General features: G+C 38.7%; 18 protein-coding genes (1 of these 18 cut by a window edge). 7 read left to right on the top strand and 11 right to left on the bottom strand.

All coding sequences use genetic code 11. The features are described 5' to 3' along the window. Positions 1–116: 116 nt before the first annotated feature. Genes PL9631_RS03415 through PL9631_RS03405 form a run of 3 tightly spaced genes read right to left on the bottom strand, consistent with a single transcriptional unit; the run spans position 117 to position 5,589 of the window. Positions 117–1,691: a TniQ family protein gene (locus PL9631_RS03415; protein ID WP_083616947.1), complete on the bottom strand. Its 1,575-nt coding sequence runs from the start codon at positions 1,689–1,691 to the stop codon at positions 117–119. Positions 1,692–1,696: 5 nt separating this feature from the next. Continuing rightward, on the bottom strand, positions 1,697–2,863 hold the full coding sequence (locus PL9631_RS03410) for an AAA family ATPase (RefSeq protein ID WP_083616945.1): 1,167 nt from the start codon (positions 2,861–2,863) through the stop codon (positions 1,697–1,699). A gap of 2 nt (positions 2,864–2,865) precedes the next feature. After that, entirely contained in the window at positions 2,866–5,589 is a 2,724-nt protein-coding gene (locus tag PL9631_RS03405) for a TnsA endonuclease N-terminal domain-containing protein (RefSeq protein WP_083616943.1), read from the bottom strand. Positions 5,590–6,644: 1,055 nt separating this feature from the next. Here PL9631_RS03405 and PL9631_RS03400 point away from each other — a divergent pair. From PL9631_RS03400 to PL9631_RS03385, 4 genes are all read left to right on the top strand, one after another. Beyond that, a complete protein-coding gene (locus tag PL9631_RS03400) occupies positions 6,645–7,724 on the top strand; it encodes a hypothetical protein (RefSeq protein ID WP_083616941.1) in 1,080 nt (359 codons plus the stop codon). A 354-nt stretch (positions 7,725–8,078) separates the two neighbouring features. Beyond that, positions 8,079–10,637 (top strand): sacsin N-terminal ATP-binding-like domain-containing protein, encoded by a 2,559-nt coding sequence (locus tag PL9631_RS03395; RefSeq protein WP_083616940.1) that lies wholly within the window; start codon positions 8,079–8,081, stop codon positions 10,635–10,637. Then, positions 10,630–16,485 (top strand): DarT ssDNA thymidine ADP-ribosyltransferase family protein, encoded by a 5,856-nt coding sequence (locus PL9631_RS03390; protein WP_083616938.1) that lies wholly within the window; start codon positions 10,630–10,632, stop codon positions 16,483–16,485. Before PL9631_RS03395 ends, PL9631_RS03390 begins: the two co-directional genes overlap by 8 nt. Further along, positions 16,475–17,143 carry a macro domain-containing protein gene (locus PL9631_RS03385; RefSeq protein ID WP_083616936.1) on the top strand — a complete coding sequence of 223 codons (669 nt, stop codon included), beginning with the start codon at positions 16,475–16,477 and terminating at the stop codon, positions 17,141–17,143. The genes PL9631_RS03390 and PL9631_RS03385 overlap by 11 nt, the downstream gene beginning before the upstream one ends. Before the next feature lie 24 nt (positions 17,144–17,167). On the opposite strand, the gene PL9631_RS03380 is transcribed toward PL9631_RS03385, so the two are convergent. Together PL9631_RS03380 and PL9631_RS03375 are read right to left on the bottom strand one after the other, a co-directional pair. Continuing rightward, the gene (locus PL9631_RS03380; RefSeq protein WP_083616934.1) at positions 17,168–18,307 is read right to left on the bottom strand and encodes a hypothetical protein; all 1,140 of its coding nucleotides are present in this window, start codon (positions 18,305–18,307) and stop codon (positions 17,168–17,170) included. Between the two features lie 5 nt (positions 18,308–18,312). After that, positions 18,313–23,682 (bottom strand): ATP-binding protein, encoded by a 5,370-nt coding sequence (locus PL9631_RS03375; RefSeq protein ID WP_083616932.1) that lies wholly within the window; start codon positions 23,680–23,682, stop codon positions 18,313–18,315. 510 nt (positions 23,683–24,192) lie between these two features. Here PL9631_RS03375 and PL9631_RS03370 point away from each other — a divergent pair. Then, positions 24,193–24,381: a hypothetical protein gene (locus PL9631_RS03370; protein WP_083616930.1), complete on the top strand. Its 189-nt coding sequence runs from the start codon at positions 24,193–24,195 to the stop codon at positions 24,379–24,381. Between the two features lie 122 nt (positions 24,382–24,503). Here PL9631_RS03370 and avs2 read toward each other — a convergent pair whose 3' ends face one another. After that, complete coding sequence (avs2, locus tag PL9631_RS03365) at positions 24,504–29,123, bottom strand: AVAST type 2 anti-phage system protein Avs2 (protein ID WP_083616928.1); 4,620 nt, start codon at positions 29,121–29,123, stop codon at positions 24,504–24,506. 615 nt (positions 29,124–29,738) lie between these two features. Here avs2 and PL9631_RS03360 point away from each other — a divergent pair. Next, the gene (locus PL9631_RS03360) at positions 29,739–33,971 is read left to right on the top strand and encodes an NACHT domain-containing protein (RefSeq protein ID WP_156090437.1); all 4,233 of its coding nucleotides are present in this window, start codon (positions 29,739–29,741) and stop codon (positions 33,969–33,971) included. 494 nt (positions 33,972–34,465) lie between these two features. On the opposite strand, the gene PL9631_RS03355 is transcribed toward PL9631_RS03360, so the two are convergent. Further along, positions 34,466–40,369, bottom strand: coding sequence for an AAA family ATPase (locus tag PL9631_RS03355; RefSeq protein WP_197046250.1), 5,904 nt, complete (start codon positions 40,367–40,369; stop codon positions 34,466–34,468). 45 nt (positions 40,370–40,414) lie between these two features. Here PL9631_RS03355 and PL9631_RS03345 point away from each other — a divergent pair, with 45 nt between their 5' ends. Further along, positions 40,415–41,497 (top strand): IS630 family transposase, encoded by a 1,083-nt coding sequence (locus PL9631_RS03345; RefSeq protein WP_083616166.1) that lies wholly within the window; start codon positions 40,415–40,417, stop codon positions 41,495–41,497. A 26-nt stretch (positions 41,498–41,523) separates the two neighbouring features. On the opposite strand, the gene PL9631_RS03340 is transcribed toward PL9631_RS03345, so the two are convergent. The 4 genes from PL9631_RS03340 to PL9631_RS27275 all read right to left on the bottom strand — a co-directional run. Next, on the bottom strand, positions 41,524–41,997 hold the full coding sequence (locus tag PL9631_RS03340; protein WP_083616925.1) for a type II toxin-antitoxin system RelE family toxin: 474 nt from the start codon (positions 41,995–41,997) through the stop codon (positions 41,524–41,526). Between the two features lie 12 nt (positions 41,998–42,009). Then, positions 42,010–48,339, bottom strand: a complete 6,330-nt coding sequence (locus PL9631_RS03335) for a DEAD/DEAH box helicase (RefSeq protein WP_083616924.1) — start codon at positions 48,337–48,339, stop codon at positions 42,010–42,012. Then, positions 48,336–51,287, bottom strand: coding sequence for an Eco57I restriction-modification methylase domain-containing protein (locus PL9631_RS03330; RefSeq protein ID WP_407947570.1), 2,952 nt, complete (start codon positions 51,285–51,287; stop codon positions 48,336–48,338). Before PL9631_RS03330 ends, PL9631_RS03335 begins: the two co-directional genes overlap by 4 nt. Positions 51,288–51,721: 434 nt before the next feature. Then, positions 51,722–52,679 carry the 3' portion of a hypothetical protein gene (locus PL9631_RS27275; protein ID WP_197046249.1) on the bottom strand. 407 nt of this gene lie beyond the right edge of the window, so 958 of the gene's 1,365 nt are visible here — the last part of the coding sequence; its start codon lies beyond the right edge, outside the window — the gene reads right to left on this strand; the stop codon is at positions 51,722–51,724.

Here is a 52,679-nt window from a genome sequence, read left to right as displayed (position 1 = left end):
CTGTCATTGGAAGGATAATATTGCCGTTTCGGCAAGTTTATGCTTCCAATTGACTCCGGCAAATATATGCTTCCAATTGGATGGGAGATACCAGAAAATATTTCACCAATCAGAATTCACTCATAACCAAGAGAACGTTGTACTTGGCGCAAAACATCCTGAGCATAGCGATTGAGCATTACACCAGGCTTTTGGAGAAGTTCTGCCACTCTACATCGAGTCGGCTTATATCCTTGTGAGTGAATCTGTAAAGCAATAGTCTGAATTTCTTGAAAGATGCGATTTCTTTCTTCCAAACCACAGGCTTTAACATAATCTTTGTAACGCCTAGCAATTTGGCGCGACAGAGAAGGGAAATAAGTGTATAAATAGCTGTTATTTTTGTAGCCAAGCCGTCGGACAACTTCTAGTAGAGACGGCGGTGGAAATTCTTCTAATGCTGCTTCTAAAACAGGTTGAATTCTTTGTTGACGCTCCAGTTTTCGATAAGCAGCATGATTGAGTTGAATTTGAGAGCAGAGGTTGGGAAAATGATATTGCAGAACTAAAGAACGATAGTTAAGACGGCGTGCAACATCCTGCAAGGATGGTGGTGGGGACTCCTGAAGTACCTGTTGAAGGACTAACTGAATAACTTGTAATTTTTCTAAATCTAATCTTCTTAAATGTTTTCTCGTTTGAGAAGCTGGAGAGGGTAAAATTACAGATTGGTTCAAGCCATCATCAGCTAAGAATTCTTCAGTTAAAAAATCCACCAGAGAGATTTGTAACCGCTCTGTGAATTGTAATAGTTTATCAAGTTGCGGTAGAGTTGCGCCCTGATACCAACAACTCAATGTTGCCACATGAATTCCTACAAAGCGAGACAAAGCAGTAACATTACCTCCATAAACTTGATGAATATAACGAGAAAATATTTGCTGAAGTTTATAGCCTTCAATAGGTAAGTCATGACCAGATGCTAACGTAATTAATTCGCCAACATTGTTGAGTATATAACTGAAGTGATTGTCAAAGGTTTCTCCTTCCCTTAAGCCAGCAACAGCTTTTTTGCTAGAGCGTTTTCCTAACCAATGACCACATTTATTACAATATCCAGGTCGCGAGTTTCTACAAAGAACTAACTGCTGCTGATGACAATAAGGACACTTAGAGAGTAGAGGATGATGGTGGGAGGGACAAAACTCAATAATTTTAATTGACCACAGCAGGGGTTCATAGATAGTTTGTTCAGTATTTAGCCATTCTTGATAACAAATAGGACACCAAGCACGAATGGGACGGAGTAAGCTTCTTTTAGAAACAATTTCTGCTAATGGGAGTAAGGTAAGAAAACGCAAATCCTTCTGTGAGGTGAGAGCTTCTAAAGCCATTACTAGATGCGTCGCCGTCAACCCCATACCATTAATTGCAGTTCTATCTCTGTCAATCCCACATACTTTACTAATACTCTCAAATTGAGCGAATGATAGCCCTTTTTCTCTCCTAATTAGGGGAGCAATTTCAGTGAGAAGCACTTGAGAGACATTAACACAGTGTTCTTGAGCAAGTCGAATTAAGTAACTCGTTAAGCTTTCTGTATATGGAGTGCCAACTCCAATCGGTTCTAGATGATAAAAACGACTTCTAGGAGGAATTGTAGGTTTTTGCACATCCCAAGATGGATAGAGAGTAAGTTGAAATTGTTCCATATTACTTAACTCCTACAAGGGTGTCGCTTGGGTTTGGGTTGACCGACTGGTTTGGGTCTTTTTCTGTTTAAATTGTTGCCCGAATGGAAGGAGGGAAATAGCTGCGAATTCAAGCTACTTTTTCCGGGTGTTACTGACAACCCTAATTCAGCACGTAGTTGTTCGACTTCGGCTTCAATTTGAGCATGATTGTACTCACCCTCCTTAATTTTCTTAAGTATATTCCGGCATTGAGCCACTCCTAAAGCTCGTCGCTCTAAATGTTTTTTTCCTACAGTAACAGCACCTTCTGCTATCGCATCTGCCAGGGCATTTCTCAACCAATTCTTAAGAATACCCACACAGCCTAAACTCCTCTCATAACAATAGTCCCAATTTGATACTAAATCGGGTGCTTCTGGTAATGGCAGATGTAATTGAAAACCCCAAACCACACTTTGGAATATTTCTCTATCTTCTTTAACATCAGCATGATATCGAGGAAAATGTACATAAACACTACGTCGGCTCAACTGGTCGCCGACATCGTGCAGAGTGAGTAATTCGTAAGTCCCAACTAACCCATGAACTACCTCTGTACGGTTAGCTAATGACTTAATTGCTTCTGGTAAATCTGTGAGTTTTCGTCCACTGGCAAGCATCAGTAGATGGTGCGCTTCATCAATAAAAAAGATTTTCGGTTTTCGGTGTTTTAAAGCTTGTTCTAATGCCCAAGCTAAATCCGTTTCAATCACTTTAGATTCAATGATAACTTGACCATTCTGATTTCGATAAATTCCTCTTGTCCCATAGTCTATTTTCTGGTCAATCAAGGGTTCGTTGAGAGCAAATAAACAACGTTTAATATGGTCTTTGGAGTTAAACAGCCCTGATTTTTGGATGACGGCTTCAACACTAGCAACTGGTATGCAACCGGGGTTAGTTTCTAGTTCTTCTAACGTTGACTCAATCAACCATTTTTCAATCAACAATCGCAAAGTTGTTTTTCCAACTCCAGTCGGCCCATAAATAAAAATCACCCGCGATTCTCCCGACTGATTAACTAACAATTTGAGTAAATTGACGGCTTCGTCTAAGCGGGGATGTGCCATTGTGTAGTTGTCAAAATAAGCCAATCTCTCTTCTGGAGATTGGGTCAGTAGAGATGGAGGAAATTGTTGAGGATAAGACATGATTAATAAGAGTCAAAAAGTTGCAGTTCCTGGGGATTAATCGAGAGACTGTTGGCACTGGGTTGGAAGGTTGAAGAACTCTCTTGAGTTGCCGGACAGATTGTTTCTGATTCTGGCAATTGGCTATCAATTTTATTGGCCACAATTCCATAATCAATGACTCGAAAAACTTCCATCATCTGAGCATCCATCAGTCGTTGTGAGAGGAGAACTTCTTCCGCCTCTGCACTGGTTAAAAATTCCGCTAACTTTTTGGCTCTAACTAAGAATTGCTTTTGATGATTTTGTTGTCGTTTTTGTAACTCGGCGGTGGCTAACCAAATCTCTTTTTCTGAGCGTCCTTTCAGGATGGAATAATATTCGCTAATACACTTAACCCATTGACCTCGGACATAGGCATAGGCAGTACCCGCATCAAATGGGTCGTATCTGATATTGACATAAGTGTGATGAATTTCTGGGTCTTTAAAGGTATTAGACCAGTAGCGAATACCTCGAATTTGTATTCCTTGGCTGGGGTGAACTTTGACTTGTCCTTTGGGTGTACTTGGTAAGGTTAATAGTTTCCAGTTTTCGTCATTACAAATTTGCCGATGGGAACGATTGCCGTATTCTGCTAACCCCGTTGTCAAAGCTGACTGAGGGGAAACTCCCAAAGCTGGATGTGGGGTGGTATCGTACTCTGAGTAAGCCCATTGGCATAAATACTGGTACAAACTACCTAAAGTCCACACTGCCAAATTTTTGGGATTGACTGATTTTGTGACTAACCTAACGTTTTTTGTGATTTGGGTATTCCCTGTCAGATTGTAGAGGAACTGGGTATTGGCAGTGCCAAATAATCGTTCACAAACTCCACTAAATCGTGATGCTGCTGGCGGTCGATGTTTGAGCGTGCATTCAAACCAAGCTAATAAGCTTTCAAAGTAGATACTGTGAAACTCTTTGCCGTTGTCGGTGATGATAATTTGCGGTAGGCGAGAATGCCGCATGACGCAAATTCGCAGTACCATCATACAACTGCGATAGGAAGGTGGGTCAAAAGTCATATAAACGGCTAGAATTCTCCGGCTGTAGGCATCGACGAGAAAGGTTGCCCAAGGTCTACCCAGTACCAGTCCGGTTTTTGAACACCGTAGCTCTATATCTAGCTGGGTATGGTCGATATGACCAATCTCGAAGGGGCGGTCTCCATGTCGGGGAGTGGTCAGTTCTAATTCCCAGTAAAAAGGTTGCTGTGGGTAAGCGGCTCTTTGTCCTTGCCGCTTCAGGGTTTGAGTGTAGCCTGAATGTCGTTTGATTTCTTGAATGAATGTCTTGTAGCTAGGAATTTGATTCTCTGGAATTCCGGCAGTTGAGCAGGCGTGGACAAAAGCTCCATAAACTTCTGATTTTCGTTTTTGTTTATGGGTTTCGTAATCTTGAGTAATAAACTTGGTCATCAATTCTAAAATCTGTTGGGGCAGTTTGCGGTAGCGGTTGCCCTTGGCATGAGAGGTTGTTAGCAATCCGATGTAGCCATAGCCGTACTTTTGCTGCGCGATACGATATTTAGCCTGCCAGTCTCGCAAGGTGCGTTCTGGTATGATTAGCTTGGAGGAGGGTTGACCGGAAAAATGGGCTTGGAGTATCCGGTAGCGCCGATTGGCTTTTTCTAAATCAGCCGGGCTGGCTTTCTTGAGTAAATCTGTGATTTGTTCGCTCAAAGGGCTGGAGTTAGTAGTAGTTAAAGCTGTGATTTTTCCTAACTGAAGAAGGCGGTTAAACTCTGCGTTTCCCAATTCAACTAATTCCCCTAACTGATTACGCAAAGTAATTTCTGTTTCACCACTTTGAACTATGGAATAGCTTCTGCCATCCCAACAAATTGGTGTAGAGGGTACTAGGTCTACTATGGGTAGACTAATAGTATCCATTGAAGATGACGACTTCAGTGATTGATAGGTTTGTGCTGTGGTACGGTCTGGAAAAACTTTACAGTTTTGGGGTTCGACTAGAGGGGCTGCACTGAGGTCTACATAGATTTGTTCGGTGGCAATTAGGGAATAAATTTCATCGGGTTTTATTCCCCAATTTTGATGCAATAACTGATTGAGTGCAATTCCTGGTTGGCTATTGATTATGCTAAGTAGCAGTTGAGTTGTTGCTGTTTCTATCGGAGGATATTCACTTCGGTAATAGTCTTCTAAAAAGATGATGTTGCGTTGTAACACCCAATTTATTTGAGCATCTGACCAGACACAAAATTCCATTCCCACTTGGGCTGCGTATTCTGTAGCCAAGGGCATTTCCCACTGACCATTTTCTCCAGAACTGTAAAGCTTTGGTTGTTTTTCTACTTTCTTTTTCAGTTCTTTTTCTGTTTTACACTCTATCCATCCAGCACTGGTTCTTCTGAGTACAAAAAAGTCGGGAGTGTAGAAAAAGCAGATGTTTCGACCAGTTGGTGACTGATATTGCAGCTTGATTGATGGTGGTTGGTCGTAAAATTCTAAAATATTCCAATCGTGTTCTAGTTGGTAGATTAATGCTAACTCTAGCTTGTGGGATTCAAACTGAATGCTTCTACCCATTTTCTGACTGGGATAAAATCCAGAAATATTCTTTCTACCTCCACCTACACGGCGTGCTGGTTCACTGCTGCGGATGATTTCTATTGTCTTTTTTTGCAGTGCCGATAGGTTGTTCCGATTACACCAGTTATCGAACTCTTCTTTTGTGAGCATACTGGCATCTCCAGCTTGGGTTTTAGATGCGACTCACAACTAATGCCTTGTTTTTTCTTGGGTAGTGAGGTAAAGCTTTTACCTCCAAGTCTCCTTGGCACTGGCTTGAGTGCTTGACTTAATCTTACTTCTTCATCTTTTGAAAAAATCTTAAATTTTTGGCAGCTTTATGGTTCCATTTTTAGTTAACGGCAATCTTATGCTTCCAACTGTTGCAGATGTCGGGTGACTACTTAACGTCAGAATGAATGTTACAGCTACAGTCACGGCAATATTATCCTTCCAGTTCCGGCAATATTATCCTTCCAATGACAACTGCGGTGTAAGGGTTACGGCGATTAGTCGTAATATTTGTTGACAACGTGTCCCCTTTTGCACGTATCTCGGTGGCTACCTAAAACCTATGCGGTGTAAGGGGTTTGCGGTTTATCTTGCACAATTTTGCCCGTATCTCGGCATGGGGGGAATTTGGCGATCGCCCTTAGCGTAAGTTTCTGTACTATTGCTACCAAAACCCTGGGAATAACGGAATTGAGAGGGTAGCAGGAAACTGTTCTAGGGAAATTGGTGTAGAGCGAACGTGACACCAACCGCAAAGTAGCAATTTAAAGCCCTTCTGCATAAGGGTTTGAGCGATTGGTTGATTTTTCTATCAAGAAGCCACAAATGGCAGAATTTGCAGGGCAGTATAAAGCTGTTCTAGGGGAAACGTTGTGAAGAAGTGTAACAGCTTGAATGAATCTTCAATTATAAACTGGCTCATTAAACTGTGAAGGTATAGACTTAAAATTAGTTTATATTCAGGGTTTCCAGGTGAAAGCTATATTCAGCAGTCCAGGTTATCTAAAGAATCTTACTTATAAGTTTCGTAAAATCAAAGTGCGGTGGCTGTCAATCATCCTTTAGAATGATATTGGAGAACAACTAAAAAAGTTAAGGAGCAGCAGCATCAAAAAAACTTTAAAAGAAACGTATGAAGATTTTGTTTGTTGTTAAAGTAATTGATGACATAGAAAATAAATCGTCAATAAATAAAAATTTAAAAGGAAAATAAGATGGCAATTAATTCTAGTTTTAACAAACCAATACCGACACCAGAACCGGAACCTCCTTTTGAAGAACCTGATCTAAAAAGTTTAGATGATTTTATTACATATTGCTCTATTTTTGATCCAACAGTTTCAACCCAATCAGGAAGAGTGATAGATTATTATCATTTATTGTATAATGATCAAATATATCGAGATACTATAATCATAAATTTATTTAATAAATTTGCTGAGATCGGCTGTGTAATTCAACGCATAGAAGATGGTGTATTATTTATTTGTGATGCTCCTTTTTATTCCGAAAAGCCAAAAGAGTATTCACTTAAAATTGTTGAAGATAAACTTTCTAAACAACCCAAAGTAAATACATCGTGGGAAAATTTAAGAAGATCACAAGTCCATGTTGTCAAAACTTATGCTTATTTTCAAGGTTCAGTTAATCATCAAATGATTCGACGTTGGCTTATTTTAAAAGCCCCTACACAGAAGAATGTTAAATATTCAAAATTTCCCAGAGATATGATGGGTTATGGCAATACTTTACCAGAAGCTGATTTAGAATTTCAAAAAGCACGATTACAAACATTTACTAGCTCACCAAAAACCATAAATTATTTTATTGACGATAAAATTCCTTTAACACAGCAGCAAATGTTTAATGTTTGCAAAAAAACTGACCCTCTTGTTGACCCTAATACTGTTACATTTTCTTACTATGGATTTTCAGAGATTGAGTCATCTTATTTTAAAATGTCATGTCAATCAAAAACTTATAAATTTACCCTTGATGTTCGTAGAGGAAATGCCAGATGGGAAGTTGTAAGAATTTTTAAAGTTAAAGATAATGACTATCCCGTTAATCTCGAATTCTTAGGTAAAGGACAAACATTGGAAGAAGCTCTTGATATGTGTGAATCAAGATATCAAAAATGTATCAATAACCCTAAACAATTAGACATGATGATTTCTTCCAAACAACATGAGGAAATGCAGAAAGCTCTAATGATGGATGAGCGAGAAGGTGAAGCGTTTTTTAATGATTTGATTGCCGAGTATGGGGAAGATATTCTTCCTGATCGTGATTGAGTAACGACAATATGGCGGAATTTCTTATGAATCGTTGCAATACCCTGTGTAAACCGATGCTAATTTTTTTGATGTTGGAAAGACAGAGGAGTAAAACCAGATTTATCAAGAATAATTTCCCAACTATTTCACTCTTTATAGTTTGATTAAGAATCATTAATAATCTTGCTCTCTAGTAAAAATTTTGCTTTTTTAGACATCACTGATCTAAACTAGAAATAGAAAATAGTTTAAAAAACATAAAATCAGACCTATGACAGGATCAACACTTAGATCAATTTTTGATTCAGCTTAACTTACACTCCAAGTCAAACTCTTAAGGCAACTCATTAAAAACTTACTCAAATTGGTATTATGGCAGGTTACAAAACTTTACCCGGAACCATCGTAAATACGATTAAAAGCCTTTTGAAGGAACGATATAAACAAGGCTTTCCAATTATTAAAGAAATTATTCAAAATGCTAACGATGGGGGTGCAACCACCTTAGATTTCGGTATCGTTCAAGGATTAGATCAATCTGTTAGCCATCCCTTACTTAAAGTTCCTGCGTTATTTTTCCTCAATGATGGGACATTTACTCCATTAGATCAAGAAGCGATCGCTTGTTTTGGGATTGATGCTAATGCGAAAGATCGAGGAAAAATAGGAAAATTTGGTTTGGGTCAAAAGAGTATTTTTCACTTTTGTGAAGCCTTCTTTTATATTGCTCGTTCTAACCTAATTCCAAATGGATGTGGAGAGTTTATTAATCCTTGGGCTACTCCCGATGGTAAAGATTCTAAACGACCTGAATGGATAGAACTTTCCCAAGAAGATCAGCAAGCTTTAGAAAACTATTTATTGAGCCATAATTTAGTTAGTTCACATAACCCTCAATATTTTTTATTGTGGGTTCCACTTCGGAAAAGAATGGAAGATGAGCGTTGTATTTTAGCTAACTACTACAATGATGCAAACTCAGTTCAAGCAAACCTTCCCCCAGATATGGAAGTGCGAATAGGTCAACTCTTACCTCTCCTAAAGCATCTTAAAACCATCAGATTTTTTATACAGAATAATTCTAGACATCTTGAACAGCAATTTTCTGTGTCATTGGATGATAATTTATTATCGCGCTGTATCTATCCTAATAATCAAATTGAAAATATTGATCCTAAAGAAAATAACTTACAAGGAAAAGTTAGTTTAAGTTCAGAGAATACAAAAATTAGTTTTGCAGGTATAGAACGAGTTTTACCCGCCCAGGATTTTACATTATTACTTCGTCAAAATCATAATAATATTTCTCAGGATTTCTGGGCTGATTTACAGGGATCTCCGTTTTGGAGTAAGAGATCTTCAATTAATGAAAATGGAGACAATGAAATTGTTCCTGATAAATCAATTCCCCATTGTGCGGTTGTTTTTACTCAGCAACCTTTAGGAAATAAACTAAAAGCAAAATTAACTCTACAGTGGTCTGTTTTTCTTCCCTTAGCGAGTGAAGATAATCATTTGCAACAAGAAGAAGCAGAACAAGAAGCTCATGAGGAAATTGACTGTAATGGGGATAAAAATTACACAATGTTTCTTCATGGTTACTTCTTTCTCGATTCCGGTAGGAAATATATAGAAGGACTTCAAAAAATTCGCACGAGTTCATTTATTCCAAAAACGCCTGATAATGAGGATGAAATGATTGCTCAGTGGAATTATTTACTAGCAACTAGAGGAACTTTAAAACTGGTTTTACCTGCTTTAAAAGATTTTGCTGAAAAACATCAATTGTCGGAGCTAGATATCTCTAATCTTTGCAGCGCAATTTCTAAATCAAGATGGTTTAACAGTCAAGTCTATAGACAAAGCATTTGTGCTGAATATCAGTGGGTATTTCGTACTCAGCCATCAAATAACGGTTGGGAACTGATTTCAATAAATGAAAGTTTGCGATCGCTTCCTGATATTCCTCCTGAGTGGGAAGTCTTTCCTAAACTTCAGGAACTCGCGCAGGAACATTGTTTTATTATTCAAAATAAGCCTAATCTTTTATCACTCAATAGCAATGGAAAATGGAATCAGCAAGAAATCTGCTCTGTTATTGATTCTCTTAACCCTGAGTTAGTTTTTTCAAATTCTAACTATCTTCGCTACTTAACCCAATTATTGCACCAACAGGAAAATCTAATTCAACAACCGGAAGTACAGACAAGTCTAATCAATTTTCTTCGCCATGTGTTTAGCAAAATTAACTTATCAAATTTACAAGAGGAATCTCTGCAACCTTTAGTGAAGCAACTGGTTTCAAAAATTAGTCCCCATAAACGGTTTAAAATTGCAAGATTTGAAGCCGATGCTGATGCTTTAAATACTATTTTTAAGCATCTGTATCAACAACAACTCCATCTATTGTTAGTTTATGAACCCTTTGAAGTTTCGCCGACAAGCCAAGGTGTTTTAACTTTAGATGAATTAATTTCTCTTCTCACGAATCTCAGCAATTTCCTCAAAGCAAAACCCTCCAGCTACAAATTAACTTGCGAAATTATTTCTCAACTTCTTAGTTCAAGTCAAGAAATTGAACCTGCTCTTAATCAACTGCAAGATTTGTCCCTATTTATTGGTTATAATCATCGCTTAGAAAAACAAGCTTTCTATAAATATAAATTATTAAAAATAATACATCAAAGTAAGGGTTTATTTAAAGGCAAATGGAACACAACAATTTCTACGGCATTAAAAGAAGCTCTGCCTAATAGCAATTTAATCTTTATTGATAATAGGCTGGCTTCGATGCTCAGTAGAACCTCATCGCTAAGACATATACCTGAATGCAACGCGAGGAGTTGTTTAGAACTTCTAGCAACACAACCCGATTTAGCTCATCCTAATCAACGGACTAATCTTTTAGAGGAATTGATTCATCATGTCTAGACAACAATTACGATATTTTTTACATGGTCAAAAAGATCAATATGAAAATGTGCAAACCTCTTTGTATGTCACCTCACAAGACAGTACAGTCTGGCAAAAAGTAGGACAACAAGTTCTTCATCAAAAAGGTGAAGCTTGGCGCTTACTTGATTCTGTATTGGTAGAACATATTCCGTCTGCAAAGCGTCAACAATTGGGAATTGAAGCCTTACAATCTGAGCAAGTTGTGAAGTTAATTCAGGAATTAGGCGCAGATTGTGTTAATGGAAATCAGCTAGAACCTTCAGAACGATATGAACTTTTGCGTTATATTAGTCAATTTCCCAGTTATCAAGATTTATGGCGTTCATTGCGATTACATGAAACGACAAATGGAAAACTAGAGTGTATTGAGTTAGGTCGAGTTTTCCTCGAAAATCCTGATTTTTCACTAGATAGTCGGTTGCAGCAAAGAATTACCTTAATTCGTGAAAATCAGGAAATTCAACAAAATTGGATTCCTCGATGGACTCCTCGTGAGGCGATTATTATAATGCTTAGTCTTCCTAATCCTCATGAATACTGCCACCTAATTCTCAACGCACTGAATAAGATATCATCTCCAGATAAAGCCGAATTGAAGAAAAACTTACAGAACATTAGTTGGCTACCTAATCAATCTAATAACCAAGGAATTAGTCCTATTAATATATTGAGAGTGCCTAATAATGTAGCCAAACATCAAGAAAAATTAGCAAAATTAGACCAAACCAAATATCCTGAAAATATTCAGTCAGAGTCATGGCGACAAAGTAAAGGATATTCTTATATGCGGGAACTATTTACATCTTGGAAGGCTGAAACGGTAATTAAAAATATTTTAAGTTTTTCTCCAAAATCTCCTCAATATTGGCAGGAGTTCTGTATCGTTATTTTAGATGCAATTCAAGATTTTGAAGAAATTCCAAATGATTTAAAAACATTGCTGGAAAAAGAAAGTTGGATATCCGCAGAAGAGGAAACAATCAGACCTACACAAATCCTCGAAATTATTCCGAATAGACTCAAAAAATACTTATCAAACTTGGTCAATTTAAGCAATGGAGAATACACACAATTTTCTCGACTTCCTGAAAACCTTAAAAACCATGAAAGCTTTAAATTATTAAGGAATTTTTTCTCAAAATGGAACGAAAATGATATTATTGAATTTATCCTCAATCAGCCAGACCCTCATCAACACTGTGAGATCATTCTTGATACTTTGAGTAACCTATTAGATTCCCAAAATCTACACAAACTCAGTTCCAAGAATCTAAATCAACTTAAAACAAAAGCTTGGTTAGTTACTCAAGAAGGAAATGCAGTTTTTTCTAAAAAGATTTTGCATTATCCAGCGTTAGAAGAAGATATTGAGGCATTGCTGCTGTCTGTTTCTTCTGACTATATTCCATCATCTCAGCTATCTAAATTAATTTGCGATCGCAGTAATTGTTGGTCTTGGTTAACGGAGGAATTATTGATCACTCAAGATGCTGCGTTAGAACAAATTGGAGAACTTTTAAACAATGCACCGGAGTACGAACTGGGGAATTTCACAGTAGAGTTTCCCCTGGATGAGTGTTTAGAAATATTTAATCAAGTTGATGTTAGTTTTATTCCGGCTTGGAGCTTTGCTCAAAAACTTGATAAAAACCAATTTAAGAAATATCTATTACCGAATTTGTTAGGAAAAATAGAGTCAGAAAAATTAGTCAAAATTTTGGAAGTTTTATCCCATCACGATCCTGAACCAGAAGAAAGTAAAATAAAAGTTTTTAATGATTATTTAAGTTTAGCTGTTAAAAATGGAATACTGGCACCACAAATTTTAGCAAAAATTAAACTGCTCAATCAAAGACAGAAATGGCAGAATTCTGATCAATTAACTTGGGGTAAAAGAGATAATATTAATCGCTCTTTTTTGCTAGATCGGCAACAAGAGCAACTGCTTAAACCCTATTTAAACACACTCAAAGATAACCCAGAAAAAACATTATTAACAACTGAAGGCTTAAAAGCAGTTAGCAATGTTAATCTTTTAAGAGAATACTTTGAACCTTGGCAGCAATATTGTCCATCAGAATTGATGGGTGCTTTCATAAGTTTATTTATCGGCAACGATATAGATGTAAAAAATCTAGTTCAGCTTTATTTAGGGAAACGAAATGTAGATACAGTTCGTCAAAGATTGCTAGAAAACCGATCAATACCTCTGCGGAATTTCCAGATTTCTGTAGGACAAACCAGCGAGCGTACCAGAGTAGTCCCCTCTATATTAGGAACAACTTTCAAAGCCAACTTAGCTCAATTTGATCGTCCTCCCCATCTGTTTGTCAATTCACTGACACCTGATACAACCGAAATCGAATTACTTCCATTAGAGACTAAAAATTTTAGTCATTTAGATTTATCTTTGATTTTAAAACAATCTACAAAAGTTCTTCTTGATGAGGTTTATCAAATCAAAAATTCATCCCTAGATGAAACTTGGAGAGATTTACGTGAATCTGATCAACTCGATATTCAAGTGGCAAAAACCTTTTTGTTAGAAGGCGCTCCCTATGTAATGAGAATGTTAGGAATACATGAACGCAGTCCTGTTATTAAAGATATTTTAAGCCAATGGGATGACTTACGACATCAGAAAGCTGAATTAAAACAGCAAAAAAAATCCGCAGAAAATATTGAGCAGAAAATCGAACAATTAGTGTTTGAATTGTCGAATTTATTAGAAAACAAATCTCCTGAAACAGAACCCATTCGAGATGATTTATTGCAAGCTGTCAGAGCAAAAATTAGTCAACATGGATACCGCCACCAAAGCATTCCCTTTGAATTATTTCAAAATGCTGATGATGCCATTATTGAGTGGATGCAAATGTCCGAGGCACAACAACCAGAAACCACCAGAAAAGAGTTTGTTATAGTTGCTGAAAAAAATCAGCTTTTATTTATCCATGCGGGTAGACCCATCGGTTGTTTCCAACATCCAAATTATCCTGAAAAACAATATCGGGAGCGAGGATTTGATCGAGATTTAGAAAAGATGCTTACCTTCAATATTTCTGATAAAGGGGAAGGTGTAACAGGTAAATTTGGATTAGGGTTTAAGAGTGTTTATCTAGTGTGTAAGCAACCCAGTGTTTTGAGTAAAAATTTGGGTTTTACGGTTGAGGGAGGATTAATTCCATCACGACTCGCTCCCACAAAAGCAAAAGACTTGAGAGAAAAATTGAAAAACTATATTCAACCCCCTGATGCTACTATTATTGAACTAGAGCTTGAGGAAAACTATTCGACACAAGATGTGATCGAACCTTTCCTAGAACTTGTTAATATTTTGCTTGTATTTTCGAGGGGAATTAAACAGTTTAAGTTCACTAAGAAAGATCATCCAATCGTAAAGATGGGTTGGGAACCTAAAATTATTTCTGGTGTTCCTGGGGTTGAAATTGGAAAGTCTCCTATCACCATCGAAAAAAATAAAGAGTGTGTGTTTTTATGTCTAAAGACTCAAGGAGATGCAGCAGCCACACTGTTGTTAGGTTTCACGGAGGAAAACGGTTGTCTGAGTCGAGGACTTCCTGACAGTGTGCCGACGTTCTGGGTAACAGCGCCAACGCGGGAGAACCTTTTCCTGGGTTTTGCCATCAATGCTAACTTTGAAATTACAACAGGACGAGAAAGTTTAGTGAAATCTTCAGTCCGTAACTGTGAGTTGGCTGATCGCATCGGTATCGCCTTGGGGGAAGTTCTCTGTCGCTTATTGCGTGCAAGTCAGGAAAACTGGCAAGCCGTTGCAGATACTTTGGGGCTTAAAACCGTTGATCTGTATGAGTTCTGGAACTTTCTCTGGCAAGAGTTAGCCCTTGATTGGCAGAAGCGAGACCCCAGTGAGGGACGTGACATTATCCGTCGCATCTTGGCAGGGGATCACGGTATGGGGTATCTGATTACTAATGGCAAAGCTTTACCCAGTGAGTTGTCTGGGAACTTTCGTCAATTGCTTTTAGTGAATGAGATTCGCTATCAGGTAACAGGTCAACTTTTAGAACCTGAGTGTTTCCTAAAAGTAGCGAATTGGTCACATTTTCAATATACTTATCAGGATAAACTGATTGCCAAAAGTCAATGGCAAAATGTAAAACAACTTCTGGGAGATAGGTTTGATTCTCAACGTTATCCCGTCAGTGATTTGCACTTAATTGATGCGTTAAAAACACAAATTAGAGCTAATTCGCCCCGTGTTTCACCCTCAGAATCAAAGCAAATTGGTACACTGATCACGAAAGATTTTTTAAAGAATTTAAAAACACTTACAGAACAGAATCAACTGCAATTTTTCTTACAAGAAGTTGAGTTTATGTCGAAAGCAGGGACTTATTTACCTTGTCAACAGTTACTTTGCGATCGCTCTAATTCTTCTGAAGAAATGTTATTAGTAGGGTTTGCGCCAGACAAACGAATCTTGCATTTTGATTATCAAGATTCTGGGTTAAATTTCTTCTGGGCTTGTCGTTTGCAAAGAGAAACTATTTCTATTGAAGAACTTACAGAATGGGCATTACAGGCAGAGACTCCAGAAAAACGTCAAGCTGTCCATAATTATCTCTTTTCTGGAGAAAAGCGGGATAAATTAGCAACAAACATCTACGAAAACCGTGCAGGTTCATGGATAGTTAATGATTCTAGTATCCTGGATACTCTTGAGTTAATGCTACTCATTGCAATTAAGCGAGGAGAAACTATTTTAGAAGAACCCGAAGAATTTATAGAGTACAACGATCCTAACTTTGAATTCCAAAGCAATTGTACACAAAATGATTTTTCGTTATCGCGATCGCCCCATGAACTAGAAGATTTTGCACAAATATTGATAACTGGACTCGCTTCCCAACAGTCAATTTGGAAAGGATATATCTATCATTTTACTCATATCGAGAATGCTGTTTCTATTATTAAAAGCGAAAGCTTACTGGCTAGAAATCAATGTACAAACTTTAAAAACTCCGCAGGTGAAAATTTAATTGGTCGCACAGTAGAGAATGTTAAAGACTTTGCACGCTTTTATTTTCGACCCCAAACACCGACTCAGTGGCACAATGAAACTCTCGGTAAACGTCAGGGGAATATTTATGCGCTTTGTCCTGTTCCTGTCTTTTTTCGCTTAAATTTAAAGAGTGTTTTAAAATCTCATGGGAGTCAATGTGCCGTGAGTAATGGAAACCTTGCTTCTAGTAGTTCACATTATGGAAATAGCTCAAGTTTTGTGGAACAGTATTTTGACTGTGATCATGTTTACTCTACAATACAACAGGTGGGTAAAGACACTTTTATGAGAGCGGCTCAACAAGAATTTATTGTTCATCAATGTTTAGAGCTTGATCAGTTAAGTTTAGAAGATATCACGATTATTTGCCGAACTGAGCAAGATAAGGCAACTTTATTACATTTAATCGGTAAAGACTCAAAATATGCTAGTCAAATTTTTTATGAGCCGGAAGTTACCCAGTTTAAGAGCTTGTTCTACCATAATAATCCTTCTGTCAGAATTCACCAGGATGAGTCATTTATTACGGTTGATATTGAGAATTATGCTAACAGTAACACGTTTCAAGGAGAATTAAAACTTCGTTTTGTTCCAAATTCACCTTTATCACGACAAATTTTATCAGATTTTAGTGATATCTCAAAAATTTCTTTAGGAGAATCAATTGAAATTATTTCTTCCCGTTGTATTAAATTAGAATGGAAACCTAATACTTACATGAGCGTCTATTTTCAAGAAAATAATCGAGATTGGCTAATTTACACAAATGAGCATTGAAATTATCAAAGGTAACTTATTTACATCACAGTGTCAAACTTTAGTCAACACAGTTAACTGTGTAGGAGTCATGGGAGCGGGTATTGCTTTAGAATTTCGCTTGCGATACCCAGAAATGTACACTCGTTATGTTGAACTTTGCGAGAAACAACTTTTTGAGATCGGTAAGCTTTGGTTATATAAATCTCAACAGCACTGGATTCTCAATTTTCCTACTAAAAAACATTGGAAAAATCCCTCAGAGATTGAGTTTCTTAAATTGGGATTACAAAAATTTGTCAATATTTATGAAGAGAAAAAAATAACCTCTATTGCTTTCCCCGTTTTAGGAGCTAACAATGGAGGAATACCTCAAGAAAAATCCTTAGAAATTATGGAGGAATATTTAATCCAATGCAACCTACCTATCCAAATCTACATTTATGATCCTCACTCAACCGATGATATTTTTCCTGATTTAAAATCAAAATTTTTATCATTATCACCACAAAAAATTGCAAAAATTACAGGATTAAAGAATCCCTATTTAGAACGAATTAAACAGGCAATGCAGGATCAAACCATTAATAACTTGTCTCAGTTATTGGCTGTAAAAGGAATAGGAATCAACACCGTTGAAAAATTATTGATAATTTTAAATCAAGAAGATATTTCTTAATCGAAATTATTAATAATTTGATTACTACTTTAATATTTGATGCCAATTCGTCATTTCTTGACACAATAATATCTCTGGGTTAATTGTTTCTAAATGAGAAAGGGAATTACGAATTGCCTTGAGATGTCTAACTAAATGCCGAACATCAGGTTTAACGCGCTTACAAGGTTCAGTAATTTGATACTCAATATGACCAATTTCTAAATCCTTAACATCTTCAATCACCTCCCCAAATTGAGTTCTAAATGGCACTTTTAAAACTCCATCTAAAAGTTTAAGAAGATCATGCCGTCTTTGTTCAACAAAGGGTAATAACTCTGCGACTTCACCACTCCAAATCCGACGTTCTATTTCTGTTTTATCTAAAACCCCATCCACCAAAACAGCCGAATGAATTTTTTCTTCAAATTCCATCGGATTTGTCATTCCTTTACACCAGTTTTCTGAGAAATTAGAACTTAAATCAAACCAGTGACGTTCCTTCGCGATTTCTTCAAGAACTGAAAAAGGTTTAAGAATATTGTCAATCTTTTCATCGGCTAAACGTTCGCTAACTTCATAATCCCAAAGCCCAAGATTAGTAATCACTGAGATAGCTACACGCTTTTGTAAATCGAGCATTCTTTTCCCTTGAAAAAGTCCAGACGTAAATAACATCATATCCATCCGATCCACAATACCCTTCCAAATCTGATGGGATAAACTCACATCTTCTTCAGGAGGATCGAGGGCAAGTTCTCCAACTAACGAAACACAAAATAAGGTGCGATAGAGCTTAGGGATATTTCGACAGGGTTGGTCATAGTCTGAAAGAAATTTTTTCCAAGCTGGCCAGAGATCAGGAGTTAAACCATCCAACCCAATAATTTTTCCCGAAAAATTCTCATGCTCTGCTAATGTTCTAGCATTGCGAATTTCATTGGGGTTAATTTCTCCAACAAAATGCTCAAAAAGGAAATGAACAGGATCAAGGGCATTTTCCTCCCTGACAGAGATATTATGCCAATCCCAACCATCACCTAATCCAGACTGAATTGCATTTGATAAACCATCTGGTAAGTGTTCAGGTAAACAAAGAATTACATTTTTTCCATCTCTGAGGTCTTGAACAACTCGCTCAATAAATAAGTTCGGATTGGGAAGCTGCCACCAAAAACAAGTCATCTGTTTTATCCTCCAATTGATGTCAGAATCCGGCGAACCAGTGGATCAACACTCCAGTCATCATGACCAACAGCATTGATGAGTCGAAGTAACTCCGCCCATTTCAAGGTTTGGTTTACTGTTTCAGGCGATATCCCTTCCACAACGCTAATCAAATCCTCACTAGAAACTTTTTCCAGTGTTGCCAAGGTGTGTAATATTTGTCTTTGCTCAAGATAACCTTGATCAAGTCCCATTAGCCCAGCTAGGTTGCTTAAGACATCGGAATGGGTGAGAGACTCTGCTAGTTTCTGGAGGTGAGGTTCCCAGTGGCGATCTAATTTAGCTTGTTGATAAAAGCGCTGAAGCAGCACTGACCAATTTCCCGTAATTTCAGTAATCTTTTCTCGGTTTTCCTTGCTTAATGCTAAATCGCAATCTTCTAACCATTGTTGCAACGCAGCATCATGCCAAGGATTCAGGCTGATGGGAATGATTCCCTGAGATTCTAGGGACATTAAAGAATTAGTGCTAACTAAATCCCATAGTTTTTGTGGATTAGCAACAAAAACAACTCGGACAAATGATTTTTTAGAGGTTAATTTCTGAACTTTTTCCTGAGATCTCTCGACCCATTTTAAATCCCAAGCACAAGTTGATGAAACAAAGACAATTGTTGTTCCATCAATACTGCGTTCTCGCTTGTCAAGGTTGCCTAACTGTTGAGTGAAAATGCTAATTTCAGAAACTTCGTTTATGGGAATGAAAAATTCCTGACCAACGGCTGAAAGCAAGCTATCTTTCAATTCATGTAAACCGGCGGCAGGACAACCAACAATGATAGAAACTCCATGTTCTCGTTTGCGTAATACGGATTCTTGTTGAACCGTTAAAGGACTAGGGCGAGATAAGTCATTTCGCAATACGGGTCGAAAAATTGCAGCATCATATTCTAAAGAAGGTTCACGGCTTCTAAGGAGTTGTTCTTCAATTTCTGATTCAGTTCCTAACAGCAAAACAACGTTAGGACTTCTCAGTGCAAACTGTCCTTTACTCGTTTCTCGTAAAATCCCTAACCCCACCATTTCTTCAAGGAGAGCGCGAAATTCATCCGTAGATTTCCCTTGAAATCCTTCCGACCACCAAGACAAAACGACATTTTGAATCCAAGATACAGAAAATCCATTGACCATCCCTTCTTGACTGGTTAAAGATTCATAGGCGATGGAATAGGCAATTACTTCATACCGTTGATCAAGTTGGAGCGTCCAGAGAAAGCGATCGCGAATGGCTTTACGAAGATTTTGGCTTTGATAAGCTTCATCAACTTGATAGTCTGAAATTTCATAAGGAGGAATTTTATTACGTTCATATATCCTTAAATGATTTTTATTAACCTCTCTCAACAATTCCTGACAATAGAGTTGAGTTAAACTCGGATAATAATTGGTTTGGGAGAGAATTCGGGTGACTAAATCATCGGATAATTCATAACCTATACTGGCTAAAGGTCGTTTGATCAGTGCTCTGGCTTCCCGCCATTCTCCATTTTCTAAAAGAGGGCCAATACAAAGGGGTTCTCCATAATGAGCGAGGGGATGATTTTCTAAGCGAGTGGTACGTTGAACGTTATGCAATCCCGCAAATACAACCTTAAACCGTCGTTCTGTTTGATCCATTAAACCTTTGAAACGGCTGGTTTGATTAAAGTGATTTTGCCCATCAGATTCTAAAAATTTGTCAGTTTCATCCAGTAACAAAAGAATGCGACGGCTTTTATCTTCTTCTAACCAAGTTTGGAGATTTCCTAACAGTGCTTTTGCACCTATATTCGTTGTAATATTACGGGGAATAATCCCTAATTTTTTAAACTCCTCAGCTAGTAAGCTCCAAATATCTTCAATGGATTTATGAATGCCAATTCCATCTGCTTTTAAATCGAGAAATAGGGCAATTCTTTGCTCCTGTGAGGCATGAAAGTCCCGTTCTACAGAACGTAATAACGCTGTTTTTCCTAACTGTCGTCCTCCATAAATAAAGCAAGATCCCATCTGATTAATAATAGAATCTCGCTCTTGTTTCCGTCCATAGAAAATTTCAGGAGGAACTAACCCCGCCGTTGTGGCATAAGGTTCTACAAAGGTAAACGGTAAAGCACAATTAAATAAGGTTTGCAGTCGTGGTTCTTCTGCACCACAAAGATACAGCATCAAGATATCATCAATGAGTACAAAAGTGCTACGACGTTCTCGGCATAAGCGAGCTAAGTCTCTGCGTCGGGGTTCTGTCAACCGTCCAAAAAAGAAGACAAAAGCTGGAGCACCGTGAGAGGTTTCTCCGACTGCATTCCGAATGTCTTCGGCTGTGGGTCTGTCCCAAACGCAAAGAATCCGATATTGTCCATGAGCGGCTGAACCATAACCCGCAACCGGACATAGTTCTTTATTGCGTATGGTTTCTGTCTTGACTTTTAGCCAAGTCCGCCCCCCAATTTGTTCTACTTTAATGTTTAATGGGTTAAAGCCTAAGTTGACTAAAATAGTTCGTGCTTCTTCTTGAGAAATTTGCTGAGATTTACCTCCTTTTTTGACGGAAAACCAAGCTGTTAGCATTTCAGCGGCTCTGTTTGTAGCAGAACCAGAGGGTCGTCTTAAATTGATTCCACAAACATTTTCTCGTTTTTGTACTTTTTGAATAACAAATGGAGGATTATTGACTTCCATAAAATTGTCAATTTCAGTCACTTTAATTGGGAAAAAGTCACTAAAATCATTAAATTCTACTTCGATATTAGGAATTTCATCCCCTCGGCTTACCATGTCAATATATTCATTTGCTGTTAATACATTGCCTTGATCTAACAGTTCTTGAATACGGACATAGCTGGGTTGTTCAGAAGTTAAAGGGAGTGGATTTAATCTTTGTCTAACTTGTTCAATGACAGCTTGTTTTTTATTAGCGATTGCAGTTTTAATACAGTCTAGTTTATTGTGTTTTAAATCAAAGCGAAGTGTGGTTTCAACTTCTTTTTCGATATGGGCAATTTGGGCTACATAATCAAAGCGATCGCCTTCTTTTAGAATTCCCAAAGCCACAGCTTGTTCAATTTGATTTCGGGTTTTTTTGATATCTCGCTCTAAACTATCTCGACATTCTCGAATGCTATTTTCTCGAATCCGTTCTAGTTCTTCAATATTAATCAAAAGTTCAGGATTAACACGAATATACTCAATGATTCTATCGGTCGCTTCATGATTCCTTAAATCACTTTGCTCCAGGAAATTTTCTCGCCAATCAAAATTATTTTTAATGATTAAATCTGCAATTCCTTTGACTAGATCAGTTCGACTACTAATTTCTGGTTGCCAATCAGCATTTAAACATAGGGTAGGAGTTCTTAGCAGATCTCCATAAAAAAGATATTTAGGGTTAGGTTCTGTTGCTACTAATGAAGTGTCAGGGTTAAATAAATTACGAATATCTAGTACGGCAGATTGACAGCAATAAATTCCGGCTTGAATCAACTCTGATGAGTTTTTATTCTCAAAAATTTGAATTTCTTCCAAAACGGGATCATGTAAATCGGAAATCTCTTGCTTAATTTGCTCTGCTAGTTTGGCTTGTCTTTGAGTAAAGTCATTCCTTTGGTCTAAACGCAATTCTTGTAAATCAATCCAACGGCGACCAAAGTCAACTGCTTGATTGACATATCTATAAATTTTAGGGATATCATCCTGATCAATTTCTCGTTTTTTGTTAACCCCCAATTGTCTTTTTGTTAATTCTATTTGATTTTTTAACTCACAAGATGTATAAAAAATTGAAATTCGATCTTTGACCTCTTGAACGTGATTTAAGGTTGTTGATCTTAAAAGTAAAGAAGAATCTTTTTCTTTGATCTGAGATAATAACTGCTCAACCAGTCCACCTAAGTCTAACCATCTTTTCCAAATTCTTCGACCCTGTGTTGATCTCATGAGGAATCCTGGTGCTTCTGAACACCACCCATCAATCTCTTGATTAAGAACAGTAATTTTATCATTCCATTGTTCCTGACTGATAACGGTTTTAATCGCCTTAACGTCTAAAGCTAGGCGTTGAGAACCATATTTAGCAATGATTTGGCAGTATTCATAGAGTTGATTTAGTCCTTCTCCTAGCCGCAATGATAAAAGAATTTGTGAAGCATCCGTATTGGGAGCAAGCAAAGCGGGACGAAGGGCTGAAGCTGCTAAAAGTAAACTAATCGCTTGATTCCACTCCCCCTCTTTAGTAAACATACTCTCGCTAAAATTAGCAAAATCATCTATCAAAATATTTGCAATTTCTCCAGTTCCTAGGTCGTAACGAACATGAATTCCTAAAATAACGGCTCGAATCACCCAAGAAGGAAGTCGAGGCTGAATCTGGGGAAATTCGGTTTCTATCCCCCAAGCTAGATTAAAAGCCAAACTCAGTTTTTTCTCACCAATAAGTTTCCAGATTAAATATTGAATTGCTGTTTCTTGGTCTTCATTATTGGTGTTTGATAGCGATAATGCTATGTCCTGAGTATTGGTTTTAGATTGATCAAAGACATTAGGTAAAACAGCTATTTTAGTTTGATTTGACGAGTCTTTATCATTGATTTTATTATTTAGATCATAGGTTTTCGGAACAATTTTCAATTTTTCTAACTCAATAGGTTCAGGCTCTGAAATGTCCGGTTCAATTGGATTGTTATTTTCTTTTAATTCTGGTATTTTTACAAGTGGAGATGTTGACTCTGATTCTAAAAACAGTCTCCCTGTTAACGCGGCTAGTGCAATCGGCATTCCACAAGACTGAACGACAGATGCCTGCAAATTTGCCAACCGTTGATAATCTGGAGACTCTCGTTCTAAAATCAGTGTGAGCAGTTGCGCGAGATGATGTTCACCGGATATTAATGCTTTTGCTTCTGCATTTAAGTTGTCTTCTGGGCTATTTAAGATTAAATTACGCAATTGGGCAGCTTGTGTTAGACATTGTTGTAAGGGAAGAAAATCCGCACTATCCTTAGAATTAATTTTTAAAATTTTGTCCAAAATATCTAAAGCTTGTTGCCAGGTATCAATAACTTCTTCTACTTCTGCTTTATGAATCGCTTTTAATAGGGCTTCTAGCTCATGAATAGAAATAATTTTTTCAGGCTCGGTAGTAGATACTTCTAAAGATTGCGCTAACTCGACGGCTTGACGGCGAATATCTTCAAAGTCTTGTCGTTTATTAACAATGTGTTCAGCCAGATCTAATGAGGGAGGAATCAAAGACTGTTCTAAGTTTTGAGTCGCTTCAGATAAATTTTGACTAAGCTGTAAAAAGCTATTTGTTAAAGATTCTAAGCGACTTTGTAACTCAACAGATTTAGGTTGCATATCTTTAATTGATAAAATCTTAAAAAAAACGATTGCAGATTTCTAACCCCATCGACTCCATTGAATGACTTGTGACACATTTGGGGGATAAACTCAATAGTCAATTGGGGAGACTGACAACTTTATCCCTGAGCAACCATCAATGCAAACAAGTTCAACCTAGAGTAGCGAAAAACCTTCTAAGTTCCATAAAATTGTTCAATACTCCCGCAGCAGCATAGATTGTTGCTCCAGTGGATGAGATCAATTGTAGAAGATGTGGGTATACTTTTGAGAATACAGATAAATCTGGCTTGAGGAAAGAGTAATTATACGGATTAGATTAAGTTTATTTTCTAGCGCAATACAACCTTAAACTTGAGGAAATTACAGAGAATAATCGTTAATATTTTACGATTCTCATTAGTAATCATACATACTACATACTATAACTCTCATGATTTCGTTATTGGACAGTCTGCACTGGGGCGATCGCTTTATTCCTAAAACAAGCAACCATTTTAAATAATCTTGATTACGGAAATACCACCCTATCCACCCTATAGAAAAAATAAACTTAATACTTTACTGGAAAAAAATCGCGCAGGCGAACTAAGATCTGAAGACAAACAACGATGGGAACAGTATGAATATTTAGAACGTTTAGTCCGTCTGGCTAAAGCAAAAGCCTACCTCAAATTGAAACAATCCCACGCCTAAATAATGAGTAAAAGCCATATTCCTTCTAGTTTACGGCGTTTAGGCAGATGCTCAACTCAATGCTGCCTGTGATTTTTAAATCATTGCCATCGGCTTGTTTAGCGGTTCTTTGTTGGAGCGACTCAGGTAGTTTTAGGAATAGTGAACTTACCAGTATATGTCTGGAAGGAATCTTCATTTGCGCTTTTCCTAGGGTTTAGCTTAAAGTTAACTATTCCTTCTAAGTGCCCCTCTTTTAAACGTAAAGCTCCACTCAACTCTAAACGTGCATGAAGGGGATTGCCATTCAAAATTATCTTCTCACCAAGGAAAGTCCATAGAATGTCGTACCCATTCTGATCTAAAAATTCGAGTAATGCCTCACGGTTTATAAGACATGCCATCGGGCCAACTTCTCTCACAGAAGGGTCAAAAGCAATTAAGCGTCCTGCCTGCTCGAAGAAGCCTTCAACACCATTCCACCGAAGTTTCATTTGATCGGCTAAAAGTTGGGCTGGTAGATAAATGTTGTAAGATTCATCAACCGAACAATCGAAACCAAAGCTTTCCTGTATGTACCGATCTGTTGTGACTAAAACTTTTTTAGGAATCTTATTATTGTCTCCATCAGTCCAACCATCATGACTGAAGTATGAAGTGTTGTAATATTCAAAGGCGGGTGACCAAAAGAACTCGCCCAAAAATACTTGGGAAAGTCCATGAGATTCTGGCATCCAGCGTCCCATAAAGTTTTGCTGCACAGCCCAGTCATATATACAATCAATATCTTCTTTCTGAACAAGGTAGCTCTTGAGCATATACCAGATCTGTCGCTTTGGCAGACTATCTTCACCCATTTGAACGGGTTCATCCCATGAACTATGATTTTCCAGAGCCAGCCAGCGAGAACCGTCCTTGGGGTTAACAAGATCGATGATTGGCTCAATAGCAGGTAGATCATCTTTGTCTTGGAGCCATTCAACATCACTGGAGTGCTGATTCCATGAATCATAGGGAACAGCAAACCACCAAGGTTTGTTGTGCTTATCGGAGTCGCCTTGTTTAGTACTCTTTAGGAGACAAGACGGATCGATATTCCGTTCGTAGCCTTGCCAGGTACCAACAAATCCATCCTTGTCAGTTGGATTCCATTCATCCTTCCTAAACTTAAAATTATCCGATACTCTTGCTAAAAATTCATGATAGGCAAGCCATTGATATTTTTTGCCCATTCTTTCAGGTTTATTTGCTGCTCGACCGTGAAGATCTAGTCTACTATCAAACCAGCCGAAACGCTCTACAGTCCATCCGAGATCGAAAACTCGCCAGAAAATCCAACGTTGAGCAATGCTTAAATCAAAGCGGTACTCATCCTCATCTGAAGCTTCGGAATAAGACCGAACAGATTCTTCAAAAATTTCTGTCTTATTTTTACCTAGAGCCTTACGAAGGGATTGCTCTGTTTCAGCCATTACTTCTTCTAGCTCTTCTTCAGTATATTCATATCCAAATTCTTTGATTCGTTCTTCAACACTCAATTGACGGTAATAGTCAACGTTATTTATCACAGTGCGATAGCGGTTCCAGGCTCTTTCCTGTTTCACTGTTAGAGACTCTAGAAAACTTTCATATATTTCTTTCTGGGTTGGTGGTTCATCCAACCGTCGAGATGACCAAGAGAAACTTGAAGAATTTGTTCCAATTACATATCGAGCAAAGTCGCCCCCACCGAGTACTGAGCGTTGGATGGTAAAGACACTACGCCATTGATTCAGGAATGGGCTGTCTCCGTAGTTATGCTCCTTAAGTACTTTCTCTGCCTGATCTGTGTGTATCTTTAGTTCATTATCTGAGGGAATGTGGGAAAGCCATTCACTTTTGTAGGGAGGTCTAATACGAGCAACATCAATCTGTAATGAGATGTTGTGGCTCAAAGCTAGTTCAATCACACCACGAGCATAATCCCTTAGCAGAATATGAGGAATCGGTTTGCCATTCTCAAATACCCAACTGTATACATCCTGAGCAAGTTCTGCGATCGCAACGTCATCTATACTCCGCATTGCACATCCGTAGGCAACAGCATAGAGTCGCTCCAAAATGTACCAGTCGTCAACATCTCGAAATTGTGATATAACCTGTCTGAGAATGTGAATGCGAGGAGTAAGCAGGGAAACGAGGGCTTTCGTCGCACGGTCTCGTAAGAATCGATTGGAGGTTGTGAGAAACCAAGCAAGCGTGATCGCGCATAACCGAATTGCCTCATCCTCAATATGACTTTTATCTTCTGCTATCCATGCCCAGTCCACTAGACGATCAACTGCCTCATGTTGTCCGTACTGAAAGTGCAGAAAAGTAGACCACCATGCGTCTCTATCAGGCATAGAATCCCTTTTAAGACGCTGATGCAGAAAGTCTGCATTGTATGGATGATTTGAATTGGAGGCTACGGTCAAAAAAGCATCTAGGAGCAGGTCGCGGGAATCTTTATGTTGAATAATGTGTGAATTAATATACTGGTTTGTTGCCTCTGTGATTGAATTAGGATCGCGCCAAATCAAGCTCTGAATAAATGAATCGCGCACAGCAGAATAGTTAGCACAGTGGGGTGCAACCTCAATAAGCTCTTTTCTAATCCGTTCTGGTACCTGAATCGAAAATGCTTCCACAAGTCCACGATTACAGTATGTCCAGTCGTCCTTGAGCAATTCCCCCAATTGATTGTTTGGAAGGAAGGTTGCTGATGGATTTTCAGAATCCAGGTATTTGTCGAGTAGATATTTAACAATAAGGTGATCGGAGAACCGTTCATATGAAAATCGAATCGTATGTACTGGCTCATCATCTTGCCAAAAGCAGTTCTCAGCGATAATTCCCTCAACTACAAGATGTCTGAACATAGTGTTGTGATAACCGCCTTCTCGTGGAAGAAATTTATTAACAATCACTTGTGCTTCTTGGTTGAGTAGCCATTGTTTGTTGTTCTCCGCCATTACTTCTGCGAGCTTTTGTACGGCTTTCTGAACAATCCTAGATTTTTCGTCAAAGTCTAAATATTCTTCACTAGCGAGTTTGGCATTGACTGATTCGATAAGGAAGTTGAAAACCGCAGAAATTCCATAAAAGCCAGGTGGCACTTCTGTCCAGCGATAATTTTGCAAACCACGGCAAAACAGTTTTAGGAAGAGAGGATTCTGAAACTCTGGATTGAGTAACGGGACGCTAGGGCTCTTAATGCCATAGTGGTCAAAGAAAATTCGTGTTGCTTGATATTCATGTTGAGCAAAGCCATGATGGGTCTTTCGTATTAAGCGATCAACTCCAAGATGTTGAGGAATAACAACATTTTCATAGGGAGTGCGAACACTAAAAGCAATTCCTAGATGAGGAAATTTGTCTAGAAGGGTCAACATTCCTGCGAGATGTTTCTTCCACAGCTTTTTTCCCTCACCCTCATTTAGAGCATCAATAAAAATTAACGCTTTTGACTGTCTTGTCTGAGCCGCAGTTTCTAATGCACCCAGAAATTCTTCTGCTGTACAAGATAGCCTTAAAAGTCTGGTAACTTGTAGCCAAGGTTCATCACTACCATTGAAATGCTCACCTAGCAGTAAGACTGTAGGTAAGCCCTCTCGAATTCTATTTTGAGCAATATCACACAGTAGATGAGTTTTGCCTTGACCAGCAATTCCCCGCAAAAGTAAGGCTGGTATATTAGCAAGCTGAACCTCATTACTTTGAGCTGCATCTTCGAGTGAAGTTAGCTCCTCTGCCAAGCTATAGAGTTTGTGAGTTTGTATACTATATCTACTTGAAGACAACCAGTTATTTTCTGTCTGTTGTTGGGAGCTAGTTTGTTTTTTCGCTTTCTCTTCAAGTTGTCCCAACACCCGAATGTATTCATAGACTTTTTCGCGAGCTTCAGAAGCTAAATTCGAGATCCTTTTAAAGTCTATAGGGTCTGTTTCCAGAGTATCGATAACATTTAAGATTGCTAGGAGTTGGTCAACTTTCTCTCTAAGCAACTCAAAAACTGCTATGGCAGATAATTCCTTTTCGCTAGAGATTCCGCTAGAATAGGATTTCTTGATTTTCCCTTGCAGAATCTTGAATTGATTAAAAAATTCTGTTGTTCTTCCCAACCCATCAAAAAGTTGTGCGACAGGCAATTCAACATTCAGTTCCGGTGTATATCTTTCTCCAGCATTGCCTATTGCTTCATCCAAACGGGATTCAAACCAGTTTTGACTAAATAGTTCAGCTTTGAACCAGAATAGATACCGACCTCGATGCTCCTCACGAGTTAGTCTTTCAAAAATTTCATGCTCTCCCCAGTAAAGGAAACTAACTGTTCTACCTCTTGCCTGCGCCCAACTCTCCCATTTGCGAACGCGCTCGTTCCACTTGTCCATAAGGCTCTCTTTTTTGTCATTTCGAGAATCTGGTCGATCAAGTGGCAAACAAACGGTGTAGGAGGTTAAGTTAGGGTGCTTATCTAATGCTGTTTCGACTGAATCATCTAGTTGTTTCCATTGGCTCTTGTCAACCGTAGAGAAGAACTTAGCTTGCCAAGCCCACTCTTCTTCTGAGTTAGGCGAGCGCCAAAAGCATTCTACTCCAGCATCAGGAGTGCCCTTACGAATAAATATAGAATCAGGAGATGGTGGTTTTTCATAGGAAGCAAGTTGACAACAGAGTTCCTCAAAGGCTGAGTGTTGTGAACCATTCCAAGAGCGAAGATTTTGCCAGTTAATGCTCGACATATCTATACCCGTATACCTATGCAAAAAAATGTTGCTACTACTGGGGCTTGTAACTATACAAATAATCTAGATCAATCGCATCTAAATGGGAGAGCGAAAAATTTTGGGGGAGATGAGGTAGATAATGCGGTAGGATGACCAGATGCTTGATTCTTCTTTCGGTGTCATCTACCAACTGAAAATAGTATTGCTAGGCATCTGTCAATGTACCCATAAGATTGCCGGGACTGGAAGGATAAAGCTGCTGGGACTGTAACTGTAACATTCATTCTGACGTTAGGTTGTCACCCGACATCTGCAACAGTTGGAATCATTTAACCCATATTCCCCAGATGGGCATCGATTTTTCTACTAATTTTAAAAATAGCCCAAATCATTACATGGCAATCATTTGGGCATTTATTTATTACACTTTATTTGGAAATTCAAGTGGCTTAAATATCTGCGGAATGTGGGTTTTACCGCAATTTGGCTCCATTCCCTCTAGCTCAGGTTTTTGACGGGGTTGTCACCCCGTGAGGATCAATCCTTTTACCCCCTGCTGTTCTTGAGAGCCAAATCGCGGTCATTGAGCGACAATAGTAGAGTAATTAATTTTGTTCTTAAAGATTAGTGGTGTCAGATCCAAGATACGACTGGAAAAGATTCTGGTATCCAAAGGGAGGGACTTGCAAACTTGATTTTGCTGGTTATTTAGATGATCCGGAATCAAGTTATGCACACATTACTAATCCTGAAGTCGTTCCATTTGAAGCCATTAGTAGAACTCCGTGCCTGATTTTACTAGGCGAACCGGGAGGCGGCAAGTCTCTTGCACTGGAGCAAGCATTTGAAGATGCTAAAAGGCAAGGAAAGCCTGCCCTTAAGTTTGAACTTAGAGGTTTTGACTCAAGCTCTGAACTAAGGAATGAGATTTTCGGCAACTCAGTATTCCAAGACTGGTTGAATAGTACATATCATTTGGATTTATTTCTTGACAGCTTGGATGAGGGGCTTTTGTCACTCAGTGTTTTGTCAGATACTTTAAGTCGTAAGCTTAAAAATTTTCCGTGTGAGCGTCTTAAGCTTCGACTCACCTGTAGAACGGCTGACTGGCGAGGCACTTTAGAAGAAAATTTGAGACAAATATGGGGTAAAGATGATGTAGGGGTCTATGAATTAGCTCCTTTGCGACGAGTAGATGTAGAGGAGGCAGCGGGCAAAAATCATTTAGCCCCAATAGCTTTTTTAGAAGAGATCCGAGCTAGAGAAGCTGTTCCATTAGCTATCCAACCGATTACGCTGAAGTTTCTGTTGAAGATTTACCAGGAAGATAAACAGTTTCCTTCCACTAGAAAAGAACTTTACTACAAAGGCTGTTGGAATTTTTGTAACGAAAATAATCCATATCGTCGTGAAGTAGAGGAAAAAGGTAAGTTAGATATTGATAAACGTATGATGATTGCTGGCAGAATAGCAGCAGTCATAATCTTTGCAAATCGGGTTGCCATTTGGACAGGTTCAGGTGAAGCCCCCTCCAAGAATTACATCGCCATTCAGGAGTTATGTGGTTTAGAGACTCTTGATGAACGTGAGTTTTCGGTAACTGAAACTGCTATTGAGGAGGTACTGAAAATTACAAGCTTATTCTCCTCCTATGGGGATGGGCACAATAGCTTTTGTTTTGCTCATCAAACTTATGCAGAATTCTTGGCTGCTCGGTATCTAGCACAGCATTCAATGACCTTAGCTCAAACAATGAGCTTATTAAAGCATCCTGCTGATCCTGACAGGAAACTGGTTCCGCAACTGCATGAAGTTGCAGCATGGCTGGCTAGTCTAGTGCCTGATGTGTTTAGGGAAATTGTTGAAAGTGAGCCCGATGTTATGTTGCATAGTGACATAGCAATGGCTGATCAAGATAGCTGCGTAGCTTTAGTAGAATCTTTGCTCAGACTGCATGATGAAGAAAAACTGCTATATGAGCCTCGATCGTGGTTGTATCAAAGGTTGAAGGATAAGAATTTAGTTGATCAAGTTCAACCTTATATTACTGACACCACTAAAAGTGTAGATGCCCGATATGTAGCAATTGACATTGTAAAAACCTGCCAACTGAAATCATTTCAGCATGATTTGGTTAATATTGCTCTAGATCCGTCACAACCTTATTTGGTTCGAGTCAATGCTGCTCATACAGTCAGTGAGCTTGGGGATACCGAAATCAAAGCAAAATTGAAATCATTAGCTCTGGGTGAAGCAGGAGACGATCCAAACAATGAACTTAAGGGATATGGGCTTCAAGCAACCTATCCATCTCACATAACAGCAAAAGAAGTTTTCGATGTTCTCACACAGCCTGATGGCGATTATTTTGGTGGTACATATCAAAATTTTGTGGCTAGAGATTTCGCTGCACATCTTCAGGTTGCAGATTTACCTTTAGCCCTAGCATGGGTTGAGGCACAGCAACCTAGACGTGAATTAAGCTACCCGTTCAGTGACCTATCCGATGCAATTATGTTTCTGGCATGGGAGCATCTTGAATCACCTGGTATATTAGGCTCCTTTGCAAAGATAGTTTTCACAAAATGGAATAACTATCGAGAGAGAATGACTTACCAGAATAGATCATTGTTTAAAGACTCACTACTCAGTGATGATTACAAACGTCGTCTTTTAATAGCAACCCTTGTTCCCATGTTTTCATTATCTGAGAGGACACCCGTTTGGCTACTCGGACTTAAGTTACAAGTAGACCTTCATAAGGATTTTACGTGGATGATCGAATGCCTTCAATCCTCTGAAGATGAGCGAATTCAGCGAACCTGGGTACAGTTGATTGGGAGAGTCCTTATTACAAACCCGGAACACTTTCCAGAACGGGTAAAAACAGTTCTTAGCATTATTACTAAAAACACTATTTTACGTAAAGCGTTTGAAGTATGGATAGAGCCTATAGCTTTAGACTCATCAGAGGCAAAAATTGAGAGAAAGGTTGATCTTGAAGTATTAAACCAACTAGAGCAAGAAGAAAATCTTCAATCAGGAGTATCTCCTGCGGTAACAATTATTCAACTTTTGGAGAAGTTTGAATCTGAGGATCTATCTGCTTGGTGGCAACTCAATAGGGAAATGACTCTTACAACAGAAAATCAATCCTACGAACATATTCTTAAAAACCCAGATCTAATCTCTTTTCCAGGTTGGAAAGAGGCAACTACTTCTACCAGAGTACGTATTACTGAAGCAGCAGAGAAGTTTGTGTTGAATTGGGAACCAAGAGAGGATGAATTATCTTTATATGAGCATGAAATCTCTGGGTATAAAGCATTAAGACTTCTTTTAATAGAAGTTCCTAATCGCGTTATGAATATTCCTAGCCATGTATGGAAGCGGTGGGCTGTAACTATTCTCTCATGCTATTCAATATCAACTAGCAGCCAAAATTCTGAAATTCATCACGGGTTAATGAAATTTGCGTATCAACACGCTTCAGATAGAATGATTTCTGCTCTTTTAGCTCTTATAAATAACGAAAATGCAGAGTATTTTAGTACCAACTTTGTGAGCGCATTTAAAGAGTGTTGGAATCGGAACTTAACTAATGCTTTACTAAACAAACTAGAGGATAAAAATTTAAAGCCTAGATGCATGGGACATTTATTGGAAGAACTGCTTCTTCAAAAGAGTAGCGTAGCTATAAACTTTACAAGAGCGCTTATCCCCTCGCCGCCACCTTCCAGTGAAAAGGATCGCTTTAAGGCTATTCAAGCAGCAAGTTTGCTAATGACTCACACCAAGGAGGCAGGTTGGTCTGTTGTCTGGCCAGCTATTCAGCAAGATTCTCAATTTGGAGAGGAAGTAATCGAGTTTTTGTCTAATTATCTACATAGATCAAGGGATTTTGATTGGCAGCTTGATGAAGCTGAAATAGCACAACTCTTCATTTGGCTGGTTACACAATCTTACAAAATAGAAGAGGGAGTACAAAATGACAATAGTGATGAGAAGACTAATAGTAAAAACAATGTAAACAAAATCATAGAAGATAATGCTCTTGAATGGAAGAACTTTATCCTGCATCACCTTAAGGAGCGTGGTACTAATCAGTCCTGTAAGGCATTGCAGACAATAGCTGATGGGTTGCCAGAAATGGCTGAAAAACTCAGGCATACTTTGCTTGAAGCTCAACTTATAACTCGTCGTCGTACTTGGTCAGCACCAACGCCTCAAGAAGTTCTTAAAGTCACGAGCAATCGAAATTTACGTCTTGTTAATGGAGCAGATCAACTGCTTGATGTTGTCATTGAATCTTTGAATAGACTAAACCAGAAGCTTCAAGGCGAAACACCTTCTGCAATTCTTCTCTGGGATCAGGTTGTTTCTCGCCCTAAAGATGAACAGGCATTGTCTGATTACGTAAAGATTCATTTAGAGGGAGATCTTAGAGCAAGGGGAATTATTGCAAAACGTGAGGTTGAAATTCGGCGACGGCAAGGAGGTAAAGATGTTGCTGCGCCCGGTGAACGTTTGGATCTTCAAGTAGATGCTTTTATTCGAGCTCCAAGTGGAGAAATTGATGACTGTGTAAGCATCATTATTGAAGTTAAGGGATGCTGGAATCTAGGGTTAGACACTGCAATGCAAACTCAACTTGTAGATCGCTATCTCAAAGATAACCGTTGTCAGCACGGTCTTTACCTTATTGGCTGGTTTAATTGTCTACAGTGGGACAGCAAAGATTCCAGAAAGCCTCCAAAGTTGAGTATTGAGGAGGCAAGACAGAAGTTTGAAGCGCAAGCTGCTGAGTTATCGAAGCAAGGTGTCAAAGTTAAAGCTGTAGTTCTAAACACAGCACTTCGGTAAATTTATGAGGGCAAAGTAGCAAGTAAACGTTCCTCTGTGTAAGGGTTATAGCGATTGGCTATAAAATGGGTTAAAAAAACTTCAAAAATGAACCTATAGGCTATTGTCGTTGGATCGTAAGGGTTCCAGCGTGGGGTTGTAAAGAAATAAGGATTTTCCTAAACCCCTAGAATATCAAGGGTTAAGGGGTGGGGATGTCGAGAAATAAGTTAATTATGGGATACGCGAACAAGACACCAGAAATACACGAGGAAGCTGCGATCGCTATCTCAACGAATTACCCCAATGCACGGCGGGGCTTTAATTCTTACCAAATTTGAAAGGAGCAACCTTGTGTGCCCAGAAGTCTTGGGCTTAACGGCACTTTTCGCACAGTTGCTACTCAAACACCAAGTCCCGATAAGTTTATTAGCGAAGGTAGGGACACGGTATCATTAACATTTGCAATTCTTTCCGTTATCTCTGATATAAATAACGTAATATTAACTACATCTTCATAGTGAATTAGTATGATTTATTTTCAAGCTTTTTAAGATCGGTATAAAAACTTCTACTAGATAACTGTTAATATTCTTGGTGCCTATAAGTTGTGAACAAGTAGAACGTAAATCTTTCCAAAGCATGGTTTCTTTGTAGTGTTCAAGATCCGCAGGAATATAATCAAGGAGAGTTTGAGAGCAGACTACGATCAATCGCTTTTGAGCGCGTGAGAAGGCAACATTAGAGCGGTTTAAGTCGAGAATGAATTCGACGTTTTTACCAATAACTACTGAATCGCTGGCAGTTGCGGAAACAATGATATTATGACACTCGCCACCCTGAAGTTTTTCTACTGTATCCACAACTCTAATTAAATGGTTATAAGCTGCTAAAGAAGTTTTAAGTTGTGTACGTTGGGCGCGATGAGGGGTGACAATGGCAATAGATTTTTCTGACAAACCTTCAGCTTGAGCGATTATTTGTTCGATAATTTGAACTTCAGTGAGATTGCTACGTCGAGAATTTGACTCAGAATGAACTACTAAAAAAAGCCCTTGCTCGCTATTCCAAATTGTTTGCCAAGGATTCTGGGTAAGTTGAGCGAACAAATTAGTTTGAGGTGCAGGAACTCCTTGAAGTTCAATTTTATCTAGTCGATATACTCCAGCAATTAAATGTCTAATGATAAATGGTAAGCGGAAAGTATGATTTAACGCTGAACCCAAAATGGCACTATCTGTTATTGGAGTTAGCGAGTTATTTTTGAGGTTTTGTACAGCTTCATAAGCACTAACATAGGGCTGATATAACACAACAGGTGGACGGTCTTCTTTTTCCCAATCGTGTGCGACAATCGGAGCAAGCTGTCGATGATCGCCTGCTAACATGATTTCCCCATTAACTGATACTAAAGTAGCTAATGATAAGAAATGGGGAAAAGCCATCATGCTTGCTTCGTCAACTATAAGTGTATGAACTTGAAACTGATTACCCATACTTTCAGCGAGTTTTAACATTCCTGTCACCGTTCCGCCAATAACCATTACTCCTTCTGAACGTAATTGATTAACTTCATTAGCACATTGATGAGTGTTAAATAATCTAATACTTGTATTATTAAACTTTTCTCCTTCTTCCTCTTTAGCATCAACACGGCTAAGAATAATAGGCGGAACAGCTAATCCACATCTATCTGTGTACTCTCTTAATGTTGATAAATGCTTATTAATGCGGAGAAGTAGAGTATCTACAGCAGTATGAGTAGAAGCAGCTACTAGAACTATATCTCCAATATTTCTGCGAGCTATAATCCGTAAAAATGTTGCGATTGCTGTTGTATCAGTTTTTCCTGTTCCTGGTGGCCCCTGTAAAAGTTGAATGCGAGTATGCAATCCTTTGATAATTGCCTCTATTTGATTGGAATGAAGTGGCTCATCGCTCCCATTCCCTCGTTTTAGCCGTAAACTTTCTAAGTAGTTTTGATAAATATTGAGTTCGTCTGCTGGCGGAATAACTTGCTCAGGAATTCGCGGGTTTGTTGGATCAAACCATTGATAAAGGTGATGATTTTGATTGGTATTTAGTTTAGTATCGACTCGGTGTGCTACAAAATCGGAAGGACTTTCATCTAGGGTAGCAAATTCAAAAACAAGCCCTGTATCCTTACGACCACTGCCTGGAAGTTGATATCGGTTTTGCTTGGAATGTATAACTTTGAGCTTAATTAATCCACTACCCCAGTCAATTCTTTCTACTGCACAAGTAAAACCTACCCCGCTAGTAAGCTGTTTTATAGTTTGTCCTTTATGAGGATTATCAAAGCAGGGAGTAACTCTAACAAAAGAACCTTCTTCAATCGTACAGTTAGCTTTAATAACTTCTGGATTAATTTCATAATTATCCAAATAAATCGTTGCTGTTAAGCACCTATTCCAAAATGAACTTGATTGTATCTGCACATTGCGAACTGGTAGTGTACGACCTCTTGAAACGCGATAAAGGGGAGGTACAAGATGAGCAGAAATCCAATCGTTGAGGTTAACGTAGTGATCTAAACGAAGAAAATCAATAGCGGCTTGTGCAATATTGTTAACATTCAAATCGAAATTGCTTAAATCAGCAATCCTAAAAGATGGTTTTTCTATCTCAGGGTTTAACAACCAATCAGGAAATCTTTCTTCTATCCAACGTATAGCGTGAGTACGAGCGCAAAGATACTCTTTTAAATAATCAGGTTTTTGAGCATTATTGTAATCTTCAATTGCAGTTTTCAATTTGGAATTAGGTTCAAGATTATCTTTGCTAGGAAGCGTTCCCCAATAACCACGCCAATAAGCAGCACTTAGCGAGTTAAAAAAGCGCAGTCTAATTTCAAATTTTTGTTTTTCAGAGTTGTCCTCTGGGTTAGCGATCCACTGACCTTGGTTATTAATATGTAAATTGTACTTAACAAAATCAAAAATATCTCGGAAAAAAGCTTCTTTGCGATCAAGATAAACTGGAGTACCTTGTACTATTCGCAACCAATGATATTTATGTCCATACCAGTTAAGTGAAGTAACTACAGCTAAATCTCTACCTGTCCATCCCAGCGCATAGCATCGATCTACTTCACTATCTAAACAAGTATAAATGAGTTGTTCGTTGTCTAAATCTCGGCGCAGTCCCATTAATTGCTGTAAACAACTCAAAACTTCACTGCCAACACGAGAGCAACCTTCAATCAATTGAGTCATCTCTTGTTTAGACCAAACATAAAAATGAATAGGAGCAGTTTCAGTCCCAGCAACTGAGGCGATCGCCTTAACTAGTTCGGTAAAAAATTCTTGAATTAAGTTTTTTTCCGACTGGGTATCTTCTTGGTAATTCCCTGTCCAAGCGGTTTGCTGAAACCTAATAATATCTTTGCCTCGCAGAGCCCGTTCTTGATACTTATTTTTCTGCCCTTCTATATTTACTAGTTCTTGAACAACAGCAGCTGGTTGCCTTTTTCCGTTCTTTCCTTCAAACTTAGTATCAAGCACCGCTTGGCTATTAGTTACATGAGCGCACAGAGCAACAATACGGTTTTCAGCGTAATCATATTCAACAGATAAGAAAACCCGGAGTAGAGAAATACCATCAATAATGTGACAGGGAAGTAGGGTTTGCTGCAAATGTGCTGAATATTTAGTTAGTTCTTTGACTTCGTAATCATTAATATAGCTATCGCCACCAGGAAGTGTACGGCGACGCGCTCCTGCTTTAATTTTTAGTAACTCAAGGTTTTCGGTGAAGCTAATGTCTCGTCTAATATAGACTGCTTCTGTACCACTAAGATCGAGATCTGCTAAACCATCAATATTATTGATGCCAGCAGCTTTTAAAGCTCGGATGGTAGACGGATCGATGCCTAGTAATTCTAAGCGTCGCTGGCGGGCACTTTCTGCTAGACAGTGAACGCTGAGGGTGCAATCGCTACACTTGGCATCAAGCTGATAATCTAACTCATCTAAATCTCGATCAATAATCTTGTTCAATCTGCCATTAGAATCGAGAAGGTGCGTTAAGTCTGCTTCTAAGGTTTGAAAATCAAGAGGTTCGAGGGCAAGAATATCTTGTATTTGATTTGTAAGTTCGTCAATTCTTACTACAACTGCCTCAATTTGCTCAACTTGAAGTAATTGTCCGCCAACTTTTACTGGATTTAGCTGCACCAACTGACGCACTAATATCCAATACAGTGCCAGTTGAGCGCGGTGATAGGTACGGTCTTTACGACTGGCTTTTCCTTCAACCAATCGCAACGTTGGTTGATTGCCATCCCATAGTAAGACAACAAAATCAATTTGACCGCTGATATGAAACGTGCCTAAGATTCCATTAACAGCAATTTCTCTTCCATAAGCTTTTTTACCGCAAGAAAGGTCGGCTAATCGAGCCACAAAATCATTCCAGGCTGTGGCATGAATCTGAGAACTTGAATCTTCATGAGTTAGTGGTACCAGACCACTTTGCATTAGAGACTGTTCCCACTCTAGTTCCTTGGTTCGACCTACAGCTTCTAATACTGGATCTAAAGAAGTCTCAAAAATTAATTCAAAAACAGGTAATTTTTTAGCTTCTTTGTAATTATTTAACTTGAGTTTAAAGCGGCGATCGCAGGAGTGGTAACGGATATATTCTCCAACATCAGTGGCTCGTATAGAGGGCAATTCAGTAGAGGTTGGAGTTGAATTATTAGTAAAAAATGCAGTTAAAAAGTTACTAGATTGACCGTAATAACTCACTACAACTTCCTGTTTTGCTCTAGTTGCTGCTACATGAAGAAGAAAACGTTCTGAATTGATTACTGTATTGCGTGCTGCATTATCAGAAGCACTGCCTAAAGCTGACTTAAGAGGTAAAACATCTTTATTTACTCCTGCCAAAATAACATAGTTAAATTGCAGTCCTTTAACTCGGTGCATTGTGGCAATACGAACCCCAGGGTGAGATAAATTATCTGGTTCACTACGTCGAATTTCGCGAGTTTTTATCCCCAATTGGTTTAATGCTGAACTATACTGTTTAACCAAATGATTCGTCCTGACTACGATGCAGTTGTTGGATAACGCAGTTCCGCCGTTTTCAATTCCTCGCAGATAATTGCTAATAAAATTAATCTCTTCATCAAAACTAGGGAATCCATGTATGCTTGGTTCAGAGCCGTGCAAAAGCGAGCGATAACCCTTCAAATCATCTTGACCGCCATCTAGGTCATCAACAGAAACACCTGTTAAGATTGCAGTTGCCCATTTCCGGGTTTCGTCAGTTGTCCGGTAATTAATTCTGAGCTTATGAGAGCGTCCGCGAATATCAATACCACAACGACTTAAAACTACCTTACGGCCATAAATGCGTTGGTGAGGATCGCCCACAATAAAAATATCGTTACTACCATTATTTGAGGTAACTATTGCTTGAATTAAGCAAAAAGCTGCCTCACTCATATCTTGAGCTTCATCTACAATAACTGCTTTAAAGGGTAAACTTTCCCCCTCTTTACTTTGTAATAAACTACAAACATCGCGCATTGCATCTTCGCTTTCTTTCCAACCTTTTTGTTGAAGTAAAGAGCGATATTCTTCAAATACAGGCCAAATTGCAGCTCGCTGAACCCGGTTGAGCTTCGTGCCACGTCCAGTTCTAGGTATGGTTAAGTATTGTTTGAGGCTGGTTACTTTATTCGCCTGAATTACCTCGCGCCACTCATCTTTATAAAAAGAAAGTGGTAGTGATGGAGATTCAGGTTTGCACTGATAAACATTCTCCCAAAGTTCTGCCAATTGGTCATCATAGACAATTTTGGCTGTAATGCCTTCGCTCTTCAAAAATGTTGCTACCCAAGCGTCAATATTTTCAACTTTAATCCGACGCATGGTTTCGGCAGAACAGATTTTACGCAAGTTAGCTTCAATATCAACTGCTAAATTACGAGTAAAAGTGGTAAATAAAATCCGATCGCTTGGATTAGTAAATCGATGTTCTGCCAACCACTTAGCGCGGTGCATGGCGACAACTGTTTTTCCTGTACCAGCGCCCCCAAGAACTCGAACCGGGCCTTTCCAATCTCGTTCTACCAAGCGTCGCTGGCTGGGATGAAGAAAAACGCGCCATTTTTCTAAAGGAGCAGCCAATATTTCTAACAGGTCTGCATCATCTGTAATCACATGGAAGCGCCGTTTGCTATCATCTTTCTCCAAAGCTGCATCAAGGTTATTGGGATCGACATTCTGTTTGTGCTTCTTGTCTTGAAGGTCAAGTACTTCCTCGATTGAATATCCAGCACCCAGCATTATTACAGCATCAGCAGCTTCTTCTGGAAGTTGGGGAATGAGTCGATCAATATCTTCATCAGTTACAACTGCTCTTACTGCACCCAGTAAGTAGGTGGTCATAAATAGAGTTAAAATAAGAAATGAATAAATATCAGAGGAATAGTCATGCCACTCAGGTTAAGAATTCAACTAACAGAAGAAGAAAAACAAGAGCTACTAACTCTGTATCAGCAAGAGAAAGTTCCGAAAAGAACAAGGCAGAGAATAGATATATTAATGTTTAGTGATGGAGGATGGATGGTCTCAAAAATAGCCCAGACTTTAAGGTGTTCAGAAGCCATGGTAAGAAAAACAATAACTCGATGGATAAATCAAGAAAAAGAAGGATTATTTGATGCTCCTCGTTCGGGAAGAAAACGGAGGTGGAAAGAAGAAGATATAGAATATTTAGAAACTTGTATAGAGTCAGATGAAAGAACTTATAATAGCCGTCAACTGTCGGAAAAACTTCTGCGAGAGAGAGCGATCGCACTAAGCGCAGAAAGAATTAGAAAAATCTTAAAAAAAAAAGACTGGCGCTGGAAAAGAACAAAAGCCAGTTTAAAGAAAAAACAGAATCCCGAAAAAACAGCGAGCAAGAAAAGAGATTTGGAGACGTTAAAGCGTTATGAAGAAGAGGGTTTGGTCAGATTAAAATATTTAGATGAGGCAGGTTTTTGTTTATGGAGTCCTGTGAGTTACACCTATGTAAAAAAGGGGAAGCAGAAACAAATAAACCAGACGAAAAAGCGAGGAAAAAGATTGAATGTAATTGGAGTATTAGAAAAAGGGAAAAGTTTTGAGTACGGTTTAAGTTTATCAGGAATTACAAGTGAGAATTACATAAAATTTATAGATTGGCAAGCGGAAAAAGCTGAAAAGCATTTTCAAAATACTCGACAAATTACCGTACTGATTCAAGACAACTATAGCGTCCATAAAAGTCAAAAAATACAAGAAAAAGAAAGGGAGTGGCAAGACAAAAAATTAGAATTTTTTTTCCTGTCTGCTTATAGCCCTGAATTAAATGAAATCGAACCAGAATGGCATCAATTAAAAACTCATGAACTGGCGGGAAGAATGTTTGAAGATGAATATGATTTGAGCCAAGCTGTGATTCAAGCCATTGAAGATAGAAACGAAAGAAATGATTGTACCTGCGATCGCTTGCGATTTAATTCCCTGAGTAACTCTCAAGAATTATCCTAAACAATTTTTTCTATTGTTGACTTTATTTATGACCACCTACTTAACTCTTCAGGCATTCCCAGACGCAGCAAATAAGAGTCTAAAATATGATTAAACCGACCGGGAGTTTCAGGAGCCTTGCGACTGATAAGCTCAGATTCAATTACTTTGACTTGTTCTACGTCAATAATTTGTAATGCGCCAGACTCTGGATTAATTTTACAAACTCGGCGTTTAGCCCAATCATAAGCATCATCGTGTTTATCAACCCAGAGGAGCGTATAAGTATTACCTTGCTCTGGTTTGAGTATGATAGCTCGATAAGCAAGGTCTATTCTAACTGATTTTAATTTGGAATCTTTAGCATTTTCAATCGATTCATAATTAATACCTGAACTGGTTGGCTCTTTTTTAAATTTTTCTAGAAAAGCCGTCGTTTTACTTTGAATTTGTTTAGGCAATTTACTAAAAGCGTCTAGGAAATCGGCAGAAATTGCTAGTTTTAGTTGATGGTTGAGCATAAACTTTTACCTTTAATTAGATTTGAGACAATTTTGGCGGAATACTTCAGGTTCTTTAATGATTTGAGAAACCGATGTTACTTTCCATCCAGCAAAGTTGAATAGCTCAGATTCTTCTAAAATGAGAGCGCATTTGTAGGTTGGCCATGCTAGTTCGGCTTCAGCAATAACTACTTCCATATCATTCATTATTTCGTAACCAACCTCTGGTAAAGGCCAATCATGAATTTTCATGTGTTGTAGTAAAGCAATTGTCTGTTCATCAAAAACTAATTCTTCTAATTGTTGCCAAGCTGGTGCATTACTTGAAAGTACTTCTGGAGGTTGAACTTGACACTTTTTAGGATAATTTAACTTAGCATTTAAACCAGAACTGTTTCCCTTTGCTGTTACTACATAGCTATGGTCGAGGAACTGTAACAAATTAAAATAGCGTAAAACTCCAACCCAAGCTGTTTGCAACTCTTTGTCTGATTCAGTACCTTTATCATTTAACCAAACAACAACAAAAGATCCGGTACTATCTCTAACTGCATGGCGCTTTACATCTACTGAAACATATATTTTAACTAAAGACTCTTCTCGGCTTTCTGGCCATTCAACTATACCTAATGGTCGCTCTGATGCTGTAGCTTGGCAAGCATCTATAACTGACGCATTAGTGATATCTAATACCTGTTTTTGCCAAGAATGCCGCGTTGATTGTGTCTTAAAACTGCTAATGTCGATTTGAGCCGACGTTCTCATAAGTGCTAAATTTGTCCATAAATTTAGTTCCGGGTTGGTCAAGAAGTGAACTAACCAAGTAAAACTATTTTTATCAACCTTAAAACGTAAGCGATCGCACTTATATTTCTCATAAAAAGTTTTTTCTTTCTCTCGAAATGGAGAATTAACTCCAATTTCTAAAAGGTCGGTATAAAATGAGCCTAAATTAGAAAACTGCGATTCAACATCAGCCCAACTTAATGACCAAACATGATATTTTTTACTTTTAGCAATTGCCATTCTTTGAAGAAAATCTTCAGCAATACGATTAGCGTGGTATTGCCAGCCATCGGTAAATATGGCGATCGGCAATACATTTGCAGAAGTTTTAGCTGGATAAAAAACAAAATCAGCACGGCTAGGAACATCTATGCCTTGATTACTGCCCAATTCTACTTGAGGCTCGATATTCCAATCTTGATTTCCAATTCTAATAAAGTAACCAGCTTTGCCGTTGATAATCTCTTTACGAACAATCGTTGGGTTATCTTCATAGCGATAACGATGTAATGCTTCAATAAATCGTTGTTCTAGAACGCTATCGAATAAAGTATTAAGTTTAACTTCAGAAAGCCCTTGATTATTCTTGGTTAACTTATCTTTGCGGCTGAGAATTGTATTGAGTAAGTGAATTGCTGTTCTTAGGCTGATTTGGTCTTGGTCAAAGCTATTACGATAACCATACAAGCATTTGTAACAGCCATCATCACAGTCACAAGAACGTAGAATAATTAAAGCTTCTTGAAGAACTGAGAATAGATTATCTGGATTCCTTACTAATTGATGTAAATATCCTGTTCCACCAGGAACAGTATCATATAGAAATAAGAAGGGTTTACGTAGTAGTCTAGGACTAGGACTATTCTCTTGAGGTTCTTGGTTAACTAGGGTTCTTAGATGATCTACTTTACCCTTGAAATACTGTTTTAATCCTAACTGTAATGCCGCAATAAAGGAATGCAATTTTGTATTGGAACTTAGAGTATCTACAGGTAACAAAATCCGAATAGCTTCTGATTCAAATTGTCGGAATAAATAAAGAATGTCAGTAAAATCGCTTTCGTCAGCGTCTGGACGGCGCGAACAAGTTAGCGTGTGTTGTTGTTTACTTTGACTGCTTTGGACTTTACCACAGTGGCGACAAATCCGAAATCCTGGACGTGGACGAGAGATGCCTGCTACCTCAAAGTTTTCCGAGTGAGAATTGCTTTCTCCAAAATTAACTTCGCGGAAAGTTACTTTTGAAAGAAACTCGAATCCAAAAGGAAATTCATCATCATTGATAACATAGGAATCTTCACGCACTTCTGGTTCAAAATCTACCAGCATTTGCTGTGTAAAAAAGGCTGGTTGCCGTTCGTCTTTGTCGTCACCAATGCGGCTGTCTCTGGCATTAGTGGTTGCCATAACTTGGCGTAAGCGTACCATTTTTCGCTTGCGTCCTCCATCTGACCACATTTTGTCCCCACAGCGCGGACAAGTAGGTTGTTTTGCCGCTTCTAGAATGGCAGAGACACCATAAGCACAATTTCGGCATAGTCGCCATTCTTCTATTTTGGAAAGGTTGAGGTCAATTTGGTCGATTTTGACACGATTTCCTTCTGCATAAAAAACACCAGAGGGCGCAAGTTCCCGAAGCGCCATTACGCTTGGTCGTTCGTATTCAAAAGAAAAGGTTTCATACTTTCCAGTTTGGCTATCCCCTTTAATATTTGTCTCCCTCCAGATAATTGATTTGAGAATGACACCAGGTTCGGGGAAGGCATAATTGGGAAGTAGCCCTTCATCGGTGAAAAAGTTTAGGGTATTTTTATTATTGATGCTTTTAACTAATTCAATTAATCCATTACGTTCTCGTTCTAGTTCTTCGATTTCCTCTTTATAGTTTTGGCTGCGGGCAGCTTGTTTTTTATCTTTAATGCGTCTTCTTAGCGTTTCAATTTGGTTTTTTAAACGTTTTCGTTCTTCAACTACTTCTTCTAGGCGATTGACAATATGCCAGCGTAATCCTCCTTCATCATGCTCACCTTTTTCAATAAAACTTTTTAATTGTTCTTGACTAAGAGCAGAAATTTTATTTTCAAACAATTCAATAAAATCTTGCAATAGTTGTGATTGTTGGTTTTCTATAAATTGGAGCCAATTGTAAGGAAAATGGGATAGGTCACGTTGTTGAACGTTGTCTAGCACTTTACCAAATTGCTCAGGGAATTCTTCTAATGTAATTCCTTTCTCTACCCATCGATCTAAACAATAAGCTGTTAATTGGCGTTGTAAAATCGCGGAAGCATTGAGGTAAAACCCAGGTGTATTCACACCTCCAGCAATCATCATTATGGGATCAGCCCAGAAATATAAATCGTGGGGATTGCCATTAGCGATCGCAGTAATAAACGCATTCCCGTCAGTACGACCTGCACGACCTACGCGCTGTTGATAGTTGGCTTGAGCAGGAGGAACCGAACATAATAAAACAGAGGAAAGTGTATTGATATCAATCCCCATTTCTAGGGTCGAGGTAGCAGAGATAAGATTAGGATCGTAGCGATGTTTCCCTGAAATAAAGCGATTTTCTAACTCTTCTCGAACATCCCTTTCTAACAAACCTGTATGTTCCTTAGCAAAAATTCGCCACACTTTTCCTTGTGAATAAAGATGACGATAAAAGTCAATATTGGAACGTTCAGATTGTTGATAATGTCCTCCGCATTCAGGTCTAAGGCAAGGCATTTGCTGCCATAATTCTAATTCTTGCGAAGTACAGGTAATGGTATGTCCGCATTGCTCACACGCCAGAGAGTAAGCTTGGTTATGTAATTCTAATGCCGTTTGTTCTATGCCCCAAACTTTTGTATCACTTGAAGTATATCGAATCCCAAAAAGTTTATGATTAACGAGATTGCTGAGGACAAAGTGATATAAATTCTCTGCTTGTGCAATAACTAATGGAGTGTAGCTAGAGAAAAGTTTGAATGCCCAGTTCTCGCACCAAGTTGCTTTACCAGAAGGTTTAATTAAGGTTTCAAACCGAGGAAAGAATCCTCCATTTTGCACAAAATAAACAGGAGTTAGCGAACTTGGGCCAAATCCAGGCATGAATAATCGTTGCTGTAACCGAAAGGGTTTCCCTCCGCTACTAATATAGTTTTCAGCAACAGCATGAAGAATACCGCCTCGTTGTCGCAGATGGTGAATTAAGCCTAAGAGAAAACGGTGTAATGTAGTTTTGTCTAAGTTTTCCAGACCACCAATTTCATTACGAAGTTGTTCTTGTAATTGATTAAGCGCTGGTTCTAATAGTTCAGAATTAAGAGAAATGGCACAGGTTGCTGTACGTTCTAGCGAACCACCTAAGTTAGTTCGTAAACCTACTTCTGCTACAACTTCCCAATCTAATCTTTGATCGATTAATTCTACTAAGCTAGATTTAGCTTTTCCAGTTTTCTGAAGTTCTTCCCATTCTCGCAGCCACTCTAAGTCAGAGGGCATAAAAGTAGCAACATAATCGGCATCTGTGGAAAATTGCGATCGCCAATATTTATTAAACTCAGTGCGAATATCTGCTAAATTCCATCCTGATGCTTCATTGTCAAGGTACTGACGAAGTGCGGTTCTTAGAGTTGTACGGAAGGTACGCGATTCAAAAAATCCGGCGCGGTGTGCTGCATCTTGAACCGAGTCGGAAAAGGTAATTAATTTGCGATCGTCGTTATAACTTGATGCAAATAACGTTCCAATCGCTGCACTTGCTAGACTGGCAGCACGGGAACCAAGGATTGCCAAGCCTTCTTTACTCCCACAGAAAGGACAATCATGGTTAGACTCACGACGATCGTTGCCACCTTTTGTTTTGACAGTACGAACAATTTCTTCGGGTTCAACTACGGAAATTAGTTCTTCATTACCACATCTAAAGCAGCTAGAAGCGTCACTACGATTCAGGCTCAAACATTCAGTACAAAGCAGCCAAGACATCCAACCTTTTGATGAGCCTCGATCGCGCGTCGGAAAAATGTAGGTAATTAAAGGATCGCTAGAGAAAAAGGCTCTATAAAAGTCGCGCAGGTCACAACCAATTTTGCGATCGCTACTTTGCTTTCTCAACCCACCCCAACCTGTACTTCCGCAATCTCGGCAATACATAACTGGAAGGGTACGCTCTTTTTCTTCTGAAACTTGGTCATCAGCAAAAACTAATTCAGGTTTTTCACCTACTGTTGCTACCATGCGCCGCAGTTCTCGCAGCCAAAATTGCAAGCGAATATTTACCCAAGGTGGAAGGGGACGATCGCTTTTACCGGGACGACGAGCGATCGCGCACAGGGCTATTAAGCTATCAAATAGAGCAGATTGATAAACGGGGTCATTGCTATCTGGCAGGCGCATTTTTCGACTTAATTTCTGCCAGAGGTCAGTGAGGGAAATTGGCCCAGAATCCAGCACCTTTAGCAGGTTGTGGACAATTGGTAACGATTTTAGGCGATCGCCTAATTGAATCCGCCAGTCAGTGCTGTCAAACGAGTCAGTAAGCGGTTGCTCAAACCATAGTTGATATTGGGCGCGAATATAGTCATCTCTATCTTGGTAATGACCCGCTTTGAGGATTTGTAACCGATCTGGTTCGGGGATGGGGAGGGGGTCAATATAAGCATCAGAAAGGAATTCTATTGCAGAAAGGCGGTCTTCTTCTACCAGCGCATTTTCATTGAACGGTTCATCAAAAACGGTTTCAGCATATTCCAACATTTCTTTTTTTGTACCGCTACCGCCCAATGTGGCTGAAGTGCCAACGCAAGCTAAATGCTTTTCGGGGATTCGCAATCGGGCTTTCAGGCGACGAATTAAGCAAGCTAAATCAGTTCCTTGTGCGCCGTCGAAAGTATGGATTTCATCAACAACTAAGTAACGCAGTGTTTTTGGCTCATTTCCTGCCCAGAGAGATTGGTCGCCCGGACGAATCAGCAGGTAATCGAGCATTTTGTAGTTGGTGAGCAAAATGTCGGGGGGACACTGACGCAGTATGTCTTTATCAGTAATGATGTGGTCTTCCCCCATCATGGCTTTTGGTTCTCGCTCCAATTCTCCTACAAATAGTCCAGCAGTAATTTTTCCTTTGAGGTTGGGGTTATTCCAGATCGCGTTGGCTAACCGCTTGGCTTGGTCGGTAGCGAGAGCATTCATCGGATAGATGAGCAATGCTTTGATGCCAGATTCGCCGTAATATTGGTGGCAGTGGTCGAGGATGGGCAGCAAGAAACACTCGGTTTTTCCTGAACCCGTTCCAGTTGCCACTAAGGTTGATTGATAATAGGGAGATTTCAGACGGGCAAAGGCTTGTTCTTGGTGGCGGTGGGGAGGAAACGCCATCGGTACATTTGGGAAATAATCTGCACCTGCTGTACCAGGGCGGAAAGGTAGGCTGATGGAAAGGTAAGGGCCTTTGAAAACTGCCTCTGGCGTTGCTAAAAAGCGTTCCATTAGCCCTTCAAATCTGGGCGAGGCGGGGCGGAATTCAGTTTTGAGAAAATCTTCAACGCTGGCGCGGACTTCTGAAGCAACAACTGATGGAATCATGGTTTAACCTCCTGTTTGGCAAAGCGTTTTTCAAAAGATTCCCAGGCAATGCGATAGTCTTCTTCTCTGTCGCAACGTTCAAAAGGTGCTTGATAGACAATGGTGCGTTGAATCGGGCCACCTGGCATGGTGTCATCGATGATGGTGCGTTCTACCGTGCCAGACTTCATATCTTTGATGTCTTCCCATCCCAGTTCGCCTTTTTTACCTTTGCGGGGGAAGCCAACACCAACAAGTCCTTTCCTGATGGTAAATACGATGCGTCCGTTCATGTCGTAGTAAGTTTCTTTTTCGTGCTGGCGCATAACGAAGAATTGTACGCGGTAAATTGTGATAAGTTCGTCGAGAGTGAGTTCCAGTGCCATTGCTGCAAGTACGTCAATTTCTACTAGGGCTTGGCGGCGTTCGTAGTCGGTGCGAAGAGCAATATTGCGTTGCCAGTGGGGGATTAATTTGTTGAAAAATTCAGGATTTAAGGGTTTTCTGTATTCGTTTGTTGTATTAAATTCTATCGAAGTCCAACCATCTTGATTAAACTCTAATTTATAGCTTGTTTCCCATAATTCGGCGTAATGATTAGTTAAACAAGTAAGGGTTAAACAGCGAATAATTAAAGCATCATCGAATTTTGTGCCATAAATAATTGGAAAATCATCTAATGTTTGATGTAAATTTGTTTTTCCTGTTGACTTTACTAAAAAATCATAAACAATAGAAAAAGTCAAACTGCTTAATATTAAAAAATGTGAGTGTAATTTATTTGAAAATACATAGCTTCTAACTGCATTAGTATGAGCAGATTTTTTAGGAATAATTGTTCCAATCAAGGTTCTTTCATTGGCAGGTGGTAACATTCCTCTAAAAACTAAACGATAATAATCTGTAACTTTATTTTGTTTATTTTCTTCATCTTCAAACCAAGAAACTGTAGGTATACGATTAGCATATTCACTCTCATCACAAGCAGGAATATAATTAGTACGTGGTAGATAATTATCAGGAATAACTGTTAAATCTACAACATCATAGTGAGCTTTTTCTGTACAAATTGCTCTTGGTGTTTTATAAAAAGGTCTACCAACAAAAAAATGAGGACCCGATAAAATCCATTGTTGAGGTAGTTCAGTAAAACAAGTATGACGTTTAATAGTACCTTCTTCTTTTGCATTAGTTTCATTCCAAAATTGTGTGGAAAAATATTCTTTCTCTAAATCAATTAAACTCTGTTTTTGCTGTCCAAATTTATTTAAAACCGTTAACAATTGTTGTGAATGAATAGTAGGTAGTTTTGCGTGTAATGCTGGAGTATCTTTTTCATCATAAAGAGTTGCAAAAAGTTTTAAACTATCTTGATTAACTTGAATAATTCGCTTTTGATGTCCTTCTATGTTCCATTGGTTTACATCATTTTTTATTCCACCTACTTTTCCTTTATTATATTCAAAACATTGATCAATTGTTTTAGGTGTGAATAAATTAGCAATATTAATAAAATTAACTTCTTCCTGTTTTCTACCAAAAATATTAATACTATATTTAGCTCGATGGTAAATATCAAATAAAATTAAGGCGTTTTGAAACTGAAAATGATATTTTAACCGAGGATAAATTTCTTTTCTAAGTAAACCACCATGAGGTTCATCATAAATACCTTCAGGATTTACAAAACTTTGTATTGCTAAATTTTTAGAAAATTGCCAAGATTGAGGAATAAAACATTTATATAAATTTGCTTTTTGTCCTTTTAATAGTGGATAATTTTGATAAGCATTCAAAAAATTTTGAGAGCCGCCGAAACCTTCATATATGTTAAAGTAATCAGATTTTAATTTAGGATATTTTGCAAAAACATTTTCTCTTAATTGACTTTGTTCAGTAGCTAAAAACTTGCGTAATTCAAACAAGGGTTCAGCATCACCTAGAACATTACCTTCTTCCCACTCAACTTTTATCCAAGGTGGATTCCCCAAAAATAGATCAAACCCCCCATTGTCAGCAAAAATATCTGCAAATTCTAACTCCCAATGAAAAAAGTGCTTTTCTTGAGCAATCTTCGCAACCAATCCCAATTTAGGAAAACGTTCTACTAATTTTGCTACATTAACAAATCCATAATCTTTTACAAAGTTTTTTACTTCATTTTCAGGTGCAGTATCAGGAAATAAAGGTAATTCCGGTTCTGGTTCAAATGCCATTTCCATTTCACCCAAAATCACCGCTAACTCCATATAATACTCATACCGAGAAGGCAATAAATCAGCCTTTTCAATCGGCCAAAACCACAGCGCACACCAATAGTCCATCACAAACTTTAACCGTCGATAAGCACTGGAATTCCCCACACCTTCCGATAGCTTTTCCTGCACTACAATTTTGTCCTTCATTTCCAAACTGCTATTTTGGTGCGTATCCGCTTTCTGACCGAAAATGCTTAACGGGTCAGTTGTGCGTTCTCGGATCTCCCGCAGTTCTTTTGTATGACGCTGCCAAAGTTCATCAATACGCTGAGACAACACTACTAAACGGTCAACCTCAAAATCCTCATACAGTCCTTTACAAAACTCCTTGCGCCAATTGTTAATCGTTTCAATTTCCTTCGGTGCCAGCGACTTAATCACCTTATTCGTATAATTTACCATTCCTGGGTCAGGCAACAGGAAGTGAAACACCACACTAGATGGTAATTGGTCGCCCACCATCACCCTTTGTGGTTCATGGTCAAACCAGTAAGGTTGTTTCTTCCGACGAGGAATAAGCGTAGTGCTATAGACCTGACGACGCGCCCCAATTAACGAGTTACCGCAGTGCAACTGCATCCCAAACCAAGGCACAAATGCCCTCCCGTCCTCTGGTTTATAAATACAGTTCAACCACAAAGATACCTCTGCTAACTCCACTGCTACAGGGTTGAGGTCAATTCCAAAAACATTGCGGTCAGCGAGGTACATTTTCACCTTCTGCTTTTCCTGCAAATATTCATCATGGGGAATACGTTGACCTAACTCTTCTTGTTTCAACTCCAGATATTTTTCTGCCAATTGGTTCACTGCTTCATTCAAAAATGCCGCACTTCCCATCGCAGGTTCGCAAATTTTTAGCTTCAGAATATCGTCTGCTGTTCTATCCTTCAGTAATTCCTTGAGAGAATACTTTACCAAACAGCGAGTTAGTGATTCTGGCGTATAGTAAGAAGCAGAATTTTGTCTATCTCGTCCCGCTAACCGATAGATAAAACTTCCTTTAGGATACATTTTCGGCGTACCATCAGGATTAAAAACCTGTTCCGCCATCGTGTAATTTTCTAAATCTTCTAATTTAACAAAGTAAGCAACATCCAACTCGTCATAACTATTTTTCCCCTGCTTCGGTATATCTTCTTCCTCTAAATCTTCTTCCCCGTCTTCATCATCAACCATTGCTTTTTTAGTAGTTTTAGCTGCCCGTTGTACTTCATATAAATCTTCTTCAGCAAAAAAGCCTCGGAAACAGAGTAACGATTCATATACTGCTCCCAACTGGTTAATTCCCAATTGAGCATAAGAAATCCGTCCCCTCCGCTTACTTTTCCCTTCCCGCGATGCGGTGCCAATTCAAAAATGTTATGTAAATCCTCTTCTACAAACTGAATAGTTCCTATATTACTAGGTGTATATCCTTCCGAAATTAAGCTAAACAGTTTTTTCAAACAAATATGAATAAAATAACCTTCACTATCCTCTTCTGTTCGCAGTTCTGTTTGTTCCAAATCTCGCAGCCACTCTAAACTATAACCTTCTCGATAAACATCCGCTTTCATTGGAGCATAACCTAACTCAGGACGTGCTTCTATATAAAATAGGAACAGTAAGCGGTACATATACCGCAAACATTCTAGAGATAACTGTCCCCCATCTAAACGAGATTTAAATACGCCCTCTCTGAGCTTATTTCGTATATACCAAACCGCCTCATTACCTAATAATTCAATAGCTTTTCTCAACGCATATTTGAGATCCTTAGATACTCCAAAAGCGTGCTTATGAGAATTTTCATCCAATTTATCTAAAAGGGTAGTTCCTTCTGTTGGACAAGTATGTTCTCGATGTAATAATGTTGCCGTTGCCAGTAAAGTATCCGATTCCTTACGCGATAAAATCTCCTCTAAATTAAACCGCAATAATCGAGACGCATTCCATTTAAAACGGTCAATTAAAATAACTTGATGAAGATTAGCCAACAACACCCACCGAGGCGGTTCATCTTGAGCAAAAATATAATCCGAAATAATATCTTCTAAAGAACTAGACAATAATTCAGCATCAGGTTGTTCCACAAATTGGTCTTTTTGTAATGCTAAATCT

The sequence above is a fragment of the Planktothrix paucivesiculata PCC 9631 genome (assembly GCF_900009265.2).
Classification (GTDB): domain Bacteria; phylum Cyanobacteriota; class Cyanobacteriia; order Cyanobacteriales; family Microcoleaceae; genus Planktothrix; species Planktothrix paucivesiculata.
The sequence above is the reverse complement of the archived record's forward strand: the minus strand, read 5'-3'. Positions and strand labels throughout refer to the sequence as shown.

Coding starts and splice junctions, on each gene's coding strand:
- PL9631_RS03415 (WP_083616947.1), bottom strand. CDS start 1,691: ATGGAACAATTTCAACTTACTCTCTATCCATCTTGGGATGTGCAAAAA.
- PL9631_RS03410 (WP_083616945.1), bottom strand. CDS start 2,863: ATGTCTTATCCTCAACAATTTCCTCCATCTCTACTGACCCAATCTCCA.
- PL9631_RS03405 (WP_083616943.1), bottom strand. CDS start 5,589: ATGCTCACAAAAGAAGAGTTCGATAACTGGTGTAATCGGAACAACCTA.
- PL9631_RS03400 (WP_083616941.1), top strand. CDS start 6,645: ATGGCAATTAATTCTAGTTTTAACAAACCAATACCGACACCAGAACCG.
- PL9631_RS03395 (WP_083616940.1), top strand. CDS start 8,079: ATGGCAGGTTACAAAACTTTACCCGGAACCATCGTAAATACGATTAAA.
- PL9631_RS03390 (WP_083616938.1), top strand. CDS start 10,630: ATGTCTAGACAACAATTACGATATTTTTTACATGGTCAAAAAGATCAA.
- PL9631_RS03385 (WP_083616936.1), top strand. CDS start 16,475: ATGAGCATTGAAATTATCAAAGGTAACTTATTTACATCACAGTGTCAA.
- PL9631_RS03380 (WP_083616934.1), bottom strand. CDS start 18,307: ATGACTTGTTTTTGGTGGCAGCTTCCCAATCCGAACTTATTTATTGAG.
- PL9631_RS03375 (WP_083616932.1), bottom strand. CDS start 23,682: ATGCAACCTAAATCTGTTGAGTTACAAAGTCGCTTAGAATCTTTAACA.
- avs2 (WP_083616928.1), bottom strand. CDS start 29,123: ATGTCGAGCATTAACTGGCAAAATCTTCGCTCTTGGAATGGTTCACAA.
- PL9631_RS03355 (WP_197046250.1), bottom strand. CDS start 40,369: ATGACCACCTACTTACTGGGTGCAGTAAGAGCAGTTGTAACTGATGAA.
- PL9631_RS03345 (WP_083616166.1), top strand. CDS start 40,415: ATGCCACTCAGGTTAAGAATTCAACTAACAGAAGAAGAAAAACAAGAG.
- PL9631_RS03340 (WP_083616925.1), bottom strand. CDS start 41,997: ATGCTCAACCATCAACTAAAACTAGCAATTTCTGCCGATTTCCTAGAC.
- PL9631_RS03335 (WP_083616924.1), bottom strand. CDS start 48,339: ATGATTCCATCAGTTGTTGCTTCAGAAGTCCGCGCCAGCGTTGAAGAT.
- PL9631_RS03330 (WP_407947570.1), bottom strand. CDS start 51,287: ATGTACCTCGCTGACCGCAATGTTTTTGGAATTGACCTCAACCCTGTA.